Source organism: Streptomyces sp. NPDC101152, assembly GCF_044768275.1.
Lineage (GTDB): Bacteria > Actinomycetota > Actinomycetes > Streptomycetales > Streptomycetaceae > Streptomyces.
On sequence record NZ_JBIWPO010000006.1, the window covers coordinates 111,402 to 169,072 of the forward strand.

Below are 57,671 nucleotides of genomic sequence, written 5' to 3' on the forward strand. Positions count from 1 at the left end.
ATCGCGAGAGTCCCGCGCAGGTCCTAGTGCCGCGGCACTAGTCGACGCTGGGCAGGATGTGGGGCTCGGCGAGGTCGTCCTCGTAGCCCGCCAGGCGGATGGGGGCGGACCGGGCCCACACGTCCAGGCTGCCGAGCTCGCCGGGCCGGCGGCCGGCGCGCTCGGTGCGTTCCTTGGGGCGCTGTTCGCGATTCGTCTTCTCCGGTGTCACCGCGCACTCCTTATGTGTCGGGTCACCCTCGGGGCGTGCCGGACGCTCCACGGTCCGGCGCCTGACGCCCGCTCGGGTGTGAGTCGAAAGCAGTTCGGACGCGGTGGCGCCGGTAACTCGTAAGAGAACAGGCCGTTGTCTGCCGGCCTGCCCCGGGACGGACGTGGGTGTGGGTGGGACCCGGTGGTACTGTCCGTCCCCTCCAGATTAACCAAATGAGCGGCCCCCCGCTCTATGGGGCTGAAAACTTGGGGTTACTGTTGCAAGTCGCCCTGTTTCATCCCCCTGCGGCGTCACTCGTTCGGCTCACAGCCTGGCATCCGGGACGTCATCCATCCTCCGCCCCGGGACCGCGACGCCGCGATGGCGTTCCAGGACCACACCCTCCCCCCTCCTTTGTCGAATGCCGACAACAACGGTCCCGCTCCCACCACCCTCTTCCCTTGATACCCCTAGGGGGTATAGTCACGCGGGACGATGTCACACCGGAAGGGCTGAGACCTCATGGACGTGATCCTCCACGCGCTCTCCATCACCGGTTCGATGACCTGGGAGATCACCTGGGCCCTGGTGCTGGGCTTCGCGCTGTCCGCCGTCGTACAGGCCGTGGTGCGCCGCTCCACGGTCGTACGGCTGCTGGGCGACGACCGGCCACGCACCCTGACCCTGGCGGCCGGCCTGGGCGCCGCCTCCTCGTCCTGCTCCTACGCGGCCGTCGCCCTCGCCCGTTCCCTGTTCCGCAAGGGCGCGAACTTCACCGCCGCGATGGCCTTCGAGATCGCCTCGACCAACCTGGTGGTCGAACTCGGCGTGATCCTGGCCCTGTTGATGGGCTGGCAGTTCACCCTGGCCGAGTTCACCGGCGGTCCGGTGATGATCGTGCTGCTCGCCGTGCTGTTCCGGATCTTCCTGCGCGAGCGTCTGCTGCGCCAGGCCCGCGAGCAGGCCGAGCGCGGGCTCGCCGGGTCCATGGAGGGCCACGCCGGGATGGACATGTCGGTCGGCGGCGAGGGGTCGTTCGTGCGGCGGCTGCTGTCGCGGGACGGGTTCACCTCCGTCGCCCACGTGTTCGTCATGGAGTGGGCGGCGATCCTGCGCGACCTGGTGGTGGGGCTGCTGATCGCGGGGGCGATCGCGGCCTGGGTGCCCGACTCCTTCTGGCAGTCCTTCTTCCTGGAGGGGCATCCGCTCGCCGCGAAGATCGTCGGCCCGCTCCTCGGCCCGCTGGTGGCCATCGCCTCGTTCGTCTGCTCCATCGGAAACGTGCCGCTGGCCGTGGTGCTGTGGAAGGGCGGCATCAGCTTCGGCGGGGTGATCGCGTTCATCTTCGCCGACCTGCTGATCCTGCCGATCCTGAACATCTACCGGAAGTACTACGGCCTGCGAATGACGGCCTTCCTGCTGGCGACCTTCTACGCCGCGATGGTCCTCGCCGGCTACCTGGTGGAGCTCGTCTTCGGCGGCCTCGGACTGGTCCCGGACCAGAGTGCCGCCAAGATCCCCGACGAGGGCGTCTCCTGGAACTACACCACCTGGCTCAACATCGCGTTCCTGCTGCTCGCGGCCGTCCTCGTGTGGCGCTTCGCCCGCACCGGAGGGGCCGCCATGCTGCGGATGATGGGCGGAGCCCCCGGCACGGAGGAGGAGGCCGGGCACTCCGGCCACACCGGACACACGCACCACGAGCAGCACACGCACCACCACGACCAGCACGGCTCGCACTGAAGTGGCCGCGCAGTTCAGGTCCCGTTGGCCGAATCGAAACACGGCCATGATCTGCTGACGGACGGCATTTGGCTCGTCCGGCGGAAGGACTGGCGCATGGAGCTGCGCAGTGTCGAGGAGCTGATGGATCTGCTGTACGCGTGCCGGCACCAGCACGCGCTGCGCACCGCGGCGCTGCTGCGCCGCAGCCGCCCCGCCGACAAGGAACTCCAGGTGGCGGGCCTGGTGCACGACATCGGGCAGGTGATCAGCCCGGGCGACGAGGCCCGCCGCGCCGAGCGCGCGGCCGACGCCGTACGGCCCCTGCTCGGCGAGCGCGTCTACCGGCTCGTACGCCGGCACGGCCCCGCCTCCGACGACGACCTGCTGCGGTTGCGGCTCGCGGACGAGGAGAGCCGTACCGCCTGCATCGACGCCGGCGTCCTGGAGGACTGGCGCACCGTGCTGGAACTGGTCGCCGCGCACAACTCCCGTCTGGGGGCTGTCGACTGACGGCCCGTCATGAGACGGTACGGCGATGGGATCGTCGTACGCACCGGACGGGCTGAAGGGGAAGGCCGCCGTCGTCACCGGCGGGACGCGCGGAATCGGGCGGGCGGTGGCCGGGCAATTGGCCGCTGCCGGGGCCCGGGTGTGCGTGACCGCGCGCAACGCCGCCGACGTGCGGCGCACGGCCGCCGAGCTGGACGGCGTCGGCGTGAGCGGCAGCGTCGCCGACCCGGGGCATCCGCGCGAGGTCGTCGAGGCCGCCATGAGCGCCTTCGGCCGGATCGACGTCGTGGTCAACAACGCGGCGACGAACCAGCCGTACGGTCCGCTCATGGACGCCGATCCCGAGGCGTGGCGCACGGCCTTCACGGTCAACGTCGAGGCGCCCCTGCGGCTGGTGCAGGGCGCCTGGCGGGCATGGATGCGGGAACACGGCGGCGCGGTCGTCAACGTCTGCACCGAGGGCGCGGGGCATGTCGGGCCGAACGTCGGCGCGTACGGCACCAGCAAGGCGGCCCTGCTGCACCTCACCCGGCAGCTCGCGGGCGAACTCGCGCCCCGGGTGCGGGTCAACTCCGTCTCCCCCGGGCTGGTGCGCACCGAGATGGCCCGGTTCGTGTGGGAGCCGGGCGAGGAACAACTGGCTGCCGGGCTGCCGCTCGGACGGATCGGGGAGCCCGGAGACGTCGCGCGGGCCGTGGTGTGGCTGGCCTCGGACGCGGCGGAGTGGATCACCGGGGCGGATCTGCTGGTGGACGGGGGCACCCGCGTCAGGACGGCGTACCCCGGGCCGGAGTACGCCGTCCACGACCGCCTTCGCTCATACGCACCACCTCGCTCATGACGGTGGCTGTGGCTCCCTCACGGGAACAGGGCGATACCCAGGATGATCAACAGGACGATGCAGGCGACGAGCGCGACCGTCCCCCACGTGCCGCGGTGCTTCAGGGGCTGCGTGTCCCCGCCGGCGCCACCGCGTGGCCGGTCCTCCGGCAGCTCGGCCCCCTCGGGGCGGTCGCTGCGGTAGAACTGTTCATCCGTCGGGTAGCGGTTGCGCGGGTCGTCGTGCGCTCGCGGATCAATACCGTGCGGACTGCTCATTGGTCACACTCCCTGGCGCGGTGTTCACCAGGGACCGGGTTCCCGACGGGCGCCGGGCCACACGCACGATCCGCGGATCACCACTTCCCGGGCGCGTAGTCCTTCAGGAAGACGCCATACAGGTCCTCGCCCTGCTCGCCGCGCACAATAGGATCGTAGACCCGCGCGGCCCCGTCGACCAGGTCGAGCGGGGCGTGGAAGCCCGCCTCGGCCAGGCGCAGCTTGTCGTAGTGGGGGCGCTCGTCGGTGATCCAGCCGGTGTCGACCGAGGTCATCAGGATGCCGTCGGTCTGGAACATCTCCTGGCCGCTGGTCCGGGTCACCATGTTCATCGCGGCCTTGGCGGCGTTGGTGTTCGGGTGGCCCGCGCCCTTGTAGCCACGGCCGAAGACGCCCTCCATCGCGGAGACGTTCACGACGTAGGCGCGGCCGCTCGTCGCGTTCCGCGCCGCGTCGGCCATCACCGGGCGCAGCTTGCTGATCAGGATGAACGGGGCCGTGTAGTTGCACAGCTGGGTCTCGAGCAGTTCCACCGGGGAGATCTGCTCGATGGTCTGCACCCAGGTGTTGGTGTCGACGACGTCCGGGACGAGTCCGCCGGCGTCGATGGCCGTGCCGTCGAGGTGCCGGGCCACGCTGGCGTTGCCCGCGACCAGGGCGAGGTCGGCGACCTGCTGGGCGTCGAGGCCGCTGCTGCCCAGGGGCAGGGCGGCCAGGCCGTCGACGGCGCCGGAGTCGAAGGCGCCGATCACGTGGTGGGCGGGCAGCTCACCGGCGGGCAGCGGAGCGTTCTCGCCGTCGACGAGGGCGGCGTAGGCCGAGGGCAGGCGCCGTACGGTCTGCGTCGCGTTGTTGATCAGGATGTCCAGTGGGCCGGCCTCGGCGATCTGGTCGGCGAGGGCGACGGCCTGGGCGGGGTCGCGCAGGTCGATGCCGACGACCTCCAGGCGGTGTATCCAGTCCGAGGAGTCGTCCATGGCCTTGAAGCGGCGGATGGCGTCCTTGGGGAAGCGCGTGGTGATCGTGGTGTGCGCGCCGTCCCGCAGCAGCCGCAGGGCGATGTACATGCCGATCTTGGCGCGGCCGCCGGTGAGCAGGGCGCGCTTGCCGGTGAGGTCGGCCCGCGCGTCGCGCTTGGCGCGGTTCAGGGCCGCGCAGTCGGGACAGAGCTGGTGGTAGAAGTAGTCGACCTCGACGTACCGGGTCTTGCAGGTGTAGCAGGAGCGGGGGCGCTGGAGTATCCCCGCGATCTGCCCGTCCTCGGTCACCGAGGAGGGCAGGATGCCCTCGGTCTCGTCGTCGATGCGCTGGGCGGAGCCGGTCGCGGTGGCCTCGGTGACCGCCTTGTCGTGCGCGGTCTTGGCAGCCCGGCGCTCCTGGCGGCGGCGCTGCTTGACCGTGCGGTAGACGCCGGCGGTGGCGCGGCGCACGGCGACCGCGTCCGGGTGGTCGACCTCCAGCTTGTCGAGTTCCGCCAGCACGCTGAGGCAGACGGCGAGCCGCTCCGGGTCGATACCGGGCCCGTACACGACCTCGTCCATGGTCGCCGAGCCTTCGTCTGTCACCGTCATCGCGCTGCCGTTTCCCTGATCACCGAGCGGCGCTCCGATGGCACCCGCTGTCGAAGGAGGGATTTTACGGAGCGCCGCCCCCCTCCTCCAAACCCGTCACGGAGACCTGGTCCGGGCTCAGGACCCGCAGGCCTCGATCAGGGTCCGCACCTCGGCGGTCAGGGCAGCCTCGAGCCGGTCCAGGTCCGGTACGGCCTCGGCGTCGGCGACGAGGCCGTAGTGGACGTGGCCCCGGTAGGTGGAGACGGCGACCGCGAGGGCCTGGCCGCGGGCCAGGGGGGCGAGCGGGTAGACCTCGGTGACCGGGTTGCCGCCGAGTTTCAGGCCGAGACTGGGCAGCGGGACGCTGGTGACCAGGATGTCGAACCAGAGCCGGGCGGCCTGGCTGACCAGCGGCCCGCCGAGCCGGTGGGCCAGCGGGGGCACGTGGTCGGCGAGCAGCGCGACGGCGCCCGCTCCCCGGTTCGGGCCGGCGTCCTTGTTGCGGTCCATCGCGGCCCGGACCGTGCCGAGCCGGCCGAGCGGGTCGGGGTCGTCGACCGGGAGCCGTATGACGTAGCCGGAGAGCCGGTTGCCCTGCGGGGTGGCGGTGCGCGGGCGGCGCTTGGAGACCGGGATCAGGGCGCGCGGCCGCACCCCCTCGCTGCCGTCGCCGCGCTCGTCCAGCCAGCGGCGCAGCGCGCCCGCGACGACCGCGATGAGCACGTCGTTGACGGTGCCGCCCTCCGACTTGCGGATGCGGTGCACGTCGTCGAGGTCGACGACGACGCCGGCGGTGCGGCGCCTGCCGGTGGGCTCGGCCGCGAGCGCCGCCGAGGAGCGCACGCCCAGCCCGGACACTGCCAGGGAGGCACCGATGTCGAGGGCGCGGCCCGCGTCGGACACGGCGCCCCGGACAAGGCCGGGCAGCCTGCGTACGTCGGGCAGGAGACTCCGCGCGGGCTCCGGGGGGCGCTGCCTGCGCTCCGGCAGGTCCATCGGGTCGAGGACGGCGGCGGCGAGCGTCAGCGCTCGCAGCCCGTCGGCGAGGGCGTGGTGGAACTTGAACAGCACGGCGAAGGAGACCCCGTCCTCCCCCGGCAGCACGTGCGCCTCCCACGGCGGCCGGCCCCGCTCCAGCGGACGCTCCATCAGCCGGCCCGCGTCCGCGTGGAAATCGGCCGTCGGGGCGTGCAGCCGGACGTGGTGGAGGGGATCGAAGTCGGGGTCGGGCTCACGGGCGGCCCCGCCGAAGGCCAGCGGACGGAACGAGAAGGGCTGCCATACGTCCCTGATCCGCATCCGCAGCCCGGGCACGGCCGCGGCCCGGGCGGCGAGCAGGTCGGCGGCGTGGGCGCCCGCGGTGGGCGAGTGCGCCGAGAAGACCCCCAGGGCGCCGAGGTGCATGGGGTGTTCGGCGGACTCGATGTTCCAGAACGCCAGGTCGAGTGGAGCGAGCAGGTCAGAAGTCAATGGCTTGCCTCGCGTCGACGAAGGGTGAGCCAGCAGTCAACCCCCGACAAGCGATTACGGTCAAGTACGATCAAGCTACGCACAGTTAACAACGGATTAAGTCCCGCCCCTCGGGGAGGGGCGGGACTCATGACACACCTGTGGTTACTTCAGCGCCGGTGGCGCCGCCAGGGCGGAGGTACCCCACTCAGACGGGTGCGGGCCGACCGTGAACGCCAGCGAGCGCAGGGAGCGCAGCGCGCCGGTCGTCAGGTACGTCCGGTCGTACGCCTTGCCGTCCGTGCGGGCCGACTGGACGTACCGGTCGGCGGTGGAGGTGCCGGGGGCGGTGACGGTCAGGGCGCCGTGCGGGTAGTAGCGCCGGTCCAGGGTCAGGTCGACCCGGTCGAAGACGGGCGTGGACAGGCCCCAGGTGTCGTAGCCGGGCTGTACCGGGAAGAGCCCGATCGAGGACAGCACGTTCCAGGCGGACATGGTGCCGAGATCGTCGTTGCCGGTCATGCCGGTCGGGGTGTCCGTGAACAGGGTCAGCGCCGCGTGCACCACGTCGGTCGTCTTCCAGGGCTGACCGGTGGACAGATAGGTGTACGGGGCGATGAGGTCGGGCTCGTTCTGCGGGTTGTACTTGTCGGCGTTGTAGTAGGCGTAGGGCCCGTTGACCCACACCTCGCGGGCCGTCTTCGCCGGGTCGGCCAGCAGCCGGTCGTAGGCGAAGAAGGAGTCCAGCCGGGAGTTGGCCGCCTGCTCGCCGCCGATCAGGGACACCATGCCCGGCAGGTCCTGCGGCACGAGCCACTGGTACTGCCAGGAGGTGCCCTCGTGGAAGCCCTCGCTCTGCGCCGGGTCGGCCGGGCCGGTGAAGGCGCCGGAGGCGTCACGGGCGCGGAAGAAGCCGGTCGAGGGGTCGAAGATGTTGCGGTAGCTCTGGGCGCGGGCGGCATAGCGGGCCGCGTCCGCCGGATGGCCGAGCGCGCGGGCCATCTGGGCGAGCATGGCGTCCGACAGGGCGTACTCGAGGGTCGCCGAGGCGCCGTGGTCGTAGTCGGAGTCGCCGGGCTTCACGTGCGGGCGGCCCTTGATGTACGGGGCGAAACCGTCGGCGACGTACTCCCTGTCGGCCTCGCGGCCCACCGCCGGGGAGTCGGCGGGCGGCACCCCGTCGGCGTTCCGTTTCAGGGCCCGGTAGGCCCGGTCCTCGTACCCCTTCAGCAGCCCCTGCTGGTAGGCGTTGGTCAGGAACGGGGTGACCGGGTCGCCGGTCATGATGTTCGTCTCGACCGTGCCGTAGCCCCACTTGGGCAGCCAGCCGCTCTCCTCGGAGATCTTGATCACCGAGATGGCCATGTCCCGGGCCTCGCGCGGCGCGAGCAGGGACAGCAGCTGGGACTGGGTGCGGTAGGTGTCCCACAGGGACCAGTTCTGGTAGTAGGTGAAACCGTCGGTGCGGTGGACGCGCTGGTCCCAGCCGGTGTAGCGGCCGTCGGCGTCGCTGCCGACGTTGGGCGCGAGGAAGGAACGGTACAGGGACGAGTAGAAGGTCCGGCGTAAGCTGCCGCCGCCGCCCTGGACGCGGACGTCGCCGAGCCGGTCCTCCCAGGCCTGCCGCGCCTGGTGGCGTACGGCGTCGAAGGAACGCCCGCCTTCGGCACGGAGGTTGACGGCTGCGCCGTGCGCGTCGACGTACGACAGGGCGGTGGTCGCCTCGACCGTGCGGTCCTTCGTCGTGTCGAAGCGGAGGTAGGCGCCGTCCCGCCCGGTCTTCGAGCCCGGGGTCACGGTGGCGCCGTCCCAGGTGCCGTACGCGGTGAAGGGCCGGTCGAAGCGGGTGATCGTGTAGACGGTGTAGGGCTTGGTGTCCTGGCAGAAGCCGCGGCCGGTGATGGCGGTGCGGACGGTGTGGCTGTCCAGGATCTCTACCTTGGTGGACACGTCGGTGTGCAGCGACTGGGCCGCGTTCAGCAGGACGTTGGCCTTTTCGGTGGCCGGGAAGGTGTAGCGCTGCACGCCGGTGCGCGCGGTCGCCGTCAGCTCGGCCTTGATGCCGGTCCTCAGGCCGACCTCGTAGTAGCCGGGGCTCGCCTTCTCGTCGTCGTGGCTGAACTCCGCCGCGTACCGGGCGTAGTCCGTCTGGGTGACGTCACCCGTGGTCGGCAGCACGGGCAGGTCTCCGCCGAGGCCGCAGCCGACGCCCGACAGATGCACCAGGGAGAAGCCGCGGATGTGGTTCTGGGAGTAGTCGTAGCCGGTGTTGTGGCCGGTGTCGGGCGAGAACTGCACCATGCCGAAGGGCACGGCGGCACCGGGGTAGGTGTTGCCCTCGTTCTCGGTGCCGATGAACGGGTTGACCAGGTCGGTGAGTCGAGCGTCGGTCGGCTCGGCGGCCCGTGCGGTCACGGGAGCGGCGAACAGCGCGGACGCCGCCATCACCCCCGCCGTGCACAGGCGCAGGCGCCGGGTCCATCTCATGTCGGAAGTCCTCCGGAGTGGGCGAGAGGTCAGGTGGTCGAGGGGCACCCTGCGGGGACCGCCCGGGAAGCGTCCCGGATCAGGGCCCGCTGGGCGGCGCGCACACGCCGGGCGTCCGGCTTGAGCACCTTCCGGTCGTACGTGAGCAGGCCGTTCAGCTCGCCCTCGACGTCCGAGATCTGCGTGTAGACCGCCCCGTTGCTCCCCTTGCAGACCAGGGCACGCACCTCGGCGAGCTTGGCGAGGTAGTCGTCGGTGTAGGCCGCCGGGTCGACGTCGACGTACGACTGCTGCACGGACCAGGCGTGTCCCGGCACCGCGAGGCCGAGGCCGCCGTACTCACCGCTGACCAGGGCGCGTTGGCCGTCGGGGTGGGGTGGCAGGGCGGGGCTCGGGTAGCCGTGCTCGTCCATGACGTCGCCGGTGCCGCCGTCGGCCCCGAGGTTGAGCCCGGACATGGAGTCGACCAGCCGGGACGGGTCCCAGGACTTGGCCTGGTCGGCGATGCGGGCCATGTCGTACTGGCCCCAGCCCTCGTTGAAGGTGACCCACATGACCACCGAGGGGCTGCTGATGTGCTGGTCGATGATCCGTTTCATCTCCCGCTCGAACTCGGCGCGGGCGGCGGGCGACGGGTCGACCCCGGCCGTCATCGCGGGCATGTCCTGCCACACCATCAGGCCCAGCCGGTCGGCCCAGTAGAACCAGCGGTCCGGTTCGACCTTGATGTGCTTGCGCACCGCGTTGAAGCCGAGCTGCTTGTGCACCTTCAGGTCATGGGCGAGGGCCTGGTCGGTCGGGGCGGTGTAGAGGCCGTCGGGCCAGAAGCCCTGGTCGAGGGTGGCCATCATGAAGATCGGCTTGCCGTTGAGGAGGGTGCGCGGGACGCCGTTCACCTTGGCGACGGAGATCGAGCGCATGCCGAAGTAACTGCCGACGTGGTCGGCGCCGACGGTGACCTTCAGGCCGTACAGGAAGGGGTCGTCGGGCGACCACAGGTCCGGTTTGCCGAGGGTGAGGGTGAGCGGACCGCCGGTACGGCCGTGCGCGGTGGCGACCTCGCGCTTGCCGTCGTACGCCGTCGCCGTGACGGGTACGCCGTCGCGAACGCCCTGTGCCTCGACGGTGAGCCGGCCGCGCGCGACGTCCGGGGTGAGCTTCAACGCGTCCACGTGATCGGGCGCCACCGGCTCCATCCACACCGTCTGCCAGATGCCGGAGGTCGGTGTGTACCAGATGCCGCTGGGGTCCAGTCTCTGTTTGCCGAGGGGCGGGTTCTCGCCGTCGGCCGCGTCGGTGGGGTCGTACACGCCGACGATCAGCTCCTGGGTACGGCCGGGCTTCAGCGCGTCGGTGATGTCGGCGCTGAACTTGTCGTACCCGCCCTGGTGTTCGGCGACCTTGGTGCCGTTGACGTAGACCTCGGCCCGCCAGTCGACCGCGCCGAAGTTGAGCCGCAGCCGCTTGCCCGGACCGATCCGCCAGCCGGCGGGGACCGTGAAGGTGCGGCGGTACCACATACGGTCCTCGTGCCGCTCCAGGCCGGAGAGCTGGGACTCGACGGGGTACGGGACGAGGACGTGCTCGGCGAGGTTCTGGCCGACCGGCGGCCGTTCGCCCGTGGTGGCCGCGGCGAACTGCCAACGCCCGTTCAGGTTGCGCCAGTCGGCGCGGGTCAGCTGGGGGCGCGGGTACTCGGGGTGGGCGTTGCCCGGGCCCACCTGGTCGGCCCACTGGGTGCGCAGTTCATAGGTGGAGTGGTTGGGGCCACTGGACCAGAACGTCTTGACAACGTTGCCGTCGGCGCGGGAGAGGCCGCCGTTTCCGTCGTAGCGGACGTCGGCGGTGCCGCGGGCGGTGCCGGTCTTGTTGCCGACGACGGGTTGCGTCAGCGGGATCAGGAGCGCCCGGTCGTCGGAGGGGTCCAACCTCGCGGTTCCCAGCGGCCACTTGGCGCCGCCGATGACCGCCTGGAGGTGGTCGGTGAGGCCGGCCGGGGGTGCGCCTAGGGGCCGGGCGAAGTCGAGCTTCAGGATGCGGCCGGTGCCGAGGACGGTGGTGGCGACGGCGCCGTCGTAGTCGAAGCCGTCGGGCAGCCGGAACGCGGACTGCGGGACGGGCACCTTGGTGCCGCCGGGCTCGGTCCAGCGCAGGTGGAGGTTGGAGCCGCCGTAGTGCTCGAAGTACTCGACCTTGATGTCGTAGGCGTGCCCGGCGGTCAGCTCGACCGGCTGGCTGGTCTGTTCGTTGTCCCAGTCGTCGACCCAGTGGTCGATTACGAGCTGCCCGCCGATCCAGAGGCGGAAGCCGTTGTCGCCGGTGATCGAGAAGGTGTGCGGGCCGGTCCTCTCGGGGACGAGTTCTCCGGTCCAGCGGACGCTGACGTCGTCGTCCTGGCCGGTGGTGAAGGCCAGCCGCGGTTCGAGGTCCGCGAAGTCGAGGTTCGGGTCGAAGCCGGTGGCCTTGAGCTCGTGGAAGTCGAAGGCGCCGGGCGCGGACTGGGTGTAGTACTCGCCCTTCAGGCCGTGGACCTCGACCGGGCCGCCGGCGGCGGTCGCGGCGGGGACCGCGGCGAGACCTGCGAGGCCGAGGGTCAGAACGAGGAGTAACGCGAGTCGGTCTCTGAGGTGTGCCAGGTGCACGGAAACCCCCATAACAACGTTGTCATGGACAGCAGTTGGCATGACAACACGGATTCCGCATCGCGTCCAGGGACATGACAAGAACGGGCGTGGGGGGGGGCGGGGGGGGGCGGGGGGGCGGCGCGGGCCCCCCCGCCCCCCCCCCCCCCCCCCCCCCCCCCCCCCCCCAAACACCCCCCTCCCCCCCTCCGGCCCCGTACCTTAAACCTCGGGGGGGGGGGGCCGGGGGGGGGGGGCCGCCCCCCCCCCCCCCCCCCACGCCCCAGCACATGCGTCCGCCCGGCCGAACCCCCCGCCGGCCGGGTCCTACGACACCACCTGCCCCTTCCCGAGGGCGATCACCCCGCCCTTGGAGACGGTGTAGAGGTCCGCGTCCCGTTCCGGGTTGACGCCGATGGTCGCGCCCGGCGGCACCTGGACGTTCTTGTCCAGGACCGCTCCGCGCACGATGGCGCCGCGCCCGATGTGGACGTTGTCGTGCAGTACCGAGCCCTGCACGACCGCGCCGGGGTCGACCACGACGCCCGGGGACAGCACGGACCGGGTGACCTGGCCGCGGATGAGGCAGCCGGCGCTGATGATCGACTCGCTGGCGATGCCGCCCGCGTTGAAGCGGGCCGGGGAGAGCTGGTAGGAGTGCGTGTAGATGGGCCACTGCCGGTTGTAGAGGTTGAAGGCCGGGCGCTCGGCGATCAGGTCCATGTGGGCGTCGTAGTAGGCGTCGAGGGTGCCCACGTCCCTCCAGTAGCCGCGGTCCCGGGTCGTCTCACCGGGCACGTGGTTGGCGCTGAAGTCGTACAGCTGCGCCTCGCCGCGTTCGGTGAGCTGGGGCAGGATCGAGCCGCCCATGTCGTGCACGGAGTTCTCGTCCTCGGCGTCCCGCTGCAGGGCCTCGATCAGGGCCTTGGTGGTGAAGATGTAGTTGCCCATGGAGGCGAACACGCACTCCGGGTCGTCGGCGAGGCCCGGCGGGTCGGCGGGTTTCTCGAGGAAACGTTCCACCGTCAGGCCGTCCGAGCCCGGGGTGATCACCCCGAACTGCGAGGACTCCGAGCGCGGGACGCGGATGCCGGCCACCGTCACGCCCGCGCCGCCCTCGATGTGCTGGTTGAGCATCTGCCGCGGGTCCATGCGGTACACGTGGTCGGCGCCGAACACCACCACGTACTCGGGTCCCTCGTCGTGCACGAGGTTCAGCGACTGCAGGATGGCGTCGGCACTGCCCAGGTACCAGCGCTTGCCGAGCCGCTGCTGGGCCGGGACCGGGGTGACGTAGTTGCCCAGCAGACTGGACATCCGCCAGGTGGTGGTGATGTGCCGGTCCAGGGAGTGCGACTTGTACTGCGTGAGCACGCAGATGCGCAGGATGTCGCCGTTGACGAGGTTGGACAGGACGAAGTCGACGAGACGGTACGTCCCGCCGAAGGTGACCGCTGGTTTCGCGCGGTCCGCTGTCAGGGGCATCAGGCGTTTGCCTTCTCCGCCCGCCAGTACGATCCCGAGCACCGAAGGTCCGCCACGACGCATGGCCGCTCCCCTCACCGTGGTTGATCCATGCCTGCCCCTGGGCAAGGCGGAGTAAGCCTGTTGCTGAACAACCCGACCGTTCTATTCCTGTTTGAGGATCTCCTCGTAGAGCCGGACGGTACGCCGGGCCACGGCGTCCCAGCCGAACTCCTGCACCGCGCGTTCCCGCCCGGCCTCGCCCATCCCGCGGGCCGCCTCCGGGTCGCCGATCACCACGTCCAGGGCCCGCGCGAGGCCCGACTCGAAGTCGTCGTCCACGGGGACGAGTACCCCGGTCACGCCGTCGTCCACGACCTCGGGGATGCCACCCACCCGGGAGGCCACCACGGGCGTGCCGCAGGCCATCGCCTCCAGGTTCACGATGCCGAGCGGCTCGTACACGGACGGGCAGACGAACGCCGCCGCATGGGTGAGCAGCTGGATCACCTCGGGGCGCGGCAGCATCTGCGGGATCCAGTGCACGCCCTCGCGGACCCGGCTCAGCTCCTGGTAGAGCTCGCGGAACTCCTGGTCGATCTCCGGCGTGTCCGGCGCGCCCGCGCAGAGCACTACCTGCGCGGCGGGGTCGATGTCCCGCACGGCCCGCAGCAGGTGGGGCACACCCTTCTGGCGGGTGATGCGGCCGACGAACAGGATGTAGGGGCGATCGCGGTCGAGCCCGATCCGGTCGAGCACGTCGGTGCCGTGGTCGGGGCGGTAGAGCGTGGTGTCGATGCCGTTGTGCACGATGTGGACCCTGGCCGGATCCAGCGTCGGGTAGCAGGTGAGGATGTCCTCGCGCATGGCGCCGGAGACGGCGATCACCGCGTCGGCGGACTCGATCGCGGTGCGCTCGGCCCAGCTGGACAGCTCGTATCCGCCGCCGAGCTGCTCGGCCTTCCAGGGGCGCAGCGGCTCCAGCGAGTGGGCGGTCATCACGTGCGGGATGCCGTAGAGCATCTTGGCGAGGTGGCCGCCGAGGTTGGCGTACCAGGTGTGGGAGTGCACCAGCTCGCGGCCCTCGAGGCCGGCCGTCATGGCGAGGTCCACGGAGAAGGTGCGCAGCGCGTCGTTGGCGGTGTCGAGGGCGGCCCAGGGCCGGTGGCGTACGACGCCGGTCCCGCGGCCCTCGCCCCAGCAGTGCACCTCGAGGTCGACCAGGGAGGTCAACTCCCGGGCGAGGAACTCCACATGGACACCCGCGCCGCCGTACACGTCCGGGGGGTACTCCCGGGTCAGCAGTCCCACTCGCACCCGCAACTCCCTGTTTCGGCGACCGGTTCCTTCATGGTCACCCAGATGCGCCGCGCGCGGAAGAGCGCGGGGTTCGTGTGAAGCAACAGTCACCGCACACTCCCCCGCCGGGCACCCGGTAGTACAGGCAGCAGCTGCGACGCCGGAGGTCGGCGGTGAGGGCACCGGCCAGGAGGGGGTGGGCGAGGAGGGCGGCCGTGAGGGAGCGGGTGCGGGCGGCGGTCCGTTCGTCGCCGTGCAGGCGGGCCCACTGCTCCAGTTGCCGGGCGGCTCCCGCCAGCGCGGAGGCGGCGTTGCCCCGCAGCAGGCCGGGGGCGAGGCGGTGGTGGGCGCGCAGGGCCGTGGCGAACGGTTCGAGGTGGCCGTGCAGGACGACGTCCGCGACGGTCGCGGGATCGGCGGGCAGCGCGCTGACCTCGGTCAGCCACAGGTCGTCGGGAGCACCCGCGTCGGGGTCCCAGCGCAGGCGCTCGGGGGCCAGGTCGGGGATGGCGTCGTAGCGGGCCGCGCACCCGAGGGCCACCGACCAGAGGCGGGCGGCCAGCCCCTGCTGCGCCACCGAGGCGGCGATCCTCGCCTCCGGGGCACGCAGGGCGGCGGCGACCTTCTCGACACGGAAGGTGACGGGATTTCCGTGATCCTCCGAGGGCCGGTTCGCGTACGCCTGCGCCAGACTGGGAAGCGACGTGGCCGGTCCCGCGCCGACGCGCAGGACGAAGAAGCCGCCGAGCGCTTCGAGCGCGGCGAGGTCGGGGTCGAGGTCCACGAGGAGCAGTACATCAGCGCCCCTAGGGGTTTCCTCCCAGGGGTGTACCTCCCGGGTCGCCCACCCTGGGGAGGACGGCGCCCGGCTCGTACTCCATCGGCAGTAGGACCCATTGGGTGCTCAGGGACGACGACGGGAACAGATCGACAGGGCATCGTGTTCGTCATGAAGGCCGACCGTTCACCGCGCGGGGACAAACGCCCCCGCCCCACGCAGAGGAGCCGCTCATGAGCGCCCTCGCGTTGTCCGTGATCCTGTCCCTCGTCTCCGCCGTCGCCTACGCCGGCGGGGCGATCGTGCAGAAGCACGTGGCGGTGTCCTCCCCCGGCGAGCAGTACGCGCCGCTGCGCCGGCCGACCTGGTGGGCCGCGGTGGCGCTGAACGGCCTCGGTGGTCTGCTGCACGTGGCGGCGCTGGCCTACGGCCCCCTCAGCCTGGTGCAGCCGCTGGGTGCCCTGACCATCGTGCTGGCGCTGCCGATGTCGGCGCTGTTCGTCGGCCGCAGGGCCGGTACGACCGCCTGGCGCGGCGCGATCATGGCCACCGTGGGCCTCGCCGGCCTGCTGTCCCTGGTGGGGACGGCCGAGGAGCAGTCACTGGAAACGGCGGAGCGCGTGGCGGTGGCCACGGTCACCGGCGCCGCGGTCGTGGCCCTCATGATCGCGGGACGGGCCGCCCACCGGCACCCGGCGGTGCGCAGCATGCTGCTCGCCACCGCCTCCGGCATAGCCTTCGGCATGTCCTCGGTGTTCACCAAGGTCGTCGCGGTCGACTGGGCCGACGGCGTGACCTGGTCGGACGTGCCGTCCCTCGCCGTGATCGGCGTCTTCGCCACGGCCGGCCTGCTGCTGTCCCAGGCGTCCTACCGCGGCGCGGGCCTCGCCGCCCCGCTGGCCACCCTCACCGTCGTCAACCCGGTGATAGCGGCCGCGGTCGGGATAACGTTGTTCGGCGAGACCTTCCGCTACGGCGGCACCGGCACCGCCCTCGCGCTGAGCTGCGGCGTGGTCACGGCGGGCGGCCTGATCCTGCTGACGACGGAACGCATCGCCCGCACCGCCGCCGAGGAGCCCGCGCACACGCTGCCCGAGCGGACCACGGACGAACCCGAACCAGCCGACGACCTTCCGGAGCAGCCGGTGGCCGCGCCGCACGAGGGCGTCGTCGTTCCCGCCCAGGTGGGCCCCACGTTCCTGGCGGTGGCCTACGCCGACCCCGACGAGGACTCCACCCCCGACCCGGGGCGCTACCGCTTCTACGGCCCCTTCTACGGCGGCTCGTACCTCCCGGTACCGGTCGTGGACCGGCACCGGGAGCGGGTCAAATCCTGACGCCGCCGGCCCTGAGGTAGACCAGGGGGTCGATGTCCGAGCCGAAATCAGGCCCCGTCCGCACCTCGAAGTGCAGATGCGGGCCCGTTGCGTTGCCCGTGGCGCCCGAGCGGCCGATGCGCTGGCCCTCGCCCACGCTCTGTCCGGCCCGCACGGAGATCGCCGACAGATGGCCGTACTGCGTGTAGCGGCCGTCGGCGTGCCGGATCACCACCTGGTAGCCGTACGCGCCTCCCCAGCCGGCGGTGACGACCTGGCCCGCCGCGACCGCCTTGACCGAGGTCCCGGTGGGCACGGGGAAGTCGACGCCGGTGTGGTAGCCCTTCGACCACGAGGAGCCGGCCACGTGATACCCGGTGCCTATCGGGCCGGCGACCGGGGCGATCATGAAGTGCCCCGGGGTGGTGGTCTTTGTCTCCTCCCTCGCCGGGGAGGCCTGCTTCGTCGTCGACTTGGCCGGCGCGGTGTGCGGGGCGGGCGCCTTCGTACGGAGGTTGAGCCGCTGGCCCGGCAGGATGAGGTCGGGGTCGGATCCGATGGTCCTGCGGTTCGCCGCGTACAGGCGGTGCCAACCGCCGCGTACGTGCTCGGTTTCGGCGATCTCGGAGAGGCTGTCGCCGCGCACCACCGTGTACATCTCGGCCCTGCCCGCCCTCGACTGGGGCGTGCTCTGCGGCTGGACGTCCCGCACGGAGGTCTTCTTCTCGGCGGAGGTCTTCTTCTCGGCGGACGTCCGCCCGGCCTTCGTGCTGTGGCCGTCGGTGTGCAGGTCCGGGGTGTCCCCGCCGCGCGTCAGCCCGGCCTGCACCGAGCACACCGGCCAGGCCCGCGGCCCCTGCCCGTGCAGCACCTTCTCCGCGACGGCCATCTGCTGGTCCTTGGTGGCCAGATCCGCGCGCCGCGCGTATGCCGTGCCGCCGTACGCCTCCCACGTGGACTGGGTGAACTGCAGCCCGCCGTAGAAGCCGTTGCCGGTGTTGACGCTCCAGTTGTCGCTGGACTCGCAGGCGGCGACCTTGTTCCAGGTCGACACGTCGGCCGCGTGCGCGGTGCCCGCGCCGATCAGCGGGATCGCCATGCCGGCGCTCGAGGCGGTGACGGTGAGTGAGGCGCGGTTGATCCTGTTCGGCTGATACCGGCGGTGCCGGCCGCGTACGGCCATGGAGATCCCCCTCGACATGCGTCAGGAGGGCCAAAAGTAAGCGTGCCGAACAGGCCATGACAAGACGGCAATCGGCCGCCCTGTCCCGCAAGGAACCAGGAATACACGGCAGTTGCACAGCGGCTGAGACGGGTGGGGCCCGTCGTGCGTATCTGCCTGCGGCACACCGGGCGACCCGGACATGCGATCGGCGTACCGGCACGTCAGGATGGTCGGTGGGGCGATACTGACGGGCACGAACGGCACCACCGATACCGGATCCTCAAGGAGCCAACCGAATGAGCAACACAGCCCAGATCGGCGTCACGGGACTCGCGGTCATGGGCCGCAATCTCGCCCGTAACTTCGCGCGCAACGGCTACACGGTCGCCCTGCACAACCGGACGGCGGCGCGCACGCACGCCCTGGTGGAGGAGTTCGGGGACGAGGGCGACTTCATCGCGGCCGAGACCGCCAAGGAGTTCGTGGCGGCGCTGGAGCGGCCGCGGCGGCTGGTCATCATGGTCAAGGCGGGCGAGCCGACCGACGCGGTGATCCACGAGTTCGCGCCGCTCCTGGAGCCCGGTGACATGATCATCGACGGTGGCAACGCGCACTTCGCCGACACCCGGCGCCGCGAGCGCGAACTGCGCGAGCAGGGCATCCACTTCGTGGGCATGGGCGTCTCCGGCGGCGAGGAGGGTGCGCTGAACGGACCGAGCATCATGCCGGGCGGCCCGAAGGAGTCGTACGACTCGCTCGGTCCGATGCTGGAGAAGATCTCGGCGAAGGCGAAGGACGGCGCGCCCTGTGTGACGCACGTCGGTCCGGACGGCGCCGGGCACTTCGTGAAGATGGTCCACAACGGGATCGAGTACGCCGACATGCAGCTCATCGGCGAGGCGTACCAGCTGCTGCGCGACGTCGCCGGTTACTCCCCCGCGCAGATCGCGGACATCTTCCGCACCTGGAACACCGGGCGGCTGGACTCGTACCTCATCGAGATCACCGCCGAGGTGCTGTCGCACGTGGACGCGGCGACGGGCAAGCCGTTCGTGGACGTGGTCGTCGACCAGGCCGAGCAGAAGGGCACGGGCCGCTGGACGGTCCAGATCGCCCTCGACCTGGGCGTGCCGGTCTCCGGCATCGCGGAGGCGGTCTTCGCCCGCTCTCTGTCCGGCCACGCGGCCCTGCGCGAGGCCTCGCGCGATCTGGTCGGCCCCAAGGCACAGACGCTGAGCGAGTCGGAGGCGGCGGCTTTCGCGGACCGGGTCGAGCAGGCGCTGTACGCCTCGAAGATCGTCTCCTACACGCAGGGCTTCCACGAGATCGCGGCGGCCCGTGAGGAGTACGACTGGGACATCGACCTGGGTGCCGTCTCGGCGATCTGGCGCGGCGGCTGCATCATCCGGGCGGCCTTCCTGGACCGCATCCGCGCCGCGTACGACGCCCGCGCGGACCTGCCGAGCCTGCTGTCGGACGAGACCTTCGCGCAGGAGATCGCCGCCGCCCAGGACGACTGGCGCGAGGTCCTGGTCGCCGCGACCCGCCAGGGCGTACCGACCCCGGGCTTCGCCGCGGCCCTCGCCTACTACGACGCCCTGCGCGCCGAGCGCCTGCCGGCCGCCCTCACGCAGGGCCAGCGCGATTTCTTCGGCGCCCACACCTACCGGCGCACCGACCGGGACGGCTCGTTCCACACGCTGTGGGGCGGAGACCGCTCGGAGGTCTCCGCGTAGCGGAGTGCGGTACGAGGGAGGCGGGCGGCCGGAGTGGCCGCCCGCCTCCGCGTGGCTCAGGTCAACGGTGGTCCCGGCTCCGGGCTCGGCACCGGTTCAGGGCCCGGGGGCACCGGGGACGGGTCCGGGGGCGGAGTCGGGGTCGGCGGGGACGGAGGCTGCGGGGGCGGGGTGGGTTCCGGGCCGGGGGGCGGCTGGGGGGTGGGGACCGGCGAAGGGTACGGGTCAGGCGGTCGCGGGTCCGGGCCCGGCCCGGGGGCGGGCGGGGTGGGATCGGGGTACGGCTCGGTCATCGTGTCCTCCGGCCAGTCGTCTGCGTCGGCTCTGGACTACTCCCCGCGTACCCGACGGACGTCACCTGACTCACCGGCCCGCGGGACGGCTTGGGGCCGGCCGGCCCTCGGCTCCGCCGCCCCGCACCGCCTCGGCACCCGCCGCCAGCCCTCCCCTAGGGCTGGACAGTACCGGTAGGGAGGTCGCCGCCAGGCGCTCGGCCGGGGCCATGGACCCCTGAGCCAGAACGATCGCGTCGGTGTCGTCGACGAAGGTGTCGATCACGTCGGCCACGAGACGGGCGCACCCCTCGGCGTCCCCCGCCTCGAACCGCTCCCACGCCCCCTCCACCAGCCGCGTCCGCACCTCGACGGGCCGGCCGGCGCGGCGGGCCTCCTCCTCGATCAGGGACACCGTCGGGCCGAACGTGCTCTCCACCGTGGCGAGGACAACGATCCGGGAACCGGCGGCCACCGCGGCGGCCGCCATCGGGCGGTCCGAACGCAGCACCCGCACCCCGACCTCCGCACCGGCCGCCTCCGCGACCCCGCCGATGGTCGAGCAGGTGCACAGCACGGCCCGCGCCCCGTCGGCGACGGCCACGCCCAACGCCGCGCGCACCTCAGCCGCCACCGCCTCGGGTCCCTCGCGGCGGGCCCGGGCGAGCAGCTCTTCGTCGACCAGGTGCCGCAGTTCCAGACCGGGGTGGTGCTCTTCGCGCAAGGCCTCGAAGACGGGGACGTGGGCGGGCGAGGTGTGCAGGAGGGCGAGCATGCTGGGGCGTCCTGCGGCTCAGAAGCGGCCGGGATGGGCGCGCAGCCAGTCCTTCGCCGCTCGCAGCAGTGCCGGGTCGGCCGCCGGAGCCTCGTCGGGGTGGCGCTCGGCCCACTTCACGACGTACGGGCACAGCGGGGCGACGACGGTGCCCTCGCGCTCGGCGATGGCGTACAGCTCGCGGGCGAGGGAGCCGGCGATGCCCTTCCCCTCGTGGGCCGGTTCCACGATCGTGTGGACCGGGACCAGGGCGCGCCCGGGCGATTCGAGGACGAAGTACTCGATGTGGCCGACGACTTCGCCGTCCGCGCCGTCACCGAACGCCTCCAGGCGGCCCGCCGCCCGGTCGTCGCGGATCTCGATGTCGCTCATGGGCACGCTCCTGGTCGGTGGGGCAGGTGATCGGCGATCAGGCCGGTACGGCCTGCGGGCTGCGTTCCTGGTCCGAGCCCGGCACCGGCTCGGAGGGGTCGGCACCCAGGGCCACGATGCGGTTGTCGCGGTCCACGTGCACGACCCGGGGTGCGAAGGCCCGCGCCTCGGCGTCGGCCATCTGAGCGTAACTGATGATGATCACCAGATCGCCGGGATGGACGAGATGGGCGGCGGCCCCGTTGATCCCGATCACCCCCGAACCGCGCTCGCCCTCGATGACGTACGTCTCCAGACGCGCGCCGTTGGTGATGTCGACGATGTGCACGAGCTCACCGGGCAACAGGTCGGCGGCGTCCAGCAGATCGGCGTCGATGGTCACCGATCCCACGTAGTGCAGGTCGGCCTGGGTGACGGTGGCGCGGTGGATCTTGGACTTGAACATGGTGCGCAGCATGTTGGACTCCTGGAAGACGGCTCCCTGCCGGCTTTGTGCAGGTCAAGGGCAGTGTTGACTGTACACCGGGACACGCTGGTCGAGAATGGTGAGGAACATCGCTCCGCTCGGGCGAGAGGGCTTCGCGCCTGGGCTTTCGCGCCGCAGGGGGCCTGTTCGGGCAATCCTCCGGGCAAGCCCGGCGACTCATGCTGACCGCTGATGACCTATTTGATGAGCCGTCAAAAATGCGGGAGGCCACTCCGCCCACGGACGACGTGGACGCACCGACGTCGCTCTGGTTCGTGGAACACGGTCCCTTGGCCGTGGGCCGGTCGGCGCTCGACCGCCACGGAAGCCGGCTCGCTGCCTGCCGCCCGCCCGGGGCTCCTCGGCAGCGTGACGCGCCCCTGCGCACTTGCGTTCGCCGCTCCTCGCTTCCGTACGGTCCGGCCGATGGCGAACCGCGCTCGCACAACGTGAAGGAGAGCAGCCCCCAGGTGGCGCGACAACCGCCTGCCCTCCGACCTACGACCAGCCCCGCTCGCGGCCGCGGGTGATCGTGGCGTAGCAGGTCACCCGGCGGGCCGCCTCGGTGGAGTCGGCTGCGGCTTCGGTCTCCGTCTCAGTCATGACTACGGCGCCGAAGCCGAGGTCCATGACGCCTGCGGACGAGAAGGGCACCGGACGGGCGAGGCCGTGGTAGCGGCATGAGGCGGCGGGCGGCATCTATAAGGCGCGCCGCTTCGGCGGAAAACGCAACCCACTCGCTCAGGAGTGATGCCGCGGGCGAAATGAGCCGCCTGTTCACCGACGAACACGGCGACCCGATCATGGAGTTCCCCGAGGACTGGAACGCCATGACGGGCTTCCTGGACGACTTCGAGAACCGTGCCCGGCCCGAGCACGAGGAGGGACGCATGGTCACCCACGCGATCCTCGACCAGTTCGCCCACCGCTACTTCCCCGGGCCCCTGCACGGGCTGGCCCGCGCCCTGGCGGTGTCCACCATGCACCCGACCACCTGGCGGGTCCAGGGCATGCCCCCGCCCCCCGCCCCCGTGCGCGCTCTCCTGCTGCGAACGACCGGACTGCTGCCGCGCGCACAGAAGGCCCTCCGGCCGGACCCCTCGGAGAACCATCAGGAGCAGATCGAGGACCTCAGCGGACAGGGCCGGCGCGAGCGGGCAGCCGCCATCCGGACACTGGACGAGGACTTCTCCGCCTTCTTCCGGAAGCGGCACGGCCTGCCCGCCCGGCGCCTCGTTCCGGACGCGACGGCCGTCCCACCGAGACAGCCTTCTCAGGCTGACCACTGCAACCCACGTCATGCCCGAGGGGCGGCCGGGCCTTCACCCGGTCGCCCTCTGTGCCGCGGGCGGGCATTTTTGGCCCGCCGGGGGGGTACTTTTGTGGGCCCGGGCGGGGTGGGGGGTGGGGGCCGGGCCCCCCCCCGGCCCGCGCGGGGGGCCGGGGCGCCCCGGGGCCCCGGGGGGGGGCCCCGGGCCCCCCCCCGCGGCGCTAGGTGGCGTCTCGGGTGAAGCGCCAGGCCCCTCCCGCGAGGGCGAGAGTGAGGTAGAGGACCAGGTCGAAGAGGGCGAAGGCGAGGGACGGGGTGCGTTCCGGGTGGAGGGGGTGTGGGTGGAGTTGGCCGAGGGTGTCCGCGGCGTTGCTGAGCATGAGTTTGCTGGGTAGGGAGGACCAGCCCTCGACGGCTTTGGCAGCGCCGTAGCCGAGGTAGACCAAGGCGAAGAGTGCGGCGATGGCTCCGGCGGTGTGCCGGATGACGGCGCCGAGGCCGTAGCCGACGACGGTGACGACGAACAGGTAGAGCCCGGCGCAGGACACGGCGCGCAGCACGCCGGGTGTGCCCAGTCCGACGTCCAGGTGCTGCCGGGCCAGCACCGCTTGTCCGACGAAGAAGCCGGTGAACGCGGTCAGTTGGCCCAGCAGCAGGGCGAACCCGCCGATGACGATGGTCTTGGCGGTGTAGGCGAGCGCGCGCCGGGGTGTCGCGGTCAGCGTCGAGCGGATCAGTCCGGTGGTGTACTCGCTGCTGACGCCCAGCACGCCGAGGACGCCGAAGGCGAGGACGGCGAAGGAGAAACCGGAGAGCGAGTCGCCCACCGGGTCGACCTGGGCCCGGTCGGCCTTCGTCATGTGCGGCCAGGCGTTGGCGGTGTGCGCGACGTCCATGAGGCTCAGCGTCAGGCCGAACGCCACGGCGATGAGAGCGGTGATCCAGGTGGAGCGGAGGGAACGCAGTTTGATGACCTCGCCGGCCATGGCACCTGTCAGTGCGGTGGGCATCAGTGGCTCGTCCCTTCGGTCCGGTATTCCACGGCGGATTCGGTGAGGTCCAGGTAGGCGTCCTCCAGTGAGGCGCCGGCCGGGACGAAGTCGGCGACCGGGACGTCCGCGAGCAGGCGCCCCCGTCCGATGACGAGAAGGTGGTCGACGGTGAGGGCCATCTCGCTCATCAGGTGACTGGAGACAAGGACGGTACGTCCTTCGGCGGCCAGCGATCGCATGAGGCCCCGGATCCACCGGATGCCTTCCGGGTCGAGACCGTTGGCCGGTTCGTCGAAGATGAGCACCGGCGGGTCGCCGAGCAGCGCGGCGGCGATGCCCAGGCGCTGCTTCATACCGAGCGAGTAGGTGCCGACGCGGCGTTGTGCGGCCTCGGTGAGACCGGTGAGGGCGAGTACCTCCTCGATGCGGGTGCGTCGGATGTGGTTGGTGGCGGCGAGCGCGGTGAGATGCGCCCGTGCCGTACGGCCCCGGTGGACGGCTGCGGCGTCGAGGAGCACGCCGACGCGGCGCAGCGGCTGTTCGGTCTGGCGGTAGGGCACGCCGTCCACCAGGGCGTGGCCGGCGTCCGGGGTGTCCAGGCCGAGGACGGCCCGGATGGTGGTGGACTTCCCCGCGCCGTTGGGGCCGAGGAAGCCGGTCACCCGGGCGGGCAGGACCTCGAAGGTGAGGTCGTCGACGGCGGCCTTGCGGCCGAAGCGTTTGGTCAGGTGCTCGCATCGAATCACGTCCACGACGATGCCGGGACGGGACCGGGCACGTCGTCTGCCCGCAGGCAGGTTCTCCCGGGCCCGGGTCTGCCGTACGGCATAGGGCTCGCGGACGATGTGGGCGGGGCCGGGAGACCCATACGCTCGGGTCGTGGAACCGAAGACGCGTGCGGGCCCTGAGTCGTTGCGGCCCTCTTGGCCGGAGGCCTTGGTCGCCCTGTCCTTGGCGGTCTGCGGCCTCGCGCCCTGGCATGCGCAGGCGATCTTCTGGGGCGGGGTGCCGCTCGCCTTCGCGCTCTTCTGTGTCACGGCCCTGCGTCCGGCCCGCACCGCGGGAATCGCCCTGGCCGCGGCCCTGGCGATGGCGGTGTCCACCGGTCTGCCCAGGTTCGAACACGCCGGGGCCGTGGTGCCCTTCGTTCTGCTCTTCGCCGTCGCCTGGGCGGTGGGCTTCGCGGTGGGGCAGAGGCGTCGGTATCTGCACGCGCTGGTGCGTGAGGAACGCGACCGCGCCGATCGGGAGGCGGCGGCGGAACGGCTGCGGATCGCCCGCGAGTTGCACGACGGCATCGCTCACTCGATGAGCGTGATCTCCGTCCAGGCGGCCTTCGGCCGCCTGGTGCTCGACGACCGTCCGCAGGACGCGCGCAACGCGCTGGAGGCGATCGAGACCACCGGCCGGGAGACCCTCGTCGAACTGCGCCGCATGCTCGGCGTGCTGCACGACGACCCCCACGACGCGGACAACGCGGACCTGGCCCCCGCCCCGAAACTCGAAGACCTGGACCGTCTCGCCGAACGGACCCGGCGCCCCGGCCTGCACATAGACCTCACGGTCACGGGACTCGCCAGACCCCTGCCCCCAGGCCTTGAGACAGCCGCGTACCGGATCGTCCAGGAGGCGCTGACCAACGTGGTCAAGCACGCCGACGCGAGCACCGCGCACGTCACCGTCGCGTACGGGCCCGACGAGCTGACCCTCACGGTGATCGACGACGGCAGCATCCGGCCGGCTCCGGACCGCACCGGACGCGGGCTGACCGGGATGCGCGAGCGCCTCGCCCTCTACGGCGGCACCCTGCAGGCAGGTCCGGCCGCGACCGGTGGCTTCCGGGTACGGGCCGGCATCCCTCTGGACGGGCCACAGCCCACCGCCGGCTCGCCGGAGCGGCCGTGACCATCGGAGTCCTGGTCGCCGACGACCAGCAGCTGATCCGCGTCGGCCTGGCCGGAATCGTCGACACGGCCCCGGACCTCACGTCGATCGGCAGCGTCGCGACGGGCCGGGACGCCGTCGCGGCCGCCGCCGAACTCCGGCCCGACGTCGTGCTGATGGACGTGCGGATGCCGGAGATGGACGGCATCGAAGCGACTCGCCGTATCACCGCCGCCGGCCACGCCCGGGTCCTGATGCTCACCACCTTCGACCTGGACGAGTACGTCTTCGGCGCACTGCGCGCCGGAGCCAGCGGCTTCCTCCTGAAGGACGCCCCGCCCCTCGACCTGCTGTCCGCCGTCCGGACCGTCGCCCAGGGCGAGGCACTGCTCGCGCCACGCGTCACCAGACGGCTCATCGAGGCCTACGTCCACAGGCGGGCACAGCCACCGGACGGTCAGCGACCACCACGGCTGCCCGATGCCGTCACCACCCGCGAACGCGAAGTGCTCCTGCTCGTCGCCGAGGGACTGACCAACGCCGAAATCGCCGAACGGCTGTCCATCGGAGCGGGCACGGTGAAGACCCACGTCGCCCGGCTGCTGACCAAGCTCGACGCCCGCGACCGCGTCCAACTCGTCATCCACGCCTACCGCAGCGGCCTCACCAGCTGACCCACTCGGCCGGCGGCCGACTCGTCGGCACCCGGTTCAGTGCGGTCGGAGGCGGGATCCGGCAGGAGTTCTCCGGAGTTTTCGCAACTCGGTTTGCCCCGGTCGGCGGATGGATCGCGAACCACGGTTCGGATCCCAAGACTGGACGGGTGAGCCTGGGCGCCCTGCCTCGACCTTCGGGTTCGGCTCCCCGAGTAGCACACCCACATCTAGGAGCGAGCATGTCGGAGAAGCCCACTGTCGGCTGGATCGGAACGGGCAGGATGGGCGCGCAGCTCGTGCTGCGGCTGCTGAAGGCGGGCTACGACGTCACGGTCTACAACCGTACGGCGGCGAAAGCGCAGCCCCTCGTGGACGAGGGCGCCACGTTCGTGCCCCGCCCGGTGCACCTGTCCGACCGGGACGTGGTGTTCGTCATGGTGTCCACGCCGGACGATCTCGCCCAGGTGACCACCGGCGAGAGCGGGCTGCTGACCGACCCCGCATCAGCTCCCGGCATCATCGTGGACTCGTCGACGGTGTCCACCCAGGCCAGTGCAGTGCTGCGGGCCGCGGCGGACGAGCGTGGGACCTCGCTGCTCGCCGCGCCGGTGAGCGGGAATCCGAAGGTCATCGCCGCGAACAAGCTGACCGCCGCGGTCTCCGGCCCCCGGGAGGCCTTCGAGGCCGTCGAGCCCCTGCTGGCGCAGTACGGCCGCGGGGTCACCTATGTCGGTGAGGGCGAGGTCGCCCGGCTGGTGAAGATCGCGCACAACCTGTTCCTGGGTGTGGTGATCCAGTCCCTGGCCGAGATCACGGTGCTCGCCGAGAAGGGCGGGGTCAGGCGCGCCGACTTCCTGGCCTTCCTCAACGACTCGGTGATGGGCTCGACGTTCACCCGCTACAAGTCGCCGGCACTGGTCAACCTGGACTTTACGACCACCTTCACCAACGTCCTGCTGCAGAAGGACTTCGACCTCGGCCTGGACGCCGGTCGCGAACTGGGCGTACCGATGCCCCTCGCGTCCGCCACCCGCCAGATCGTCGCCCAGGAGGTCGGGGCCGGCAACACGGAGCTGGACTTCGCCACCCTCATCCTCACCGTCGCGAAGGGGGCCGGGATCTCCCTGGAGGCGGAGAACGTCCCGGTCGACGACGGCCTGGAGACGCGGCGGTGAGCGGGCGTGACGAGCGTGCCTTCCAACACCACATCGAGATGACCGCTGACCGGGCGTGGACTACCCCGTCCTCACCACCTACCAGCCCCACGAACCCCCGCTGCAGATGACCACCGGCCACCTGCAGGAATCCGCTTTTCGTCCTCTGCCCAAACGACGGAGGCAGCCGACACCGCCCCGGACGTGCCGAAGTGCGCCGTGAACCTGTGCCATGAGACCGGCGGCATCGGTCGGCCGCCCCGACCGGCCCACGCCCCGGGCGCAGGGAAGTGTCACCCGGCGAGCATCAGGTGACCGCTGCCCGTCGGGTGCCTCGGCGGATCGCAGGTGCCGATGTGAAGGCGAGCAACCCGCCGTCGGCACACCTCGCGACACTCCCGTTCCGCGCCGGAAGGACAGGTCATGACCGCCACCGCACCCAAGGCGCCGACCGCACCAGGGGTGCGAACCTACGACCGCAAGGGCGTCGTCTCCGTCCAGCCCGACAGCGGTGACTGGCTGGAGGCGGACGGCGGGATGGGCGAGGACCGCCTCAACCTGAACGTGTGGACCCCCGAGCAGCCGACCGGCGAGGCACTGCCGGTGGCCGTGTACATCCACGGCGGCGGATTCGAGTACGGCGCGAACACGCAGATCACCTCGAACGCCTCGGGTCTCGCGGCGTCAGGGCGTGTGGTGGCCGTGTCGATCAACTACCGGCTCGGCGCCCTGGGCGCGGTCTCGCCCTCGCAGTACGGCGGCGCTCTGGCCGAGGCGAGCAACCTCTGTCCGCAGGACGTCATCGCCGCTCTGACCTGGATCAGGCAGAACATCGCCCACTTCGGTGGCGACCCCGACAACGTCACCGTCCACGGCCACAGCGGCGGCGCCTACGCCGCCTTCGGCCTGCTTGGCGCCCCCGCCGCCGACGGCCTCTACCGGCGCCTGGCCTGGTTCTCCGCCGGGCCGCCCCGTCTCCAGCCGGCCTGGTGGGCGGAGGAACTCGCGCACCGGTTCGTCACCGAGCTCGGCGTCGCGGACAACCCCGAGAAGCTGCTCGGCCTGGACACGGCGCTGCTGGTGGCCGCCCTGCACAAGGTGACCCCGACGGACCTCGGAGCCCGTGGTGGGAGGGACGGCAAGAGCCTCGGTGTGGTCCTGGACACCGGGCAACCCGGCGCGGTGCTGCACGCCCACCCCATGGACGTACTCGCCTCGGGCAGGCACCGGGACGTCGACCTCCTGCTGAGCTTTACCGGCGACGACATGGGCTGGTGGGTGGCGAACGATCTCGACCGGTTCGACCCGCACACCGTCACGGGCGTCCTCGACGAATGCGCGGGGTGGCGCTTTTTCCCGCTCCCGTGCCCGGCAGGTCGTCGGCGCCTACGACCAGGGCGGCCGCACTCCGGCCGAGGTCCGTGCCGCGTTCCTGACGGACTACGTCTTCGCTCTGCCCGCGGCCCGCGGTGCCCTGGCCCACGCCGCCGCGGGCGGCAACGCCCGTCTCCTGGTGATCGGGCCCGCCGAGGGCGCGCCCGCCGTGCACGGCGGGCGCGGTGTACGCCCTGGTCGGCCAGGAGCAGCCGGGCCGCAGCGCCGAACAGGCCGAGCGTGACACGCGTGTCCGCGACATCGTGCTCGACTTCGCCACCGGCGAGCGGACCCGGCTGTGGCCCGCCGTCACCGACCGGCCCACCTCGGGAAGCGTCGGCAACCCGCCCTTCGAGGCCACCGCCCACCACCAGGCGGCCCTCGACCTGTTCGAGGACCTCGACCGCCCCTGAACCGAGGCCGCACGCGCTGGTAAACGAGTGGCGTGTCCGGGGACGAGCCCCATAGCTTGTGCGCTCGTGACCGATGATCCGACGAAGCCCCCTGATCGCCACGACCTCGGGCGAGTGTTCAACGAGGTGCCGGAACTCTACGACCGGGTTCGGCCCGGATACCCCGACGAACTGTTCGCGGACCTTGTCGCCGTCACCGGCTTGGACGAAGGGTCGTCGGTGCTGGAGGTGGGGTGCGGTACTGGTCAGGCGACGCGCTCGCTGGCAGCGCTCGGATGCTCGGTGACCGCCGTCGAGCCCGGCGCGGACATGGCCGCACTCGCTCGCCGGCGGCTCGCTTCCTTCCGCAACGTCGACGTCGAGAGGTCGACGTTCGAGGAGTGGGACGACCGCGGTCGACGCTTCGACGTTCTCGTGGCTGCGCAATCGTGGCACTGGGTCGACCCGTCGACCGGCTGGCAGCGAGCGCACGACGTGCTTTCTCCCGGGGGTTGGATGGCGTTGCTCGGTCACGTGGTCGTCCGTCGGCCGGGAGAGCCGGAGGTGTACGCCGAGACGGCCGATCTGCACGAGCGGTTCTGCCCCGGGAACCCCGGCTGGGGACATCCACCGCTGGCGGACGAGGTGCGCACCGCCGACGCGGGTTGGGGCCTGGACGACGATCCCGGAGGGTTGTTCGGCTCGACGATCGTGCGCTGGTATCCGACCGTTCAGTGGTTCGACGGGGACGGCTTCGCCGATCACCTTCGCTCATTGTCGCTGTTTCGGAGACTCGACCGGGATGTCCGTGAGCCCCTGCTCGACGCCATCGCCGAGCGCATCCGCACGCGCATGGGCGACCGGGCGTCACGCCGTTATCTGAGCGTCCTGCGTGTCGGACGGCGTGCCGACTGAGGCAACACGGAGAACTCGCCCGCGGCTGGAACATGGTGTTGTCGTTGGCCGACTTCTCCGGCACCGGCTGGAAGACGTCCCCGTGCTCGACGATCCTGCCGCCCTGGACCCGGAAGATGTCGACGACGGCCGCGCCGCGGTCGTCCGCGTTCACCTGAAAGGTGTGGTGGACCGCGACGTACTCCCCGTCGGATGATCCGCTTGACGTCCATGCGGAGATCCGGGAAAGCGGCGAGGGCCGATGCGAAGGCCTCCTTGGCGGCCGCCACACCGTTGGGGTTCTTGGGGTTGTGCGCGTAGTACGGATCGGCGGCGTACTTGTCCCAGGCGTTGACGTCCCCGTTGAGCAGCGCGTCCAGCAGGGCCGACACGACCTGCTTGCTCGCGGCGCTGGACGCGTCCGAGGACCGGCCGGCCGGGGTGCTCAGCGTGGAGTGCATGTCGTTGCCGCTGGCCGTGCTGTCCGGGACGTCCTGGATCACGTCCCGGTGCTCGCCACGTCGTACTGCAGGTCCGGGTAGCGGCTCCTGAAGCCGGTCACGAAGCCGCGCAGCGCTTCGGTGCCGTTGGGGGCCCAGGGGTTGTGCTGGATGTACTCGTCCCCGACGTACTTGCCGATGACGTCGAGATCGCCGTTGGCGAACAGCTCGTTGTAGAAGCGGACGACCAGCTCCTTGTTCTCGGTGGACACGGTTGTGCCTGTCTTTCGACTCATGGTTGGGACAATGTCAGCCACGTACAGCGATGTGCCTGTGGGCGACCCTCTCGACAAGGACTGTCCGATCCGTGAGGTCCTCGACCGGGTCGGCGACAAGTGGAGCGCTCTGGTCGTCGTGCGGCTCGGACAGCGCACCCACCGCTTCAACGAACTCCACCGGGAGATCGACGGGATCAGCCAGCGGATGCTGACCCTGACGTTGCGCGCGCTGGTCCGCGACGGCCTCGTCAGCCGGACCGCCTACCCGACCGTGCCGCCACGCGTCGACTACGAACTGACCGAACGGTGATGGCGAGGGCCTCGCGGACGTTGTTGGGCTTGCCGACGCTGATCTGCTCGGGGCGGATGCGGCCCTGGTCCTTGAGGCGGCCCAGGTGCAGGGCCAGCAGGGCCGCGTTGCCCAGGGACACGCTCATGTCGGCGAGCTTCCGCTGCGTGAGCCGGAAGGCACTGATCGGCCTGCCGAACTGCACCCGGGAGTCGGCGTACTCGATGGCCGTCTGGAGAGAGTCGCGGGCGGCGCCGACCGCGCCGAAGAGGATGCCGAAGCGGGCCTCGTTCAGGCAAGCGCTCGCCGACGGATGACGGTCTCGCGTCAGTTCCGCTTGGGATCGCAGTCGTAGAGGACGAAGCTGCCGCCGGTGGGGCGTCCGTAGGCCGCGGGACGGATGCGGTTGCAGTGGGACTTCACCCAGGTGGTGGCGGGAGTGGTCGGGCGCTGGCTGGTGAGGAGCGCATAGCGCAGTTGGCGGGTGGCGACGAGGCCGCCGAGTTGCTGGACGCTGGGGAAGGGCGTACTGCCGGTGAAGCCGCCCATGACGAGGATGGGCTCGGACTTCGCGCGCAGGAGGGGCTCGGCGGTGTAGGCGGCCTGGGTGGCGACCAGGTACTTCTCGCCGTGGCGGTGGGCGGTGAGGTAGCCGAGCAGGGCGGTGTCGCGGGCGTTGGGCTGACCGAGCCCTCTCCTGCGCGGAGCGTGGTGGGGGTGCTGGGAGTACGAGCTGCCGACAGGACCTGCCATCGGCGAGGTGACGGCGCCCGCGTAGAGCGGGTCGAGGCCGGAGAGGGCCCAGCCGGCCGGTACCACGAGGGTGGCCGCGATTCCGCCGGCGACGGCGGCGTGGACCATCCGCGGGGAGGTGCGCGGCCCGCGGCTCCACAGGCCCACCACGCCGCACAGCGCGAGCATCACCGCGACCGGCAGCAGCCAGGAGACGAACCGGGTCGGCCAGTCGAGCACCAGCGCCCATACCGCCGTCAGCCCGATCGCCACCGGCAGCGCCAGGTGCCGCCGGCCGGCCGCCGCTTGCTCGGCCTCCGCGGGCGGTGCGTACTGCGCCTCCGGCTTGGGCTCGTACCGCGCCTCGTACTCCGCTCGGAAGAGCGCGAGCCCGCCGCCGGTCAGCGCGGCGAGCGCCGGGGCGATGACGGCCGTGTAGTAGGCGTGGTTGCCGTTGGAGGTGCTGAACACCAGGGCGTGTACGGCCAGCCAGCCGCCCCACAGCACGAAACCCGTGCGCAGCGGGTCGGTTCGCGGTTGTCCGGTGCGCCAGAGGACGCCCAGGACCGTCGCGAGCACGGCGAGCGGCAGGAACCAGGCGATCTGCGGGCCGACGGTGTGGTTGATCAGCATGTTCCAGCCGGTGTTGCCGGTGGTGCGGCTGGCGGCGGTGCCCGCGACTGCACCGAAGGCGGTGGCGTCGCTGCTGAAGCGGCTCAGGCCGTTGTAGCCGAAGACCAGTGCGAACGGATCGTTGTTGGACGTGCCGTCGAGATAGGGGCGGCTCGCGGCCGGCGTCACCCAGGCGATCAGCACCCAGGAGCAGGAGACCGCCAGGGCGACCGCACCGGCCAGCAGGACGCGCAGGGCCCGGTTCAACCGGGTGCCGGGCGCGGCGAGTTGGTAGACCGCGGCGAAGACCGGCAACACCAGCCATGCCTGCAGCATCTTCGTCTGGAAGGCGAGTCCGACCCAGATGCCGCAGGTGATCAGCGGGAGCAGCCGCTCGGTGCGCACCGCCTTCTGGAGCGCTCCCGCGGCCGCCACCAGGAGCAGGGTGAGCGCGGTGTCCGGGATGGTGGCACGGTTGAGCGCCACGGTGATCGGGGTGAGGGTGAGCGTCAGCGCGGCGATCAGGGCGGCGAACGGACCGGCCCAGGCTCGTACGATGCGGTGCAGCAGCCATACGGTGAGCACGCCCTCGACGACCTGCGGAAGCGCGGCCGCCCAGTTGTGCGGGCCGAAGAGCCAGACGGAGACCGCGTCCGGCCAGAAGGCGCCGGGCAGCTTGTCGATGGTGATGGAACCGCTCGCGTCGAGCCCGCCGAAGAAGAAGGCGCGCCAGCTCTCGGACATCGACCGTATCGCCGCGCCGTAGAAGGGGTGGAGTGCGGCGTTGCCGATGCCCCAGGCGTACAGGACCGTGGCGACGACCAGCACCGCGGCGAGCGCCGGGCGCTCCCAGCGCGGGGCGTCTTCCGGCAGGCCGGAGCGGCGGCCGGGCTGCCGGCGGCCTCGGTGTGCTCCGGTGGGCCGGACGGCGGGGATGGCGGTCATGGCAGTGGTCCTCGGATCGGCAGGTCAGGTGAGGCGGTGGTGCGCGGGCGGCGGGATCACAGGCGGCGGGCGGCCCGGAAACCGCGGGCGTAGAAGTCGGTGCCGTCCAGCAGCGCGTGGCCCGACATGTCGCCCATGGTCGGACCGTTGGCGGCGGAGCGGCTGGAGTAGAAGCGGTGGCGGCCCTGGTCGTCGAGGCCCATGTACATGCCGCAGTGGTCGATGAAGTCCGGCCGGTTCTTGATGATGGCGAAGAAGACCAGATCGCCGGGTTGCAGGGCGCTCAGGTCGATGGCCTGCTGCTTGCCGGTGTGCGGGATCACCACACGGCCTGGACCGTCGGCGGCGATGGCGTACGCGCGGCGCGGCAGGCCCGCGCCCTTGGTGTTGGTGTTGTGCAGGGGAATGCCCATCCGGTAGCCCCACACCAGCCGCTGGAAGCCGGAGCAGTCGGCGTCGCCGTAGCGGGCCTTCTCCGGCTGCACGCGTGTGCCGTCCGGGAAGGTCCAGGGCAGGCCCAGATAGTCGTAGAAGTCGGACTGTTCGGCGTGGTAGGCGAAGTCCAGCGGGTTGTTGACCGCGGCGTTGCGTGGGCCGAAGTGTGCGGTGCCCGCGTAGCGCACGCCGCGGGCGTTGTGCTTGTCGGGCGCGCCGGCGCTGCTGTACTGGAACGCCACCGCGAAGACGTCCGGGCTGGTGTCGCCGAGCGCCTTGTCGAACCAGCGCTTGAACGAGGCGGACTTCTCCATGCCCCGCTGCCACTCGTGCGGCAGCACCCGTACCCAGGCGTCCGTGGTCACTTTGGCCTGGGTGGTCCGCGGCTCGCTGAAGGTGCGGGTGGGCCCGGTGAGGACGGCCGTACGGGCCCCGTCGGTGAACGTGGCGAGCGTGCCGCCGTCGGCGGCGCGGACCACGGTGCGGGCGGGGGCGGACAGCCGCTCGAAGGTGTGGGCGCCGGTGGCCCGCGCGCTCGGGCCGGTGCCCGCTCCGTCGGCGGCCGTGGCGCCGTTGTTGTCGCCGCCCTGGCGGAGGTGGTCCCAGGCGTACCCGCCCGCCACCCCGGCGACCGCGACGCCCGCGATCGTTCCTAGCACGTTGCGGCGGGTCGGGCCGCCGCGTCTGCCGACGGGTTGGGAGTGCATGGCCGATCCTCCTGGACGGGTGGGATGAGAGGGGGTGGGCGGGTCAGCCGACGGGCAGGGCGCCCATCAACAGGCCGGAGATCAGCACCACGTACGTGGCCAGCGTCACCGCCGTGGTCGAGATGACCGTGGCCGCCATGGGCTGCCGGACCATCTGGTAGGAGACCAGCCCGGGGACGATGAAACCAAGGGTCTGTGACGTGTAGAGCAGCGGGAACTCGTGGTTGAGGGCGAGCATCACGGTGGTCTGCATCACCACCGCGCACAGCACCACGGCGGCGAACAACCGCTTGCCGTAGAGGATCACCGTGCGCTGCAGCAGCTTCGTCATGAAGTACGTGCCCGCCGCCACGACGACCATCAGCCCGGCCATCCGCACGTCGGTGACGAGTGTGAGGGCGATCCAGCCCGGGGTGATCATCCCTCCGGGGGAAAGGTTGGTGGTCAGGTAGCAGACGAGCGAGAAGACCAGCCCGAGGGCGATCCCGAGTGCGGCGGTCTGTGCGGTGAGGTTGGCGGGGATCACGGGTTCCTCGTGGACTGGGGCGGCTCGTAGGAGTGGTACCGGTCGTCGTGGGAGTGGTGCGGGTCGTCCGCGGTGCTCCGCTCGTCGGGCCGGCCGTGGCGGGCGGCGAACCGGCGGGCGAGTTCGCGTTGTTCGGGGATGCGCAGGGCGTACGTCGGCGTCTCCAGCGGTGCCACCCAGCTGTACGGCTCCGGCTCGGGCGGCCTGGCCACCGAGACGCGCGGACGGGGCAGGGCGATCTGCATCGTCTCCTGGTCCAGGCCGTCGCCGCCGGGAACGGCGTCCAGCGGGTCCTCGGACTCGTCCAGCGGCAGCTCGGCGAGGCATTCCAGGAACAGCTCGCCCTGACCGTGGATGTTACCGATCGCCACCAGCGAGGAGGCGGGGCCGAGTTCCGCGAGCATGGCCGCGGTCAGCTCCTCGGGGTCCCGGCGGTCACCGCCGAGATCCACCACCCGCCCGGTGTAGTCGGCGGGAATCGCGTCGCGGGCGCTTCTGGTCGGGTGGCCGATCAGGAACACGGTCTCGGCGGCGAGGTCCGGGACGATGGCGCCCATCTGGCCGTTGCGCTCCACCCGGTCCGGGCGGCAGTTGATGACCACGTTGATCGGCCGCCTGATCGCGCCCAGATCCTCCAGCTGCTTCACGTTCATCAGCGTCGACTCGGGGTCGTTGGCCGCGAAGACGTTGGCGAACCGCAGCTTCTTGCCCTCGGGGGTGAGGTAGCGCTCCACCGACAGCACGCCCGGGTCGGGCGGCGCGTCCCACATGCCCTGCATCGCGGTGTGCCGCTCCACGCCGAGCAGTTCGGCGACGGCGAGCGCGATCGCCACGTTCTCCTTGAAGGTGAACCAGCTGAAACCGCGCAGTTCGTCGTCGGTCACGGACTCCGGATCAACCGCGATCAGACGGCAGTTCCGTTTGTCGGCCTCCTCCTGGAGGATGTGCAGCCGGTCCTTCTCCGCCGTCACGCACACCCCGCCCACCGGCATCGAGCGGGAGAGCGAGCGTGCGACGTCGTCCAGCGTCGGCCCCATCTCCTCCAGATGGTCCTCGCGGACGTTGCACAGCACTCCGATCGTGGAACGGATCAGCTTCTCCTGATTGGTCTCCTGCAGCGCCGGCATCACCGCCATGCACTCGATGACCAGCGCGTCCGGCCGGTAGGTCGCAGCGCGCCGCACGATGCCGATCTGCTCGACGATGTTGGATATTCCGAACTTCCGGTACACCGGCTCCTCGGTGGCGTCCGGATGGATGAACCGGGCCGCCGTGCCGGTGGTCTTCGCCACCGTGACCAGGCCGCCGCCGCGCAGCGCGCCCGCGCACAGCCGGGTGATCGAACTCTTGCCGCGGATGCCGTTGACCAGCACCCGCGTCGGTATCTGCTCCAGCGAGGCGAAGTGCCGCCGCTGCTCCAGGATGCCGGCGATCCACAGTCCGGCGGAGCACAGCAGGACGATGACATAGAGGAAGAGCATGCCGATTCCGTCCTTCTACCGCTGGAGGCTGTTCTCACGCACGGGCCGCGAGGGCCTGGCGGCGTGAGTGGATCTGGACGCCCGGTCGCGTTCCGCCAAGGCCTGGCGGATCAGCTCCAGACTGCGGGTGACCGATCCGATCTCGTCGTGGTTGACCGGATGCAGCACGGTACGGCGGTCTCCGCCGGCCAGCCGCTCACCGAGAACGGCGACCGCGCGCAGCGGCCGGACCACCACGACATGCAGCCAGCCCAGGCAGGCCACGCCCACGGAGAAGCCCAGGATGCCGGCGAGCATGGTGCGCTGCTCGGCCTGCACCGCGGGGATCTGGAGCGCCGCCGCGGGCTCCGCGGTCACCACGTGCCAGCCCAGGCGGGCGGTCGGGCCGCTCTGCGCCAGCGGTGCGGCGGCGTCGACCGAGAGACCGGAGGAGCTGACGTGCACCTCCGAGGTCGCGGTGCCCGCGGTCCCCGGGGCGTTCTGGGTGGAGCGGACGAGACGGGTCAGGCCCGAGTTGGGCAGCGACTGGAAGGCCTGGTAGCCCACGCTGGCCGCCAGCACCCTCTCCTTCGCGTCCGTCACCCAGACGCTGCCCAGCTTCGGCCTGGGCAGGATGGAGTTGAGCCTCTTCACGTCGATCTCGCCGAACAGGACCACCCCGGCGGCCTTCGCCCTGCCCTTGACGGCCCGGACCTGGGCGTAGCCCGCGATCACCGGGATCCGGCCCGAGGTGTTGACGGTGGTGATCCCGCCGCCGTCGGGCACGTGGACGCGGGTGCGCAGCGGTGTGCCGCCCACCCGCAGCGTGATGCCGCCCGAGCGGTCCAGGAGATACAGCGAGCGGTACTGCTTGTGGTCGGCGAGGGCACGCCGCAGCACCGCGGTCTGGGCGGCCCGGGTCCTGCCGGGCAGGCTCGCGGCCGCGGCGGTGAGGTCGGTGTACGACTGGTTGAGGGACTGCCGGATCCGGCCCGTCGCGATCTCGGTGCGCGCCTGCTGGTCGGCGATGACCGGAGCCGGAACCGCGGTCACGCTGTCCACCCGGTTCAGCAGGAAGACCATCGGTACCGCCCAGCAGGCCAGCACCAGCACGCCGAGCACGGCCAGCGCCCGGTAGCCCGGTCCGCGCCGGGCCGGGAAGTCCTCCGGGCCGCTCTCGCCGAGCAGTTGCCGGCGCAGCGAGTCCAGGGCCCGCCCGATTCGGGCCAGTTCCCCGAAGCCGTGCACCGGCACCGGCCGGGACAGCTCGGCCGACGCGGTCGGCCAGTCCTGGGTCGCGCCCCGGGCTACGCGGCCGGCGGAGAGGTACAGCCGCAGCAGGGGCCGCTGCACGGAGAAGAACAGGGCCAGCGCGAGCGCCAGCGCCACCGCGGCCAGGGCTCCGGCTGCCTTGAGCGCGAAGCGCGAGTAGTCGGCGGTGGTGGTCGTGGCGGCGACCGCGCGGGAGGTGAGCACGACCAGACCGAGATGGTCGGTGTCGCCCGGACCGGTCGTCGAGGCCACCTGGGCCCAGCCGGCCACGGTGTGCCGGTCGGCGGTGGTGGCGCCCAGCAGGCTTCCGGAGGCGTCGGTGCCCGTCCCGGCTCCGTGCGCCGCGCGGGTCGCCGCCGCGGGCAGGCCGCTGTCGGCTCCGCCCGGTGACGCCTTGCCGTGCACCGCGGTGGCGAGCGCCGTGCCGCCGGCGTCCAGGACTTCGGCGGTACGTCCGTCGCCGTACGCCGTGAGGGTGGGAAGGGCCTCGGAGACCACCAGCAGCCACTGCCGCGCGGGCCGGTTCGGGGTCTGGTAGTCCTGGTTGGGGTCCTCCTGCTGCGCGGGCAGCGTGACCCGGGCGTAGTACAGCAGTTGGGGTGCGCCGCCCGAGGTCACCAGCCGGGGCGGGACGGCCCTGGACGTGGGCGCCGTCCTCGCGGCGTCCACCCCGGCCAGCGGCACGGTACGGCCGCCGGTCGCCAGCAGTCTGCCGGAGCGCCGGTCGAGCAGCGCACTGCCGAGGACCGCCTTCCTGGCGGAGGTCAGCGCCTTGAGCGTGACCACGGGGGTCGACGTGCTCGTCGCCGGGTACGCGCTCGCCGTACGGCGGACCGTGCTCGCCTCGGTGTCGATCGCGGTGCGCAGCGAGTGCGCGGTGTCCGCGGCGATCTGCTGCTCCCCGTTCAGTACGGCCTGAGGTACGGGAGCGGCACGGACGCCGGTCAGACCGATCACGGTCAGGGCGGCGACCACCACGAGAAGTATGACAAGTGAGGCTATAGGCGGTCGCACTCCGCCAAGCATCGGCATATCGGCACGGCGACGAATCCGGTGACGGCGCGGCGCCCGGGGTGCGGAGGGCAGGGGAACGGATCCTTCCTCAACTGGCGCCGAGCGCCCAAATGTTCGAGAGAGCAAACATTCTAGCTCCCACCTGTCACACAACCATCACATTCTCGCCTCATGTGACGTACGCGTTAATTCGAATTCATGGGATCACCGGACGGCGGCGAAACATGCCTGCCGCCGTCCCGGGGCGAGGAAGGACGGACCCGCGAGCGGGCCCGGTCCTTCGAACGCATGGTTGACCGTCCGGTCCGCTCTCCGCTCAGCGGACGAACGAGATCTCCGGGTACTTGGCGGAGGGCCCGTCGAGCAAGGTGCTGTGCTTGTGCCGGAGCGTCTGGTCGAAGAAGGCGGCGAGATAGACGCGCTGGACCTCGACCGCCCGGTTCGGGTCGATCGTGCCGTACTGCTGCTGGATCTCGGCCTGGGAGAGGCCGAGCAGCGCCGCCTCCTGCGGCACCATCCACTCCTGGTCGCAGAACGACAGGTGCGCCGCGCCACGGAGCTTGATGTCGACCCGGTACCCCTTCAGATGCGACCACATCGTGCGCCACGAAGCGTCGTTGTTGCGGTTGTGGGTGCCCGAGCTGAAGAGCATGAAGGGGCGGTCCAGGTCCTTGGTCGGCGCCGAACCGAAGAACTGGCCGTCCAGGTCGGCACCGGCGGCGATGCGCTTGTCGAGCTGCATGGCGGTGGGAACCGCCCCACCGCCCAGCGACCAGCCGAACATGCCGATACGGGACATGTCCACCGACTTCGACAGCCCGGCGGGCAGCGTCGCGTGGCCGGCGTCCGGATTGCCCCCACTGCTGATCTTGCCGAGCTGGTTGATGACGAACTTGATGTCGGCCGCGCGCACCTTCAGCGTGTCGGCGGAGCGGGTGCCCGGCGGCATCGCGTTGAGCTCGAGCCGGTTGCCGGGGAACTGCACCTCGTTGGCGTCGTGGGTGTGGTCGACGGTGACGACGAGGTAACCGCGGCTCGCGAGATCCTGGGCGAGCGCCGTGCCCTGCGCGCGGTCCGAGTGCAGCCCGGTCGAGTACAGCAGAACGGGCAGCTTGCCGAGCGAGGTCTTCACCGGGGCGAGGACATGTCCCGCCGTCGTCGCCAGGGTGACCTGCTGCGGCGACATCCCGTGCGTGGTGAGGTAGTGGTCGCCGGATATCGACGGCATCCACGGCGCCTGGTAGTGCCCGGACGTGGCGGTGGCCGGGTACCAGAGCGAGACCATCACCTCGCGCTTGCCGCCCACATACGGATCCGTACGGGACGGGTCGACGAGGTGCAGGCCGACCATGCCCACGCTGTTGGGCCCGGTCGGCGCGGGCATGTTGAGCTGCAGAGCGGACGCGGCCCTGCGGTTCGACGTGAACGCCTCCGGGTGCACCGACTTCTGGGCCAGCGGCCCCTCGTCGTTCTCGGGCGCCCAGTCCGTCGTGGGCTTCGGCTCGTCGGGCGAGAACCCGGTGGCCGTGGGCGAGTCGGACGTCTTCCCGGCAGCCATGGCCGGCGTCACCCCCACACCGAGCGCGACGGCCAGCGCACCCGCCGAGCCGACCGCTCTGGCGATGGCTCTACGACGGGGTCGCGGGCGGCGGTGTTTCATGGAACCCCCTTGGTGGTCAGCGATCACAGAACGCGCGATCGACTGCCGCATACCGTATCGCTGCGGCGACGGGCGGAATCACGCGCCCGGGGTACCGCGGGGGTGACCTCACGTACGGCACGGGCGCTTTGACGCACCTCATGCCGATCTGCGGCCAGGATCTCAGCCGCCCTTCCCCGTGGTCACCCGTGCCTGTCCTACCATGGCGACTCCCGAAGTGACCGTCCCGAGCGTGGTGAACCTGGAGCTGATCCTGACGTAGTCGGCCGGGCGCCACGACACGCGAGCAGGTCGTACAGCAGGGCGTGCGCCGCGCCTAGATGGCCGGATCACCCACATCATGCAGGGCGGCCGGTTCCACCAGCGCACGGTCTGTGGTCACGCGGGACCGGTCATCTGGCGGGCATGGCCGTCAGGTTGCCGTAGCACGCGTCAGAACCGTGTTTGCGGGTGGTAGTGCCGCCGGAGGAGGGGGTCACGGCCGCCGCTCAGGCGTCCGGGGTGGTGGCGTGCTGCTCGGCGACGAGAACGCGGACGTCCCACGGGCCCAGGTGCACCTCCGCGCCGGCCGGTACGTCGTCGCCGCCGAGGACGTCGGACAGGTGCACCGGGGCCGGGACTCGCATCGGCTCCCAGCTCCAGTTGTGGACGACGTGGACGTGACGTCCGTCCGGCGAGGTCCCGGTCGTGACGGTCACGGGCTCGGGCAGGTCCCGCCAACCGCCGCGCGGGTCGGGTGCGATCCAGGCGGCCAGTGACCGGGCGAGGTCACGGCCGGGGACCGTGCCCACGCAGGTGACACGGCCGGCCCCGTGCTGACGGGTGGTGACGGCGGGCCAGCGCCCGAAGTGCGGATGCTCGTAGGAGGCCAGCGTCTCGGCGTCGACCGGGGTGAGGCACTCGAGCCAGTGCGTCGCCGTCGCGTCGGCGGGCACCTGGAGCGGGGCGCCGTCCACACCGCGGACCGGTACGGCCCGCGCCAGGTTGCTGAACTCGTCGTAGTGCACCCCCGCGGCCTCGGCGAGACGCCCGGGGGCCCTGTCGATCCGGGCGCGGGCCTCGTGGTCGGCGTATCCGGTGCGGGGGCCCAGGACGAGGTGGCCGCCCGCGTGGGCGTAGGCGGCGAGCCAGTCGAGAGCGGCGTCGGTGGCGATGTACAGCGCCGGCACGACCAGCACCGGGTGGCGGCGGGCGGCCTCCTCCGGTGCCGTGCCCTGGACCAGTTGGGCGACGTGCACGATCCGCACCTGCCGGCCCGCGTCGAAGGCGCCCCGGTAGAAGGGGTCGAAGATGCGGTGGTAGGCGGCGGGGTCCGGTTCACCGTTGGGCTTGGCCAGCGGCGGGTACTTCTGCATCAGCCACTTGCTCGGCATCGAGTAGACCATGGTGATGTCGGCGTCCGGCTCGAGCCCGGCGACGAGTGGACCGGCCGTCTCGAACTCGGCGCCCAGGCGCGCGATTTCGGCGTAGGTGCGGCCGGGCCGCCCGCTGTGCGGCAGGACACCGCCCCAGTAGGTCTCGGCGCCGAAGCGCAGGGTCTGCCACTGCCAGTACTCGATCATCCGCGCGCCCCGGGCCACGTGCGCCCACGCGGTCTGGCGCCACTGGCCGTCGTAGCCGGGCCGGTTGTCCCAGGCGTAGCCGATGGAGTTCGCGTTGGTCTCGGTGACCAGGAAGGGCTCCTGCCGGGAGGAGAACATCCAGTCCGCCGTCTGGTACATGGACCAGAGGCCGGTGGTCTTCCAGGCCTGCTCGTGCTCGTCCGGAGTCGGGTCGGGCAGCAGGAGGCCGTCCTGCATGTCGTAGTACGGGTTGCCGGAGGCGATGTCGAGGCGCGCGGACAGTTCGTCGTCCGCAACTCCCTGTCGGGTGTAGGAGATGCAGGTGGTGACGAAGTGTTCGGGGCGGGCGTACTCGCGGACGATGTCGGCCTGCCAGCCGATGAACTCGGTGACCTGCCGGGCCTGGAACTCCCGCCAGGCGACGTCGTACTGCGGCTGTTCGTTGCCGTCCGGGGACCACAGGTCGGACCAGTCGGAGAGCCGGTGCGACCAGTAGACCAGGCCCCACTCCCGGTTGAGGGTCTCGACGTCGCCGTACGTGTGGCGCAGGTGGTCGGCGAAGCGCTGAAAGACACCGCGGTTGTGGAAGAGGTGCAGGCCGGGTTCGTTGTCGACCTGCCAGCCGATGACCGCCGGATGGTCGGCGTACCGGGCGACGATCTTCCGGATGACCCGCTCGGCGTGGAAGCGGAACGCCGGGTGGGTGAAGTCCACCTCCTGCCGTGCGCCCCAGGCGAGGCGGTCGCCTGTACGCCGCTCTCCCGCGATCTCCGGGTACTGGCGGGCCAGCCACGGCGGCACCGCGTAGGTCGGGGTGCCGATGATGACGGAGATGCCGCGTTCGTGGGCGCCGTCCAGGACCGGCTGGAGCCAGTCGAGGTCGAAGCGGCCGTTCTCGGGCTCCCAGGTGGACCAGACCGACTCACCGACCCGGATCACGGTGAAGTTCGCCCCGGCCATCAGGTCCAGGTCGGTCTTCAGCCGTTCGGCGGGCCGCAGTTCGGGATCGTACGCGGGCGTGTACTCGTGGTAGTACGCGGCACCGAACAGGACGCGGGCGGGCGGAACCGCCATGGGGGAACCTCCGAGGAGTCGCTTGACTGCGCTGACATGTCTACGCAGTCAGAAGGCACCCGTCAAGCGTCCGACACAGAGGGGCAACCTCGCGCGAGTCCCGGCCGTGACGGGTGGGGCCGTGCCGATGTACGGCCCCACCGGTCCGCAGGTCATCCGAACAGGCGCCGCTGGATCTCCCGCCGGTAGTCCTCGAGCGTCCTGTCGAGGTGGACGGCCGTGGCCTCGGCGGCCTCGTCGGGCCGGCCGTCGCGGATGGCGCGGTAGATCGCCTCGTGTTCCTCGACCGCGGCCGCGGTGCCCTCGCCCAGGCTGTCGTGGATGCCGATCGCGCTGGACTGCCGCTGCAACCGGCGGGCGTCACGCACCGCGCTGCCGAGGAAGGTGTTGTGCGAGGCCGCGGCCACCGCGGCGTGGAAGTCGTCGTCCCCCTTGTTGAAGACGTCGACGTCGCCGTGGGCGTATCCGTGCCGGCACTGCTGCATGGCGACCTCGACGGCGCGCAGTTCGGCGGGCGTGGCCCGGGTGGCGGCGAGCCTGGCGGCGGCCATCTCCTGAACCCTGCGGAACTCGAACAGCATGAGCACGTGATCGAGGTCCACGGGCCGGAAGAAGCCGCCCCAGCGGCTGCTGATCAGCATGCCGTCGTCGTCCGCGACGAACAGTCCGCGTCCCCTGTGCGCCCGCACCCGACCCAGCGCCGAGAGGATCTTCACGGCTTCGCGGACCACCGCTCGGCTCGTGTTCAGCTGCTGGGCGAGGTCGTTCTCGGTGGGCATCCGGTCGCCGGGGACCAGACGCGCCTCGGCGATGAACTCGAGAATCCGCTCCGCCACGACCTCGTACCCGGGCCGGTAGTCGCGCCGCTCATCCGCGCCGTTCACCACCGATGCCACGGCGGGCGTGTCCTTCATGTGTGCTGCCTCCGGGGGACTGAACGACGGTGACTGATGAGACCTGAAGCCGCGCTCATCGTACCCCAGCATGAAATGAGTCGTACTTATCTGGAGGCATCCTCGATCGTGACCGTGCGGCCAATTTAGGCGTCTAGTAGGTATACGCCCCGGTTAATACCTCGTCATGGTCACCTTGACCTGTGCGCCGAACCTCAGAAAAGCCGTACACACCCCTTGACTCCCTCTTTGATATGGCGGCTAATTTCTTCCGCGGTGGTACGACAGAGCCGCCAAGCCGCCTCGTTGTAGACCCAGTGGAGTCGCTCATGTCCGTCTACAAGCCTTCGGGCCATCGGGAGACACGGACCGGCAGGAAACGTGCCGCGTTGCTGGCCGGCTGTGCCGCCACCGTGCTGTTCGCCGTGGCCGCCTGTGGCAGCGGCGGTGGCGGCACAGCCGCTCAGGACAACGGCGCGCTGACCGTCTGGGTGGACGCCACCCGCCTGGCCGCCGCGAAGCAGTACCAGGCGCTGCACCCGGGCGTGAAGCTGCACATCGTCAGCTACGACGGTGACGCCAACGGGTCCAACTACCTCCAGACCAAGGTCCAGTTGTTCAACCGCACGGGCAAGGGCTGGCCGGACGTCGTCTTCAGCTCCCAGAACAACGAGACGAGCTGGGCGGTCGACGCGGGTTTCGCGGCCCCGCTGAACAAGGGCCTGATCCCGGACGCGACCCTCGCCGGGTTCGCCAAGGGGGCCAACGACGTCTGCACGGTCGGCGGGACCCTCTACTGCCTGCGCAACGACCTCTCCCAGGTGGTGCTCTGGTACAACGCGCCGCTGCTGAAGCAGTTCGGCTACACCGTGCCGACGACCTGGGAGCAGTACCAGGCGCTCGGCGAGAAGGTCGCCAAGGAGCACCCCGGCTACCTCGTGGGCGACGCGGGTGACACCTTCACCCCCGAGATCTACCTGTGGGCGAGCAAGTGCGGCGCCAACCACATCACCGGCCCCAAGGCCGTGTCGGTCAACACCACCAGCGAGGCCTGCACCAAGATGGCCAAGCTGATGGACGTACTGATCAAGAACAAGTCGATGTCGATCAGCGGCGTCTTCAGCACCGACTTCGCCAAGAACGAGGCCCACAAGGTCCTGCTCATGCCGGGCCCGGCGTGGTACGGCGGCGCGGTCTTCGAGGGCGGGCTCAAGACCCCGGCCAAGCAGATCGCGGTGGCGCCCGTCCCGCAGTGGCAGGGGGACACCGCACAGTCCACCGGCAACGTCGGCGGCGGCACCTGGCTGCTGTCCAAGCACTCCACCCACATCAAGGCGGCCACCGACTTCCTGAAGTGGGTCACCACCGACAACGCCTACCAGGGCGAGAAGGCCCCCGGCTTCCCGGCGTACGCGCCCGCCGCCGACAACTGGCTGAAGGCGCAGGCCGCCTCCGGGTACTTCGCCGGGGACCTCACCGCCCTCAAGAACGCCTCCTCGCAGGTGTGGCCCGACTGGGGCTCGGGCCAGTTCAGCCAGGAGGCGATCTGGGCCGCCACCGTCAAGCCCGGCCTGACACAGGGCAAGACCATCGAGTCCCTGTTGCCCGCCTGGCAGGACTCCATCGTCAAGTACGCCAAGTCCGACGGATACCAGGTCTCCCAGTGACGCTCACCCACTCCTCGGCCGGCTCTGTCCGGGGGCGCCGTCGCGGCACCTCCCGCCAGAGCCGGGCCGGCGTGGCATTCGTCGCCGGCTACGTGCTGCTGCTGATCGCCTTCGGCGTCCTTCCGACCTGTTACGCGATCTACTTCGCGTTCACCGACGCCGGGGGCGCCTTCACCGGCTTCTCCAACTTCGTCACCACGGCACGGGACTTCCGGTTCGTCGACTCGCTGGGCCATGTGGCCCTGTACCTGGTCTTCTGGCTCCTGTCGCTCGTGGTGTTCGTGGTGGTCCTGGCGCTGCTCCTGCACCGGCTGTCCTCCGGGCCGGTCGGCCAGGCGCTGCGCTTCCTCTACTACATCCCCGGAGCGCTCGCCGGCGCCGCGAGCGTCCTGGTGTGGCTGTTCATGCTCGACCCGACGGTCAGCCCGGTCAGCTCTCTGCTGGGGGCGCTCGGATTCCACACCTTCGGCGAGGTCATCGCCCCCGGCAACCTGGCGCTGCTGTTCACGATCATCGCGTTCTGGACCGGCGCGGGCGGCTGGATCGTCGTCATGTACGGCGCGCTCAACAACATCCCCAAGGACGTCATGGAGGCCGCCCGCATCGACGGCGCGAACGGCTGGCAGACCGCCTGGCGGGTGCAGATCCCCATGCTCCGCAAGTGGATCGTGTACATGGTGATCCTGGCGTTCGCGGGCGGCGCACAGCTCTTCGTCGAGCCGCAGCTGCTCTCCCTGGCCAGCTTGGGCGTGGCGGGCCGCGACTACTCGCTCAACCAGCTGACGTACGACTTCGCCTTCCAGATGAACAACATCAACGGCGCCGCCGCGGTCTCGGTGGAACTCCTGGTCGTCAGCGTGTCGGTCGCCGGTGTCTTCGTCGCACGATCGGGGTTCTTCGATGCCGACTGACACACGCCGCCCCGCTCCCCTCGCCGCCACGCCACGCACCGAAGGGAAAGCCAAGGTCATGGGCCGAACCCGACAGCGGCGCGGCCGGCCCCCGCGGCAGACGGCGTCCCGGCTGCTGGCGGGTTCCGTGCTCACCGTGTTCGTGGCGTTCTTCGTGCTGCCGGTGCTGTGGCTGCTGCTCGCGGCGACCAAGACCGACGAGCAGTTGGTCCACGGCAACCCCCTGTCCTTCGGGTCGTGGCACGCGCTGACGGCCAACTGGCACGCGCTCACCGCCTTCCAGGACGACGCCCTCCTGATGTGGCTGCGCATCTCCGCCCTCTACGCGGCGATCTCCCTGGTCATCACGCTCTGCCTGGCCATACCGGCCGGGTACGCGCTGGCGATGACCGAGTTCCGCGGCCGGCACGCGCTGCTGATCGCGACCCTGGTCGTGATGCTGATGCCGAACGCCACCCTGGTGGTGCCGCTGTTCCTGGAGATCAACGCGGTGCACCTGATCGGCACGATGTGGTCGATCATCCTGCCGTACTCGTTCTACCCGTTCGGGGTGTACCTGACGTACATCTACTTCACCACCGCCGTGCCCAGGGATCTGCTGGCCGCGGCGCGGATGGACGGCTGCTCCGAGTTCGGTGTCTTCCGCCATGTGGCGCTGCCGCTGGCGACCCCCGTCATCGCGCTCGTCGGGTTCTTCAGCTTCGTCGCCAACTGGACCAACTACTTCCTGCCGTACGTGATGCTCCCCGAGAGCGGCCAGATGCCGATCCAGGTGGGCGTCGGCAGCCTGCTCAGCAATGTGCCGTCGTTCAACCCGACCGCCGGCGACCTCGCGATCCAACGCCCGCAACTGGCCCTGGCGACGCTGGTCGCCATCACGCCGGTACTCGTCGTGTTCCTGTTCGCCCAGCGCTTCCTGGTCGGCGGGATGCTCGCCGGCGCCACCAAGGAGTGACCGCTCTCATGCACTTCAGCCCTCACCCCGACGCGTTCGAGGACGACACCCCGGCCGCCGACCGGCCCGCCGCCGCACCCGAGGTCCGGGCCACGGTCCCGTTGCTCGAACCACCCGGCTGGGCCGTGGCCCAACGCGCCCTGTTCGACCTGCTCGACCACGCCTGGCGCCGCTTCGAGCACGCCTTCACGGGCCCCGACGGACGCCTGAACTACAACGGCAGGCTGACCAGCCGCGACGGAGTCGACGACTTCTACGAGGTCTTCTTCAACTGGCCCCAGCTCTACCTCCTCGGCGGCGCCGACGACCTCCTGCCCGCGAGCGAGAAGCACTGGGAGGGAGTCACCCGGCAGCTGGCCGAACTGGACATGCTGCGCGACGAGTTCGAGCGCGGCTACGACTGGTTCCACCAGGGCGAGAGCCTGCTGCTGCTCTACTTCCTGTGCATGGCCGCCCCGGACCGCTGGGCCGAACGCGCCCTGCGTTTCGCCGAGTTGTACGTCGACCCCGCCAAGGGCAACTACGACCCCGAGCGGCGCATCATCACCCGCCCGCACAACGGCAGCGACCCCGAGCGCACCGGCCTCTTCGACGGCGACGTCTACCCCTGGCTGCTCAAGGAGGCCGAGACCTACGGCTTCCCGCTGGACTGGATCCCCGAGGCCGAGGGCGGCCCCTTCCCGCTCTCGGCGGACCCGCGCCTGGGCGACCAGATGCGCGACCGGATGGGCGTCGGCGACACCGCGCTCAACCTCGCCGCCGCCGGACTGGTCCTCAACGCCTGGATCCTGTCCGGCGAGGAGCGCTACCGGGACTGGATCGTCGAGTACGTCGGCGCCTGGCGCCAGCGCACCCGCGAACAGGGCGGCCTGATCCCGGACAACGTCGGCCCGGACGGGGTCGTCGGCAGCCTGCTGGAGGGCCGCTGGTACGGCGGCCACTACGGCTGGTCCTGGCCGCACGGCTGGCACAGCGTCGGTCACGCGGCCTGTGTGGCTGCGCTCGCGGCGGCGACGGTCACCGGGGACGACGACTACCTCTCCATGGTCGCGACCTCGCTCGACGCCCTCATCGACCGCGGCAAGGTCATGCCCAACACGGAGGCGGACTCGAGCCTGCCCTCGAAGTGGGTCGCGGAACTCGGCCCCGACCGGCACACACCCACCCTCCACCTGCCGTTCCGGCACAACGACTCGGGCTGGTTCGACTACAACCCGCCCACCTCTCCCGTACCGGTGGCGCTGTGGCACCACACCTCCGCAGAGGCCGACCGGGCCCGACTGGAGCGGCTGCGCGAGGCCGACGGCATCGACTGGCGGACCGTACGGCCCTTCCGCGCCAAGGAGGAGTCCGGCCACGAGAAGGCGTGGTTCGCCTTCCTCGCCGGCGACGACCCCGGCTACCCGGAGCGGATCCTCGCGGCCGCCCAGGCCCAGGTCCGGCACCGCCTGCGGCGCATCGACCGGTACCGCGACCTGGACGTGCCCGAGGCGGACATCCACGTGTGGCAGCAGTGCAACCCGGTGGCCACGGAGGCCCTGGTGCACCTGACCTGGGGCGGCCCGCAGGTGCTGTACAACGGCGGACTGCAGCAGGCGCGCCTGCGCTACCACGACGCCGAGGCCCGCCGCGCCGGCCTCCCGGCAAAGGTCGCCGCCCTGGTCACCTCCATCGACCCCGAGGCGACCACCGTCGAACTGGTCAACCTCTCCCCCGGCACCGACCGCACGGTCGTCGTCCAGGCGGGCGCGTTCGCCGAGCACACGATCACCGGCGTCCGGTACACGACCTGCGAGGACGCGGGCTGGATCGGCGACATGTACGACTACGGCCACACCGAGCCGGTGGTCTCGCATGACGAAGTCCCGGTTGACGGTCCCTTTCTGACGGTCCGTCTGCCCGCCTCCACCCGCATCCGGCTCACCCTGCGACTGGAGCTGCGCACCCGAACACCCAGCTACCGCTCGCCGTTCGACACCGCCGCAGAGCAGGCCAACTCCACCGACACGACAGGGGAATCGGCGTGAAGCGTATCGCCCAGACCATCAGGCTCCGCCCCGAACACCGCGAGGAGTACCTGCGGCTCCACTCCGCCGTGTGGCCCGGCGTCGAGGCCGCGCTGCACCGGGCGAACATCCGCAACTACAGCATCTTCCTCCACGGTGACGTGCTGTTCGCCTACATGGAGTACCACGGCGGGGATTTCGAGGCGGACATGGCGACCATCGAGGCCGACCCGGAGACCCAGCGGTGGTGGAAGCTCACCGACCCGTGCCAGGAACCCTGGCCCGACCGGGGCGAGGGCCGCCAGTGGAGCGAGCTCCGCGAGATCTGGCACCTGAGCCCGCCCGGCGACGACACCACCGCCTGACCCGGCCCGCACCGACTGGGAACCCCCTGTGAACGCACCCGTACTCGTCGACGCCCACCATCATCTGTGGGACCTCTCCCACCGGCCGCAACCCTGGCTCGACGACCCCGACGTGGCATCCATCCGCCGCACCTTCGCCCCCGAGGACCTGCGCTCCACTGCCACCCGCCCCATCGCGGGCCGACGGCTGCACGGCACGGTCGTCGTGCAGTGCATCGCCGAGATCGCCGAGACCGAGGACCTGCTCGCGCTCGCGGAACGGGAGCCGCTGATCCAGGCCGTGGTCGGCTGGGCCGACCTGACCTCCCCGGCGATCGGTGACCAGCTCGACCAGTTGATCGCCGGCCCGGGTGGTGGACTCCTGCGCTCCCTGCGACACCTCGTGCAGAGCGAGACGGATCCGAACTGGCTGCAACGCCCCGATGTGGAACGTGGGTTGAGGGCGATCAGGGACCGCGGGCTGGGCTACGACGTGCTCGTACGCGACCACCAGCTCGACCAGGCGATCCGGCTCGCGGAACGCTTCCCCGACCTGCCCCAGGTCCTCGACCACGCGGGCAAGCCGGACATCGCCCGGCAGGACCTCGCGGACTGGGAACGCGGGATGCGGCTGCTGGCCGTACACCCGCACGTGGTGTGCAAGGTCTCCGGACTGATCACCGAGGCCGACCACACCCACTGGACCACCGCCGACATCCGGCCGGTCTGGGACGTGCTGCTCTCCGCCTTCGGCCCCGACCGGCTGATGTTCGGCTCGGACTGGCCGGTCGCCAACCTGGCGGGGGGCTGGAACCGTTGGGCCGCGACCGTGGACGAACTGCTCACCGGCTGGAGCGTGAGCGATGTCGACGCGCTCCTCGCCGGCACCGCGACCGCGTTCTACGGCCTTGCCCCCGCACACTCCGGTCCGCGTCGACGAGACCCTGCCCCGTGACCACCGAGCACACCACCAGGGCCCGGTGAAGTGGCGATCGGCTGGGGTCACCCGCCGTCGAAACCCGGGGCGGGATACAGTGCCCGTCACGGCAGCCTGGTCAGGGAGGCAAGCGTGACCGACACCAGCGACACCCGGCCCGCCGAGGGTGAGGCGCAGGCGGCGCGGCCGAGCCCACTGCACCGGCTGATGCGGTACATCCCCTTGATCGCCCCCGTCCTGCTGTGGACCGTGCCCTGCTGGGTGCTCCTGTACGGCGGCCAGCACTGGCCGCTGCCCGTCACGCTGGCCGGCACCGCGGTGTTCGTCCTCGGCCTCGCCGGTATGCCGCTCGCGATGATGCGCGGTCACGGCCGACGCCAGCAGGACCGCGCGGCGATCGTCGGTGACACCCTGCTGGGCACCAGCTGGATCCTGTTCACGTGGTCCGTCCTGCTCGGCGTCCTCCTGCGACTCGCCCTGACCCTGGCCGGCGTCGGCGGGAGCCAGGACCGGGCCCGCATCGTCACCTGGGCCGTCCTCGGCGTGACCGCCGCACTGCTCACCTGGGGGTCCGCCGAGGCTCGCCGCGTGCCTCGCGTGCGCCGGCTCGACGTGCGACTGCCGCGGTTGGGTGCCGGGTTGGACGGCCTCCGCGTCGTCCTCATCACCGACACCCACTACGGCCCGCTCGACCGCGCCCGCTGGTCGGCACGGGTGTGCGAGACGGTGAACGCCCTGGAGGCCGACCTGGTCTGCCACACCGGCGACATCGCGGACGGCACCGCCGAGCGCCGGCGCGCGCAGGCCCTGCCCCTCGGTACCGTGCGGGCCACCCGGGCCCGGGTGTACGTCACCGGCAACCACGAGTACTACAGCGAGGCCCAGGGGTGGGTCGACCTGATGGACGAGCTGGGCTGGGAGCCGCTGCGCAACCGCCACCTGCTGCTCGAACGCGGCGGCGACACCCTCGTGGTCGCCGGCGTCGACGACGTCACCGCCGAGTCCTCCGGCCTGGCAGGCCACCGCGCCCACCTCGCCGGAGCCCTGAACGGCGCCGACCCCGACCTGCCGGTCCTGCTCCTGGCACACCAGCCCAAGTTCGTCGACCGGGCGGCGGCCGCCGGCGTCGACCTACAGCTCTCGGGCCACACCCACGGCGGCCAGATCTGGCCCTTCCACCACCTGGTCCGCATCGACCAGCCGGTCCTGGCCGGTCTCAGCAGCCACGGCCCCCGGACCCTTCTGTACACCAGCCGCGGCACGGGCTTCTGGGGGCCGCCGTTCCGTGTCTTCGCCCCCAGCGAGATCACTCTGCTCGTGCTCCGCTCCGGGCACCTGTGACAGCGTGAGGACCCTCGCATCACCTGGGCGTTGCGGCGCGCGGAAATCACCGAGGGCCTGGGCGGGGTGCGGGCCGGGGGACGCCGCGGACTGAGTCAGGTCTCCTGAGGCTACGGGACCAGGACGATCTTGCCGGTGGTGTGGCCGGACATGATCTCCCGATGTGCTGCGGCCGCTTCCCGCAGCGGGTAGCTGCCGGCGACCAGGATGCGCAGTCGCCCTGCTTCGGCGGCCGCGGTGAGTTCCAGACGGGCGGCGGCGCGGATCTGCGTACCGGGGTCGGCGCCGGGCGAGCCGCCGAGGAGTTTGATGCCGGCCCTGGCGCCGCGCTCGAATCCGGCGATGGTGGCGATGCGGGCGCGGTCCGCCACGAGGTCCACCGAGACGTCCACCGCCTCGTCCGTGCCCACCAGGTCCGCCGCCGCGTCGATGCCCTCGGGCGCCGCGGCTCGTACCCGATCGGCCAGGCCGGGACCGTAGGTGATCGGGACCGCGCCCAGGTCGCGCAGGAGTTCGTGTTTGGCCTCGCTCGCCGTTCCCACAACGGTGGCGCCGCGGGCCACCGCCAGTTGCACGGCCACCAGGCCGACTCCCCCGGCGGCGCCGTGGATCAGCACGGTGTCGCCCTTGCCCAGGCCGATCGCCTCGAGGACGTGCACAGCGGTGGCTCCGGCGGCCATCAGTCCGCCGGCCTCCTCCCAGGACAGTTCGGCGGGCTTCGGCACCACCGCCGACGCCGGTACGACGAGGTCGGAGACGTACGCGCCCGGCGCTCGATGGACGATCACCTCGTCGCCGACCTCGACGGGGCCCGCGGGGCCGGTCGCTCCGGCGCCCACCGCGGTCACGACGCCGGCGGCCTCGCCGCCGAGCCGCAGCGGCAGCCGAGCCGGGTCGGCCCCGAAGGCACCGCTGTAGACCTTGTAGTCGAAGGGATTGACGCCCGCGGCGCGGACCGCGACCCGCACCTCGCCGGGGCCGGGTTCCGGGACGTCGACCTCGATCACCGACAGGACCTCGGGGCCGCCGTACGCGCTCGCCACCACTGCTTCGCTCATACTCCTCGACAACACGTGTCTCGGGTTCCGTGATTCCCCAAGTGCCGAAGCCCGCCGTGAGTCGTGCTGCACACCCCGGGGACCACGCTGCGGGCATGCACATCCAACCCGACGCTCGTACGCTCAGAAAACACCGGGCCTCCCGCACATGTAGGCACTACCGGCCAGGCTGCGCCCGGCCGGCAACCCACGACAACGTGCGAGCGAGGCCCGGGCCCACGACCGGCACCTACACACCGTCTAGGCCACCGCCTCCCCGGCCGGAGCGGTGTTCGTGATCTCCACCGCGCGCTCCTCGAACTGCGTGCGGTACAACTCCGCGTACCGTCCGCCCGCCGCGAGCAGTTCCTCGTGCGTGCCGCGTTCCACGATCAGGCCGTTCTCCACCACCAGGATCAGGTCCGCCGAGCGCACGGTGGACAGCCGGTGGGCGATGACGACCGCGGTCCGGCCCTCCAGCGCCTCGGTCAGCGCCTCCTGGACGGCGGCCTCGGAGGTGTTGTCCAGGTGGGCGGTGGCCTCGTCGAGGATGACGACCCGCTGGCGGGCCAGCAGGAGGCGGGCGATGGTCATGCGCTGGCGCTCGCCGCCGGAGAGACGGTAGCCGCGTTCGCCGACGACGGTGTCGAGGCCGTCGGGCAGGGAGCGGATCAGGTCGTCGAGGCGGGAGCGGCGCAGGGCGTCCCACAGGTCGGGCTCGGTCGCCTCGGGGCGGGCCAGCAGGAGGTTGGCGCGGACGGTGTCGTGGAAGAGGTGGCCGTCCTGGGTGACCATGCCGAGGGTGGCGCGCAGGGAGCGGGCGGTCAGGTCCCGGACGTCCACCCCGCCGACGCGGACGGCTCCCTCGTCGACGTCGTACAGGCGCGGCAGCAGCTGGGCGACGGTCGACTTGCCGGCACCGGACGAGCCGACGAGGGCGACGGTCTGCCCGGGTTCGGCGCGGAAGGAGATGCCGTGCAGGACCTCGGCGCCGCCGCGGGTGTCGAGGGCGGCGACCTCCTCCAGGGAGGCGAGGGAGACCTTGTCGGCGGAGGGGTAGCCGAAGCGGACGTCGTCGAACTCCACGGCGACCGGCCCCTCGGGCACCTCTCGCGCGTCCGGTTTCTCCTCGATCAGCGGCTCCAGGTCGAGCACCTCGAAGACGCGCTCGAAGCTGACCAGGGCGCTCATCACCTCGACGCGGGCACCGGCGAGCGCGGTGAGCGGGGCGTACATCCGGGTCAGCAGGAGGGCCAGGGAGACGACGGCGCCCGGCTCCAGGCTGCCGCGCAGCGCGAACCAGCCGCCGAGGCCGTAGACCAGGGCGAGGGCAAGGGAGGAGACCAGGGTCAGCGCGGTCAGGAACACCGACTGGGCGGTGGCCGTGCGCACACCGATGTCCGCGACGCGGCGGGCGCGCGCCGCGAACTCCGCCGACTCCTCGTCCGGGCGCCCGAACAGCTTGACGAGCGTGGCGCCCGGCGCCGAGAAGCGCTCGGTCATGCGGGTGCCCATCGCGGCGTTGAGCGTCGCCGCCTCCCGCTGCATGCGGGCCATCCGGCTGCCCATGCGCCGGGCGGGGACGACGAACAACGGGAGCAGGACCAGCGCGAGCAGGGTGATCTGCCAGGACAGGGTGACCATGACGGCGAGCGTGAGCACCAGCGTGACGAAGTTGCTGACCACTCCGGACAGGGTGTTGCTGAAGGCGCGCTGGGCGCCGATGACGTCGTTGTTGAGACGGGAGACCAGCGCTCCCGTACGAGTGCGTGTGAAGAACGCGACCGGCATCCGCTGCACATGATCGAACACAGCCGTGCGCAGATCGAGGATGAGTCCCTCCCCGAGCGTCGCCGAGAGTCTGCGCCCGAGGATGCCCAGCGCCGCCTCGGCGATCGCGATCAGCGCGATGAGCAGGGCCAGCCGGACGACGGTGCCGCGGTCACCCCGCGACACGATCGCGTCGACGACATGTCCGGCGAGCACGGGGGTCGCCACGGCGAGCAGGGCGGTCACCACCCCGAGGAGCACGAACTGCGCGATACGGGCGCGGTGCGGGCGGGCGAACGCGCCGATGCGGCGCAGCGTGGCGCGCGCCACGGGGCGCCGTTCCTGCTGGGCGGTCATGACACTGTGCAGCTGTGTCCACGCTGTGGTCTCCATGCTCATGGGAGAGAACCTAGAACCTCGAGCGTTGTTGAGGTCAACACTCCCGTGGCACCGTCCCCTCCCCCGAAGGACCCCATGGCCCCGCCTCCCCAGCCGCTCCCCGTCCGTAAGCCGCCCGCCGCACTCCCGCAACCCCCAGTTGGCGCGGTGCGGAAACGCTCTTCGGATGTGACTGCGGTTCAACTCCCCCAAGGCTCCCTTCCGCCCGGACGACTCCCCCGTCGCGTCCCGGTGCGCCAGATCCTGTGCCTGGTTCCGCTCCTGCTGGTCACCGTCGTCGCCGTGCAGCACCGGGACGTGCTCGTCGAGGGCATCGGCCAACTGCGCTCGGCCCGGTGGCCGTGGCTGCTGGCCGCGGTCGGCGCCACCTGTCTGACCTGGGTGGCGGCCGCGTTCACCCGGCAGGGCGCGGTCGTCGACCGGCTGCCCCGGCGGCGGCTGCTCGCGACCCAGTTCGCGGCGGGCTCGGCCAACCACCTGCTGCCCACCGGCCTCGGCGCGGGGGCGGTCAACCTGCGCTTCATGACGGTGTGCGGCATCCCGCTGGCCCGTTCCTCGGCCGCGCTGGCCCTGTATCTGCTGGCCGAGTCGGTCACCCGGGTGGGTCTGCTGGTCGTCCTGCTCGTCGCGTTCCCCGGCGCGCTGCGCTTCGGCGATCTGGTGCCGCACGGCTCGGCCACTCCCGTGCTGCTGGCGACCGGTGCGGCGGCGCTCACCGCCGTGGCGGCCCTCGCCCTGGTACGACGCCTGCGCTCGGCCCTCGTGACCTTCCTGCGCACGGCGCTCGGCGAACTGCGTTCGGTGCACGCCCGCCCGTGCCGCGCCCTCGCGCTGTGGGGCGGCTCGCTCGCCTTCCCCGCGTTGCAGGCGGCGGGGCTGGTCCTGGTCGGGCTGTCCCTGGGGCTGCCGGTGTCGCCGGTGCGGATGGCGGTGGCCTATCTCGCGGCGACCGTCGCCGTGGCCCTGGTGCCGACGCCGGGCGGCCTCGGCTCGGTGGAGGCGGCGCTGATCGTGGCGCTGGTCGCGGCGGGCGCTCCGGCGTCCGTGGCGACGGCGGTGGTGCTGGCCTACCGGATCATCACGGTGTGGCTGCCGCTGGTGCCGGGGGCGCTGACCCTGGGGGCGCTGGTGCGGCTGAAGGTGATCTGAGGGCCGCTCAACTCGGCACCGGCCTGCCGCGGAACTGACCGGATCCGTGCCGTTTCGGCCGGTGCCCGGACGAACTCCTGTGCGAGGTAGGGCAGGATGAGCGGTTGCACATCCCGAACCTGGAGGTAGCCGGTGCACCGAGCGCTCACCGTGGACGACCTGGTCATCGCCTCGATCGCCCTGGCGGCGGGCCTGTTGGCGGCGTTCCTGCTGCGCATGCTGCTGCGGTGGCTGGGACGGCACGCCGACCGCACCCGCTGGAGAGGCGACGACGTGATCGTGGACGCGCTGCGCACGGTGGTGCCGTGGGCGGCGTTCCTGGGCGGCGCGGCGTCCGCGGGCGGGGTGCTTCCGCTGACGAGGACCGTCCAGAAGCACGTGAACCAGTCACTGACGGTCGTCCTCATCTTCGTCGTGACCGTCACGGCGGCCCGGGTCGTCGCCGGTCTGGTGCGGGCGGTCACGCAGTCGCGGTCCGGGGTGGCCGGGTCGGCCACGATCTTCGTGAACATCACCCGGGTGCTGGTCCTGGCGATCGGTTTCCTGGTGGTGCTGCAGACCCTGGGCATATCGATCGCCCCGATGCTCACCGCCCTGGGCGTCGGCGGTCTGGCGGTGGCGCTGGCCCTGCAGGACACGCTCGCCAACCTCTTCGCCGGCCTCCACATCCTCGCGTCCAGGACCGTCCAGCCCGGCGACTACATCCGGCTGAGCAGCGGTGAGGAGGGCTACGTCGAGGACATCAACTGGCGGCAGACGACCGTCCGCGCGCTCTCCAACAACCTGGTCGTCATTCCCAACGGTCAGCTCGCCAAGTCGAACATGACCAACTTCATGCGTCCCGAGCAGCAGCTGACCGTCCTGGTGCAGGTGGGCGTGGCCTACGACAGCGACTTGGAGCACGTCGAGCGCGTGACGGCGGAGGTCGTCGCCGAGGTGATGAAGGGGACGGCGGGCGCCGTCCCGGACCACGAACCGGCCATCCGGTTCCACACCTTCGGCGACTCCCGGATCGGTTTCACCGTGATCCTCGGCGTCGGTGAGTTCAGCGACCAGTTCCGGATCAAGCACGAGTTCATCAAGGCGCTGCACCGGCGCTACCGCGAGGAGGGCATCCGCATCCCGGCGCCCACCCGGACCGTGGCACTGCAGCAGGGCCCGGTGTCGATCCCCCAGCAGCGCGGCCCGCACGAGGTGGGCGACGCGAACGCGGGCCACCTCGACTGACGGCCGGAGCGTCGCCCGGTCGCCATGCGTTGCGGTGCGTCGCCGGGGCCGGCGGGACGCGTGCGCCGCGTCACAGGCACGGACCCCTGTCGAGCCGGCCCCGATCACGAGATATCTTGATGTCGAGCAATGTT

The 57,671-nt window shown here is 71.3% G+C and carries 45 protein-coding genes and 3 pseudogenes; 20 read left to right on the top strand and 28 right to left on the bottom strand.

Annotation, left to right across the window (positions count from 1 at the left end; translation table 11 throughout):
- Positions 1–37: 37 nt before the first annotated feature.
- The gene (locus tag ACIRVK_RS10280) at positions 38–211 is read right to left on the bottom strand and encodes a hypothetical protein (RefSeq protein ID WP_106980896.1); all 174 of its coding nucleotides are present in this window, start codon (positions 209–211) and stop codon (positions 38–40) included.
- A gap of 504 nt (positions 212–715) precedes the next feature.
- On the opposite strand from ACIRVK_RS10280, the gene ACIRVK_RS10285 reads away from it, so the two are divergent.
- The 3 genes from ACIRVK_RS10285 to ACIRVK_RS10295 all read left to right on the top strand — a co-directional run bounded on the left by ACIRVK_RS10285 (position 716) and on the right by ACIRVK_RS10295 (position 3,269).
- On the top strand, positions 716–1,936 hold the full coding sequence (locus ACIRVK_RS10285) for a permease (protein WP_404245152.1): 1,221 nt from the start codon (positions 716–718) through the stop codon (positions 1,934–1,936).
- 96 nt (positions 1,937–2,032) lie between these two features.
- The gene (locus ACIRVK_RS10290; RefSeq protein ID WP_404245154.1) at positions 2,033–2,428 is read left to right on the top strand and encodes an HD domain-containing protein; all 396 of its coding nucleotides are present in this window, start codon (positions 2,033–2,035) and stop codon (positions 2,426–2,428) included.
- 25 nt (positions 2,429–2,453) lie between these two features.
- Complete coding sequence (locus ACIRVK_RS10295; protein WP_404245156.1) at positions 2,454–3,269, top strand: SDR family oxidoreductase; 816 nt, start codon at positions 2,454–2,456, stop codon at positions 3,267–3,269.
- Positions 3,270–3,286: 17 nt separating this feature from the next.
- Here the strand turns inward: ACIRVK_RS10295 and ACIRVK_RS10300 are convergent, their stop codons facing one another.
- The 8 genes from ACIRVK_RS10300 to ACIRVK_RS10335 all read right to left on the bottom strand — a co-directional run bounded on the left by ACIRVK_RS10300 (position 3,287) and on the right by ACIRVK_RS10335 (position 15,183).
- Positions 3,287–3,526 carry a hypothetical protein gene (locus ACIRVK_RS10300; RefSeq protein ID WP_404245158.1) on the bottom strand — a complete coding sequence of 80 codons (240 nt, stop codon included), beginning with the start codon at positions 3,524–3,526 and terminating at the stop codon, positions 3,287–3,289.
- A gap of 77 nt (positions 3,527–3,603) precedes the next feature.
- Entirely contained in the window at positions 3,604–5,097 is a 1,494-nt protein-coding gene (locus ACIRVK_RS10305; protein ID WP_404245160.1) for an SDR family NAD(P)-dependent oxidoreductase, read from the bottom strand.
- Positions 5,098–5,214: 117 nt separating this feature from the next.
- Complete coding sequence (locus ACIRVK_RS10310) at positions 5,215–6,549, bottom strand: wax ester/triacylglycerol synthase family O-acyltransferase (RefSeq protein WP_404245162.1); 1,335 nt, start codon at positions 6,547–6,549, stop codon at positions 5,215–5,217.
- A 144-nt stretch (positions 6,550–6,693) separates the two neighbouring features.
- Entirely contained in the window at positions 6,694–9,015 is a 2,322-nt protein-coding gene (locus ACIRVK_RS10315) for a GH92 family glycosyl hydrolase (protein ID WP_404245164.1), read from the bottom strand.
- Positions 9,016–9,044: 29 nt separating this feature from the next.
- Positions 9,045–11,669: a PA14 domain-containing protein gene (locus ACIRVK_RS10320; RefSeq protein ID WP_404245166.1), complete on the bottom strand. Its 2,625-nt coding sequence runs from the start codon at positions 11,667–11,669 to the stop codon at positions 9,045–9,047.
- Between the two features lie 294 nt (positions 11,670–11,963).
- The gene (gene glgC, locus ACIRVK_RS10325; protein WP_404245168.1) at positions 11,964–13,184 is read right to left on the bottom strand and encodes a glucose-1-phosphate adenylyltransferase; all 1,221 of its coding nucleotides are present in this window, start codon (positions 13,182–13,184) and stop codon (positions 11,964–11,966) included.
- Positions 13,185–13,265: 81 nt separating this feature from the next.
- Complete coding sequence (glgA, locus tag ACIRVK_RS10330; protein ID WP_404245170.1) at positions 13,266–14,417, bottom strand: glycogen synthase; 1,152 nt, start codon at positions 14,415–14,417, stop codon at positions 13,266–13,268.
- 37 nt (positions 14,418–14,454) lie between these two features.
- A complete protein-coding gene (locus ACIRVK_RS10335) occupies positions 14,455–15,183 on the bottom strand; it encodes a (2Fe-2S)-binding protein (protein WP_404245172.1) in 729 nt (242 codons plus the stop codon).
- 227 nt (positions 15,184–15,410) lie between these two features.
- On the opposite strand from ACIRVK_RS10335, the gene ACIRVK_RS10340 reads away from it, so the two are divergent.
- The gene (locus ACIRVK_RS10340) at positions 15,411–16,514 is read left to right on the top strand and encodes a DMT family transporter (RefSeq protein ID WP_404245174.1); all 1,104 of its coding nucleotides are present in this window, start codon (positions 15,411–15,413) and stop codon (positions 16,512–16,514) included.
- Here ACIRVK_RS10340 and ACIRVK_RS10345 read toward each other — a convergent pair.
- The gene (locus ACIRVK_RS10345; protein ID WP_404245176.1) at positions 16,504–17,676 is read right to left on the bottom strand and encodes a transglycosylase family protein; all 1,173 of its coding nucleotides are present in this window, start codon (positions 17,674–17,676) and stop codon (positions 16,504–16,506) included. The genes ACIRVK_RS10340 and ACIRVK_RS10345 overlap by 11 nt on opposite strands.
- Before the next feature lie 278 nt (positions 17,677–17,954).
- On the opposite strand from ACIRVK_RS10345, the gene gndA reads away from it, so the two are divergent.
- Positions 17,955–19,394 (top strand): NADP-dependent phosphogluconate dehydrogenase, encoded by a 1,440-nt coding sequence (gene gndA, locus ACIRVK_RS10350; RefSeq protein WP_404245178.1) that lies wholly within the window; start codon positions 17,955–17,957, stop codon positions 19,392–19,394.
- A 363-nt stretch (positions 19,395–19,757) separates the two neighbouring features.
- Here gndA and ACIRVK_RS10355 read toward each other — a convergent pair whose 3' ends face one another.
- The 5 genes from ACIRVK_RS10355 to ACIRVK_RS10375 form a co-directional block, all read right to left on the bottom strand.
- Positions 19,758–20,441, bottom strand: coding sequence for an aspartate/glutamate racemase family protein (locus ACIRVK_RS10355; RefSeq protein WP_404245180.1), 684 nt, complete (start codon positions 20,439–20,441; stop codon positions 19,758–19,760).
- Positions 20,442–20,459: 18 nt separating this feature from the next.
- Positions 20,460–20,813, bottom strand: coding sequence for a GNAT family N-acetyltransferase (locus tag ACIRVK_RS10360; protein WP_404245182.1), 354 nt, complete (start codon positions 20,811–20,813; stop codon positions 20,460–20,462).
- Between the two features lie 37 nt (positions 20,814–20,850).
- The gene (gene panD / locus ACIRVK_RS10365) at positions 20,851–21,270 is read right to left on the bottom strand and encodes an aspartate 1-decarboxylase (protein WP_404245184.1); all 420 of its coding nucleotides are present in this window, start codon (positions 21,268–21,270) and stop codon (positions 20,851–20,853) included.
- A 1,500-nt stretch (positions 21,271–22,770) separates the two neighbouring features.
- On the bottom strand, positions 22,771–23,559 hold the full coding sequence (locus ACIRVK_RS10370) for an ABC transporter permease (RefSeq protein ID WP_404245186.1): 789 nt from the start codon (positions 23,557–23,559) through the stop codon (positions 22,771–22,773).
- Entirely contained in the window at positions 23,559–24,287 is a 729-nt protein-coding gene (locus tag ACIRVK_RS10375; protein ID WP_404245188.1) for an ABC transporter ATP-binding protein, read from the bottom strand. Before ACIRVK_RS10375 ends, ACIRVK_RS10370 begins: the two co-directional genes overlap by 1 nt.
- 133 nt (positions 24,288–24,420) lie before the next feature.
- Between ACIRVK_RS10375 and ACIRVK_RS10380 the strand changes: the two genes are divergently transcribed.
- The 5 genes from ACIRVK_RS10380 to ACIRVK_RS10400 all read left to right on the top strand — a co-directional run bounded on the left by ACIRVK_RS10380 (position 24,421) and on the right by ACIRVK_RS10400 (position 29,916).
- Positions 24,421–25,446 (top strand): sensor histidine kinase, encoded by a 1,026-nt coding sequence (locus ACIRVK_RS10380; protein WP_404245190.1) that lies wholly within the window; start codon positions 24,421–24,423, stop codon positions 25,444–25,446.
- A complete protein-coding gene (locus ACIRVK_RS10385) occupies positions 25,443–26,099 on the top strand; it encodes a response regulator (protein WP_404245192.1) in 657 nt (218 codons plus the stop codon). The genes ACIRVK_RS10380 and ACIRVK_RS10385 overlap by 4 nt, the downstream gene beginning before the upstream one ends.
- Before the next feature lie 221 nt (positions 26,100–26,320).
- Positions 26,321–27,256 (top strand): NAD(P)-dependent oxidoreductase, encoded by a 936-nt coding sequence (locus ACIRVK_RS10390; RefSeq protein ID WP_404245194.1) that lies wholly within the window; start codon positions 26,321–26,323, stop codon positions 27,254–27,256.
- A 402-nt stretch (positions 27,257–27,658) separates the two neighbouring features.
- Complete coding sequence (locus tag ACIRVK_RS10395; protein ID WP_404245196.1) at positions 27,659–29,077, top strand: carboxylesterase family protein; 1,419 nt, start codon at positions 27,659–27,661, stop codon at positions 29,075–29,077.
- Positions 29,078–29,088: 11 nt separating this feature from the next.
- A complete protein-coding gene (locus ACIRVK_RS10400; protein WP_404245198.1) occupies positions 29,089–29,916 on the top strand; it encodes a class I SAM-dependent methyltransferase in 828 nt (275 codons plus the stop codon).
- A gap of 242 nt (positions 29,917–30,158) precedes the next feature.
- Here the strand turns inward: ACIRVK_RS10400 and ACIRVK_RS10405 are convergent.
- A pseudogene (locus tag ACIRVK_RS10405) lies at positions 30,159–30,356 on the bottom strand (hypothetical protein); the annotation flags it as partial.
- Positions 30,357–30,394: 38 nt separating this feature from the next.
- The gene (locus tag ACIRVK_RS10410; protein ID WP_404245200.1) at positions 30,395–30,631 is read right to left on the bottom strand and encodes an ester cyclase; all 237 of its coding nucleotides are present in this window, start codon (positions 30,629–30,631) and stop codon (positions 30,395–30,397) included.
- A gap of 10 nt (positions 30,632–30,641) precedes the next feature.
- Between ACIRVK_RS10410 and ACIRVK_RS10415 the strand changes: the two are divergent.
- Positions 30,642–30,917 (top strand): annotated as a pseudogene (locus ACIRVK_RS10415) (winged helix-turn-helix transcriptional regulator); the annotation flags it as partial.
- Between the two features lie 4 nt (positions 30,918–30,921).
- On the opposite strand, the pseudogene ACIRVK_RS10420 reads toward ACIRVK_RS10415, so the two are convergent.
- The 9 genes and pseudogenes from ACIRVK_RS10420 to ACIRVK_RS10460 all read right to left on the bottom strand — a co-directional run.
- A pseudogene (locus tag ACIRVK_RS10420) lies at positions 30,922–31,203 on the bottom strand (acyl-CoA dehydrogenase family protein); the annotation flags it as partial.
- Positions 31,204–31,229: 26 nt separating this feature from the next.
- The gene (locus ACIRVK_RS10425) at positions 31,230–33,191 is read right to left on the bottom strand and encodes an ArnT family glycosyltransferase (protein ID WP_404245202.1); all 1,962 of its coding nucleotides are present in this window, start codon (positions 33,189–33,191) and stop codon (positions 31,230–31,232) included.
- A 56-nt stretch (positions 33,192–33,247) separates the two neighbouring features.
- Positions 33,248–34,333, bottom strand: a complete 1,086-nt coding sequence (locus ACIRVK_RS10430) for an NlpC/P60 family protein (RefSeq protein ID WP_404245204.1) — start codon at positions 34,331–34,333, stop codon at positions 33,248–33,250.
- 43 nt (positions 34,334–34,376) lie between these two features.
- Positions 34,377–34,859, bottom strand: a complete 483-nt coding sequence (locus tag ACIRVK_RS10435; RefSeq protein ID WP_404245206.1) for a poly-gamma-glutamate biosynthesis protein PgsC/CapC — start codon at positions 34,857–34,859, stop codon at positions 34,377–34,379.
- Positions 34,856–36,340, bottom strand: a complete 1,485-nt coding sequence (pgsB, locus tag ACIRVK_RS10440; protein ID WP_404245208.1) for a poly-gamma-glutamate synthase PgsB — start codon at positions 36,338–36,340, stop codon at positions 34,856–34,858. The genes ACIRVK_RS10435 and pgsB overlap by 4 nt, the downstream gene beginning before the upstream one ends.
- Positions 36,341–36,355: 15 nt before the next feature.
- Positions 36,356–38,569, bottom strand: a complete 2,214-nt coding sequence (locus ACIRVK_RS10445) for a HAMP domain-containing protein (RefSeq protein WP_404245210.1) — start codon at positions 38,567–38,569, stop codon at positions 36,356–36,358.
- A gap of 352 nt (positions 38,570–38,921) precedes the next feature.
- A complete protein-coding gene (locus tag ACIRVK_RS10450) occupies positions 38,922–40,265 on the bottom strand; it encodes an alpha/beta hydrolase family protein (RefSeq protein ID WP_404245212.1) in 1,344 nt (447 codons plus the stop codon).
- A gap of 488 nt (positions 40,266–40,753) precedes the next feature.
- Positions 40,754–42,901: a beta-galactosidase gene (locus tag ACIRVK_RS10455; RefSeq protein WP_404245214.1), complete on the bottom strand. Its 2,148-nt coding sequence runs from the start codon at positions 42,899–42,901 to the stop codon at positions 40,754–40,756.
- Positions 42,902–43,053: 152 nt separating this feature from the next.
- Positions 43,054–43,815, bottom strand: coding sequence for a FadR/GntR family transcriptional regulator (locus ACIRVK_RS10460; RefSeq protein ID WP_404245216.1), 762 nt, complete (start codon positions 43,813–43,815; stop codon positions 43,054–43,056).
- 308 nt (positions 43,816–44,123) lie between these two features.
- Here ACIRVK_RS10460 and ACIRVK_RS10465 point away from each other — a divergent pair, with 308 nt between their 5' ends.
- The 7 genes from ACIRVK_RS10465 to ACIRVK_RS10495 all read left to right on the top strand — a co-directional run bounded on the left by ACIRVK_RS10465 (position 44,124) and on the right by ACIRVK_RS10495 (position 51,955).
- A complete protein-coding gene (locus ACIRVK_RS10465; RefSeq protein WP_404245218.1) occupies positions 44,124–45,461 on the top strand; it encodes an ABC transporter substrate-binding protein in 1,338 nt (445 codons plus the stop codon).
- The gene (locus tag ACIRVK_RS10470) at positions 45,458–46,372 is read left to right on the top strand and encodes a carbohydrate ABC transporter permease (RefSeq protein WP_404245220.1); all 915 of its coding nucleotides are present in this window, start codon (positions 45,458–45,460) and stop codon (positions 46,370–46,372) included. Before ACIRVK_RS10465 ends, ACIRVK_RS10470 begins: the two co-directional genes overlap by 4 nt.
- A gap of 58 nt (positions 46,373–46,430) precedes the next feature.
- On the top strand, positions 46,431–47,327 hold the full coding sequence (locus ACIRVK_RS10475; protein WP_404245222.1) for a carbohydrate ABC transporter permease: 897 nt from the start codon (positions 46,431–46,433) through the stop codon (positions 47,325–47,327).
- An 8-nt stretch (positions 47,328–47,335) separates the two neighbouring features.
- Complete coding sequence (locus ACIRVK_RS10480) at positions 47,336–49,354, top strand: hypothetical protein (protein WP_404245224.1); 2,019 nt, start codon at positions 47,336–47,338, stop codon at positions 49,352–49,354.
- On the top strand, positions 49,351–49,698 hold the full coding sequence (locus ACIRVK_RS10485; protein ID WP_404245226.1) for an L-rhamnose mutarotase: 348 nt from the start codon (positions 49,351–49,353) through the stop codon (positions 49,696–49,698). The genes ACIRVK_RS10480 and ACIRVK_RS10485 overlap by 4 nt, the downstream gene beginning before the upstream one ends.
- Before the next feature lie 28 nt (positions 49,699–49,726).
- Entirely contained in the window at positions 49,727–50,632 is a 906-nt protein-coding gene (locus ACIRVK_RS10490) for an amidohydrolase family protein (RefSeq protein ID WP_404245228.1), read from the top strand.
- A gap of 114 nt (positions 50,633–50,746) precedes the next feature.
- Positions 50,747–51,955, top strand: a complete 1,209-nt coding sequence (locus tag ACIRVK_RS10495; RefSeq protein WP_404245230.1) for a metallophosphoesterase — start codon at positions 50,747–50,749, stop codon at positions 51,953–51,955.
- 110 nt (positions 51,956–52,065) lie between these two features.
- Here ACIRVK_RS10495 and ACIRVK_RS10500 read toward each other — a convergent pair whose 3' ends face one another.
- Both ACIRVK_RS10500 and ACIRVK_RS10505 read right to left on the bottom strand, forming a co-directional pair.
- Positions 52,066–52,998 carry a zinc-binding alcohol dehydrogenase family protein gene (locus ACIRVK_RS10500; protein ID WP_404245560.1) on the bottom strand — a complete coding sequence of 311 codons (933 nt, stop codon included), beginning with the start codon at positions 52,996–52,998 and terminating at the stop codon, positions 52,066–52,068.
- Positions 52,999–53,253: 255 nt separating this feature from the next.
- Positions 53,254–55,155: an ABC transporter ATP-binding protein gene (locus ACIRVK_RS10505; protein WP_404245562.1), complete on the bottom strand. Its 1,902-nt coding sequence runs from the start codon at positions 55,153–55,155 to the stop codon at positions 53,254–53,256.
- Positions 55,156–55,329: 174 nt separating this feature from the next.
- On the opposite strand from ACIRVK_RS10505, the gene ACIRVK_RS10510 reads away from it, so the two are divergent.
- Complete coding sequence (locus tag ACIRVK_RS10510; protein ID WP_404245232.1) at positions 55,330–56,310, top strand: YbhN family protein; 981 nt, start codon at positions 55,330–55,332, stop codon at positions 56,308–56,310.
- A gap of 132 nt (positions 56,311–56,442) precedes the next feature.
- On the top strand, positions 56,443–57,537 hold the full coding sequence (locus tag ACIRVK_RS10515; RefSeq protein ID WP_404245234.1) for a mechanosensitive ion channel family protein: 1,095 nt from the start codon (positions 56,443–56,445) through the stop codon (positions 57,535–57,537).
- The last annotated feature ends 134 nt before the right edge of the window (positions 57,538–57,671 follow it).

What these genes read in the sequence shown, in the direction of transcription:
- ACIRVK_RS10295 (WP_404245156.1), top strand. Translation starts at nt 2,454, where the DNA reads ATGGGATCGTCGTACGCACCGGACGGGCTGAAGGGGAAGGCCGCCGTC.
- ACIRVK_RS10480 (WP_404245224.1), top strand. Translation starts at nt 47,336, where the DNA reads ATGCACTTCAGCCCTCACCCCGACGCGTTCGAGGACGACACCCCGGCC.
- ACIRVK_RS10305 (WP_404245160.1), bottom strand. Translation starts at nt 5,097, where the DNA reads ATGACGGTGACAGACGAAGGCTCGGCGACCATGGACGAGGTCGTGTAC.
- ACIRVK_RS10290 (WP_404245154.1), top strand. Translation starts at nt 2,033, where the DNA reads ATGGAGCTGCGCAGTGTCGAGGAGCTGATGGATCTGCTGTACGCGTGC.
- ACIRVK_RS10320 (WP_404245166.1), bottom strand. Translation starts at nt 11,669, where the DNA reads ATGGGGGTTTCCGTGCACCTGGCACACCTCAGAGACCGACTCGCGTTA.
- ACIRVK_RS10450 (WP_404245212.1), bottom strand. Translation starts at nt 40,265, where the DNA reads ATGAAACACCGCCGCCCGCGACCCCGTCGTAGAGCCATCGCCAGAGCG.
- ACIRVK_RS10465 (WP_404245218.1), top strand. Translation starts at nt 44,124, where the DNA reads ATGTCCGTCTACAAGCCTTCGGGCCATCGGGAGACACGGACCGGCAGG.
- ACIRVK_RS10410 (WP_404245200.1), bottom strand. Translation starts at nt 30,631, where the DNA reads ATGAGTCGAAAGACAGGCACAACCGTGTCCACCGAGAACAAGGAGCTG.
- ACIRVK_RS10315 (WP_404245164.1), bottom strand. Translation starts at nt 9,015, where the DNA reads ATGAGATGGACCCGGCGCCTGCGCCTGTGCACGGCGGGGGTGATGGCG.
- pgsB (WP_404245208.1), bottom strand. Translation starts at nt 36,340, where the DNA reads ATGCTCTTCCTCTATGTCATCGTCCTGCTGTGCTCCGCCGGACTGTGG.
- ACIRVK_RS10430 (WP_404245204.1), bottom strand. Translation starts at nt 34,333, where the DNA reads ATGCACTCCCAACCCGTCGGCAGACGCGGCGGCCCGACCCGCCGCAAC.
- ACIRVK_RS10425 (WP_404245202.1), bottom strand. Translation starts at nt 33,191, where the DNA reads ATGACCGCCATCCCCGCCGTCCGGCCCACCGGAGCACACCGAGGCCGC.
- ACIRVK_RS10355 (WP_404245180.1), bottom strand. Translation starts at nt 20,441, where the DNA reads ATGCTCGCCCTCCTGCACACCTCGCCCGCCCACGTCCCCGTCTTCGAG.
- ACIRVK_RS10455 (WP_404245214.1), bottom strand. Translation starts at nt 42,901, where the DNA reads ATGGCGGTTCCGCCCGCCCGCGTCCTGTTCGGTGCCGCGTACTACCAC.
- glgC (WP_404245168.1), bottom strand. Translation starts at nt 13,184, where the DNA reads ATGCGTCGTGGCGGACCTTCGGTGCTCGGGATCGTACTGGCGGGCGGA.
- ACIRVK_RS10300 (WP_404245158.1), bottom strand. Translation starts at nt 3,526, where the DNA reads ATGAGCAGTCCGCACGGTATTGATCCGCGAGCGCACGACGACCCGCGC.
- ACIRVK_RS10340 (WP_404245174.1), top strand. Translation starts at nt 15,411, where the DNA reads ATGAGCGCCCTCGCGTTGTCCGTGATCCTGTCCCTCGTCTCCGCCGTC.
- ACIRVK_RS10370 (WP_404245186.1), bottom strand. Translation starts at nt 23,559, where the DNA reads ATGCCCACCGCACTGACAGGTGCCATGGCCGGCGAGGTCATCAAACTG.
- panD (WP_404245184.1), bottom strand. Translation starts at nt 21,270, where the DNA reads ATGCTGCGCACCATGTTCAAGTCCAAGATCCACCGCGCCACCGTCACC.
- ACIRVK_RS10505 (WP_404245562.1), bottom strand. Translation starts at nt 55,155, where the DNA reads ATGGAGACCACAGCGTGGACACAGCTGCACAGTGTCATGACCGCCCAG.
- ACIRVK_RS10475 (WP_404245222.1), top strand. Translation starts at nt 46,431, where the DNA reads ATGGGCCGAACCCGACAGCGGCGCGGCCGGCCCCCGCGGCAGACGGCG.
- ACIRVK_RS10345 (WP_404245176.1), bottom strand. Translation starts at nt 17,676, where the DNA reads ATGGCCGTACGCGGCCGGCACCGCCGGTATCAGCCGAACAGGATCAAC.
- ACIRVK_RS10395 (WP_404245196.1), top strand. Translation starts at nt 27,659, where the DNA reads ATGACCGCCACCGCACCCAAGGCGCCGACCGCACCAGGGGTGCGAACC.
- ACIRVK_RS10460 (WP_404245216.1), bottom strand. Translation starts at nt 43,815, where the DNA reads ATGAAGGACACGCCCGCCGTGGCATCGGTGGTGAACGGCGCGGATGAG.
- ACIRVK_RS10390 (WP_404245194.1), top strand. Translation starts at nt 26,321, where the DNA reads ATGTCGGAGAAGCCCACTGTCGGCTGGATCGGAACGGGCAGGATGGGC.
- ACIRVK_RS10285 (WP_404245152.1), top strand. Translation starts at nt 716, where the DNA reads ATGGACGTGATCCTCCACGCGCTCTCCATCACCGGTTCGATGACCTGG.
- ACIRVK_RS10360 (WP_404245182.1), bottom strand. Translation starts at nt 20,813, where the DNA reads ATGAGCGACATCGAGATCCGCGACGACCGGGCGGCGGGCCGCCTGGAG.
- gndA (WP_404245178.1), top strand. Translation starts at nt 17,955, where the DNA reads ATGAGCAACACAGCCCAGATCGGCGTCACGGGACTCGCGGTCATGGGC.